Source organism: Rhodothermaceae bacterium, assembly GCA_009838195.1.
In the GTDB taxonomy this organism is placed as follows: domain Bacteria; phylum Bacteroidota; class Rhodothermia; order Rhodothermales; family Bin80; genus Bin80.
The window spans coordinates 1-57671 of record VXSC01000019.1 but is presented as its reverse complement, the minus strand read 5'-3'; the positions used below and the strand labels follow the sequence as shown (position 1 = coordinate 57671).

Genomic DNA, 57671 nt, shown 5'->3' with positions numbered 1-57671 from the left:
CAATAGATGGCTTCCATCATTGCGATTCCAAAAAATTCGTGAATCGCGGTTGATACGACAATATCTGCACGATGCAACAAACGGCTGTACTCCTCAAAATCCTCTGCATATCCGTAGTGTAGAATTCGCTCGGCGTAACGTTCAAATGCAACATCGAATTCAGATGGCTGCTCTTCAAAACGCTTACCTGCAAGAATCAACCGAAACCGGCAACCTGCATCATCCAGGCGGTTCATGATCCTGAAGAAAGCTTCTGGATTCTTGTCATACTCCCAACGCTGATTCCAGAGTACGATCGGTGGACCATCTCTCGTATCCCCTGTGCTGGCATAGCTCGCATGTGCTTGAAGATCCATTCCCAGATGCATGACCCGACTCTTTGCTTGGATTTCTGATACGGTGTGCAAATGAGTATAGTCTGGAAATACTCGCAATAGGCCAGGAAGAGCACGGATAAATTCTTTGTAGTGAAACTCTGTATTGAAGACAACCTGATCCGCTGCCAGACATGAGAGGTAATTGATATACGCATACGATAAATCCCGCTTCTCCTCACTCGAAAGCGGATAGGTCAGTTGATTTTCGTGCAAATAATAAATTACTGGCACGCTACCGATCTCTTTTCGGACCAGGGCCAAAAACGCCGGCAGATTGACCATGCTGGAAGCCAAGATCACATCGGGCTGAAAACCATCTGCGATCAGTTGCCTGGATTTCCGTGCAAGTGTCTGGGCCCCACCCTGAAGCCTCCACTTCCAAAATCTTGATGCCATAGTTACGAGTTCATACTCGTGGCGGCTATTTTGAATGAGTCCGCTTACAAAATTTCGGTGCGAACCACCATACCATGGCTCAAGTGCCAGTACTTTCATGAGGGGTTCGATTTTCCGGGCTTCCTCTGGTGGCCAAATTTCTCCTGCACTTCTTCGTTTTCCTCTTCTGTAAGCGGGCGAACGATCGCTAATTCACGAACCTGCAGCAAATCCCGTAATGCGTTATCCATGACTTCCTGAGAAGTGACGGGAACCGTACCTCCGGCCGGAATCTCAATCCTACGCCCTTCCAATTTGACGGAGATTGCCTTCTTGTTCGTGTTTTTGATGATCATGCCCTTACGGTGCCGGGCTATCATGACTTTAAGATGTTAGATTTGGTCAAAGTATACGACTATTTGTGTGAAGACTATGCAAATAGTCTCGCCTTTGGTGCATAATCCTCGATACACAATAATTGATCTGCCATTGCGATTTCATCTTCCGAATTGGAAGCAATTACAACCAGGTGTCTGGCCTGCTTCGATCCAACTACCATTTTCCTGAAAATTTCTTTTCCTTTTGGATCCAAACCCAACGTCGGCTCATCCAACAAAAGAACTTTGGGTTCATGGAATAAAGCAGCTGCAAGACGCACCCGCTGCTGCATGCCTGTTGAATAGGTCCTTACAGGTTCGTCAATGTGAGCGGTTAATCCAACATCTGCGACCGTGGATTCTATCCGTGCTGGGTTTGAGTTCATTGACCGGGCCTTCCCTATAAATCTAAGATTCTCACGCAACGTCAGATCCTCATATACATTCACATACGGTGCCACGAGTCCTATGTGTAACGCATGCTGCTCCTGTGGAACGACCTGTTCTGCAAGGGTCAGTTTCACTTCACCGTTTGTCGGCCGGAGGACTCCTGCCAACATCTTCAGCAAGGTTGACTTTCCCGAGCCATTCGCACCGGTGATTGCCAGGATATCCCCAGAGAACAATTCCAGGTCAACACCGCTAAAAATTCGCCTGTATCCATAGCTGTGTCCGCCGCCTTGCAACGTTAAATGGATCATTTTAATTGCGCATGAAGCATTTATCAAAATCTACACACACTTCAAGACCATGATTCAGATTGAGCCCCACACACAGCAATAACGTCATTTCACGGTGTGGGCTGTTTGGAGCCAAGTGTACATTTACACCAAGCCTAAAATTCGTAAGGCCATGATCAGTACGGCAACGACCATGACTCCTCGTATGACCTTTTCGCCCCGCCGAATCGCAACCTTAGCTGCGATAAATGCCCCTGTCGCATTTCCTGCAGCCAAAGTCAATCCAAACCCCCAGTCTACTTTACCCAAGACTGCAAACACGAAAAGCGTCAGACCCGTGTAAAGTAATATAACCGTGACTTTGTGAACGGTGGTCGTCAGCAGATCCAAATGCAATAAATGGAAAAATACAGCCATAAACAAAAACCCGACACCTATCTGAACAAATCCTCCATAGAATCCAATCAGCAAAAGTGCCGGTCCCGTCCAGACTGATTTCCTCGCAATCTTGTCAGAAGCCCCATTCTCTCGCGGAACAAGCATGGTCAGAACGACCACAATTAACAGGCCCGCAAGAATTTTCTCGAACAAGGCATCTTCAATCCGGGTGGCCATAAAAGCACCAGATATCGCTCCCGGGATCGTCCACAACGCATAGGAGACACTTTTACGTATACGGGTCTTCTTCTGAGACGAGAATGTTAGCGTGGCTGATATATTTTGGATAAGAATCGCAACACGATTCGTCCCGTTCGCTACACCGGCATCAAGTCCCAATAAGATGAGTGCAGGAAGCGTAATGGTTGAGCCTCCCCCCGCCATTACGTTCATAATCCCTCCGGCCACGCCTGCGAAGAAAAGAATCAAGAGGGCGTGCAACTCCAGCATGAGGCTGCCTTAGCGGCGAATCATGACGACTGATTTCGTCTCACCTTCCAGGCTTGATCGCCCACGAGACAACCTGAAACCTCCCGGGTGACGCCAATCATCCAGTGCTTCCACATCGATCGCTGGATCGCGTACAATGAAATTCATGAGTTGCCCACGGTAGACCTCATCTTCTTTCACGACACTCCCATCTGCATTGTAGAATGCTACCGTTGCTCGTGCAATATGAGATCCATCATCGTCCCACGCCTCGCGATAGGGCTCTGGCAATAAATCCCAAACAAAGCGGTTCCGAACAACTCTATTCAGAAATGGGCTAATGTGTGGCTTCCAGAAAGTAGTCAGGGGACCGATTTCAGAGAGAGCAGCAGACATTTTGAGCCTGTACTCCGGTACCAAGTCATCCGGGCGAAGTAGCCCAAATAGACCACTGAAAATGACACTGTTTTCCAATAGACGCCGCTGTGCCCCTGTGGGAAGCCCGTCAAAGTCAACTGCGCTGAAAAACGGATCTGGCACAAAACGCTTACGTGCTGCCATCAGCGGTGCAGAATAAACAGCCTTTGCCAGTTTTACACCATCGGAGAGCCCTTCAGGGCCAAAAATATCTTCGAGAGCCTCTGTTTCGTCACGGCGGATAAGCTCCAATAGCTGATCTAGAATTTCCCGACGTTTGGGAATCAGTTGATGGAAATAGTTGAAGGTCGTCTTAGACCGATAGTCGAAAACATCTGGAGCAAACGGATTCCCCCCGCTCGCCATGAAATTCGCCGATCCAACCAGCACTGCAAACCGATCGTCGATAATTCTCCTCCCTTTCAAGATTCCGAACGCCCCGAAGACGCAGACCCCATGATCTCTTCCATCTGCGAATTTATTTCCTGCGCCTGCTCATTTGCTTTTGCTACAAGCGCCTCCCCTTCAGACTTTGCACCCGCATTTTCCTGGGGCTCTTTCATCGTGTCCGCCAGGCTTCCGACCTGTTTAGCCAACTCCTCCAAGTGAAAGGTTACCCGACGACGTAGCCGACTGCCTTCCTCGGGAGCCAGCAAAAGTCCCAGCGTAAAACCTACTCCTCCACCCATTAGAAGCCCCCAACCTAGGGCACGTGTCACATCTCCTAAGCCATAATTCTTAGACATTGCTCTCGGGCTAAAATATGATGACTACCTACCGACTTCAATCCCAAACCAGATTAAAGATCAGCGTCAGACGGCCAAGCCTAGCGATTTCGCTTCTTATGACGATTTTTGCGCAGTCGTTTTTTGCGCTTATGTGTTGCGATCTTATGACGCTTCCTTTTCTTGCCACAGGGCATATAATGATTTGATTTTGTAGTTAAGGTATAGCAGAACCAAAAAGAACCGCATTTTACTAAGGAGTGCATTAATCGGTTCCATTCTCACGCTCTGCCTATTCCATCGAAATAACTTATCTTTCTTGCATTCAAACTGGTGACTCCTATTCCTTCTATAGATAATCACTCCCTTCCGCCAAATCTACAATCTCACGAATCCGGCGGATTTGAATATATTGATTCGGGAGAAGATCATGAGCGTCCGCCCATCCTTCTCCTGCATGGACTTCTGGGGAACCCAGAGGGCTGGTTTGATGCGGCTTCCGCCTTGGTAGCCAATGGGTATCGGGCAATTGTCCCCAATTTGAAGATGGATGATCTACCCCGTAAACAGGCCAATGTACAGGGACTCGTTGACTACGTATATAGATTTACCACTTTCCTGGGCCTTGATGAAATGATTCTGGTTGGCAATTCCCTGGGCGGGCAAATCGCCGTCAGATACATTACCTGTCACCCGAAACATGTTGCCGGTCTGATACTATCTGCCTCTTCCGGGATTTACGAAACAGAAGTAGGGCATACAACTTTTCGACGCAATGATCGCGAATATATTCGAGTCAAAGCGGAAAAGACATTCTACGACCCAGCAATGGTAACTGAAGAACTGCTGGACCGCATATCTGATATTGCAACAAACAGATTACGCGCACTTCGTTTTGTTTGGCTTGCCCGTAGTTCCATGAAAGATCTCGTTGTTGACGAGCTCAGTGACGTTAACGTTCCCGCTTTCCTCATATGGGGTTCGGAAGATCAGATCACCCCGCCTGATGTCGCCCACATGTTCCAGGAATTGCTTCCTAACGCAAAGTTGCGGTTCATCGAAAAATGTGGACATGCTCCGATGATGGAACGTCCTGAAGCCTTCAACCAATTGATGATCGAATTCCTGGATCGCTCTTTCAGCAAAGTCACCACTCCCGCCTAAGTAAGATCTCCGTGTACAAAAACCTTCTTGTGGTCCTATTTTTGGCCTCGACGGTGATTGGTTGTTCTCCCACGCTATACCCTCTTTACCGAGACTACGAGTACAATTACAATGATGTTGTTCCGTTGTCCCAGATCGAAGAGGCCCTGATAGAGGCAGGATGGGAATTGCTCCCGTCTTCTCCACCAAATGCGGTTTCTACAGTGAATCGCCCGATCCGTAACTGGCTTCTATACAAGGTTGTTGTCCAGGTAGAGGCTGTACCGATCGGTGCTCAGCATGTGCGCTTGTTTGTGCACCCCTACCGGGTCTACCCAAGCGGTTCACGCAGTAAAATTCCCTTTCTGAAGCGCAGTATCCGTCGCCGAGTCGTTCGTGATATTGATCGGGTTTTTGAATCGCATGGACTCGTTGCGGTTGGAACGGACATGTCTCGGGACGAGGTTCGTTCCAGATAATTTCCTTCTCTGAGTACCTGAATCAGGTCTATCCGGATTACGTTGATGAACCTTTCTCTGACTCTTGGCGTATTTCGTACTCCATGGGGATGATCAGGCTTCGACGGATTGCATCGCACAACAAGCTGCGTGTCGAGTCAATCTGACTTGGACTCGTAAAAATCACGTCAGAAAACCTGTAACTGCGAACGATTATTCGTACGCGATGGCGGCATAAACCCGCTATCTGTCTTCTATGCATACCCGCTCACAGGTGGTATAGAAGGCATCGCCAAATGTGAGCACCCTATCTGGATTCCGGCTGGATCTTGGTAGCGGTATCGATCAGCCTTTGCTGACACCCGGCCCCGGTCGCACGCCAAGGGTAGATGCAAGACATTAAGGTGTGACCTACACACGTAGACGCTTGTCTGTCCGACCTTTCGGACCCGGGTTCGATTCCCGGCATCTCCACAACAGAATGCCCGCCCCGTGCGGGCATTTTTGTTTGACCCTAGCTCGCTTCAATCTTTCTCGTACAGTCTTAACAGAGCATCAAATAATGAGCGTTGGTGCCTGAGCGCAGAAATCCGATCAGGGGGATCCGTCCGCGCTTCCAATAAAATCCAGCCGGCATATTCGGACTCCACGAGTAGCTCAAAGAGTTGTTTGTATGGATACGCAGCACCATCGAGTTCACGAATATGGACGGTCTCCCCGAAGTAGCCTCGGACAAGATCAAAATTATGCGTGAGTCCCGGCTCATTCAAATCAGCCTCATTACAATTCCAGCATACACGGACATTATGATGACTCGCCGCCTCCATGATTTGCCTGACGACGGGTAGTTCGTCTGTACGATATCCATGAACTTCAAGTCGAATTTCCTGCCCATAATCCTCACCAAATTGACCGAGCGCCCGCAGTGCCCGCCCAATCTGGGCGATCGTCTGTTCTTCGGGAGTACCATCGGGCAAAGCATCCGGCTTCACTTTGACACCACTCGCTCCTACATCATGAGCTAAGACAATCGAAGCTTTTGCTTGACTGATTGCATGTGCTTGTTGGGCAGCCTCTGTGTGATGAAAGGACCAGTTGGTTCCCAGCCCTACCAAAACCACGTCGCTATCCATAAATTGTGCCTGCACGGCTGCACGTTCTGCGGCGGATAGATGTATTTCTACCCCATGCGCATGTTCGGTTCGCAATTCCACCCCTTCTATTCCCGTATCCTGACAGTTCCGAATCAGTGTCGGGAGATCCCAATCCCGCCCCCAGAGATAGGTTACGAGACCAAACCTCATGTCCCCGCTTCTTCGGGATATTGATTCAAATAATCCTCCGAATGGACGTCTAAAAAATTGACGGCGAGATGAACGCATGATGATTATGGGCTTCCGTTTTATACAAAATGCGACAGGAAGGATCCCAAATACACTCATTCCTACATCTGAGCGGGAATCGTTCGTTGTGGCCAATTGATATCCGGGGATGGCTCCAGTGGAGATGATGTTATGGCAAGAGTCTCCCCCGCCCCAGTTTCAAAGTTGAAGATTTCATCCGAGATCTATTGAGTTATGCAAGTACTTGTTCACGAACTCAGTGCATATGCTTCCCGGCTACTCTTTGTCAGACTCTCTAGGATCACGGGGATTAGGTTGGGCATGCCTATTGTGGCAACCTTGTTTTCACAAGCTCAACAACTTCTTGGTGAACCCAGATCATGTCGTACTGTGGGAGAGAGCCCCAACTTGGGCAACTCAAAAATTTGAGATTAGTAAAATCATCGCTCGGTTTGAGCATATACTTCAGATCAGGTACCCCATGAGTCGGCCTATTGCCTATATAACGCGGTATTTACCGGAATATCGACGCCCGATCCTAGAAAAACTAAACGAACGCCTGCATGGGAGGCTAATTGTGTATGCTGGTTCTTTTCCCGATACTTCTTTCAAAGGACTATCTCCTGTATCCAGTTCAAGCTACAGCCTTATCGAATTGAAAAATACATGGATTGGTGGACAGAGAGCATTGATCCAAAATATGCGCCCTGTTGTGGCATGCAATCCAGCTGTTATAATGGCGGAGGAGTCTCCCCGAACTGTTACTCTACCTTGGTTACTGGCTGCGGCCCGGAGAAAAGGGATTGGGACACTGCTCTGGGGACATTTTTCTTCAAATCTGCGGGCATTTTCAGGGCGCAACCTACTTGACCGTTACCGTATGGCTCTGGCAAAAAGAGTGGACGGTTGTGTTTGCTATACCAATGAAATCGCTGAGATGATTCGTCCTTATGTGTCTGCCGAACACCGTTTTGTCGCACAGAACACACTGGATACGGACAGGCTGTTTCGACTGCACCGATCCTTAGTCTCAGAGGGGAAAAAAAGTGTCCGGTCTCGCCTGGGATTACCGGAGCAAGGAGCAACCGTGGTCTTTCTCGGACGTCTGATCGCGGATAAACAACCAGAAGTTCTGTTAGACCTTCACAAGGCTTTGAGCGCAAGGGGAAAAGCGACGCTCATTATGATTGGTGATGGTCCAGAACGAACTAAACTCACGCTCCGAATTCAGCGTGAGGGATTAACGAATGTATTCTTTCCTGGAGCACTTTCAAAGCTTGAAGACTCTGCCCCATGGATGTATGCCGCGGATGTCATGGTTTGCCCTGGATATGTCGGTTTGAACGTGAATCATGCATTCTGCCTGGGACTTCCAGTGGTCACCTGCACAAGTCCTGACCCCGGAATCCGCTATCATAGCCCAGAGATCGCATATCTGAAACCTGGTGTAAATGGCATGCAATATCATTATGGAAACCTGAATTCTCTCACGGAAGTAACTTCGGCTGTGTTACAAAACAAAGACCGCTTTTCATCTCATGCACTTGAGTATGCTCAATCACATCTTCAAATGCATAGAATGGTTGACGGCTTAGTCCAGGCGATCGAATATGCTGAATCATGTGCAGGATGAGTACTCTTGCACCCACCGCTGAACCAGATATTTCGGAAAGTTGGTCTGCCCGCCCTAGTTGGTTGCCTCCAATTTCCTGTGAACCCGAGTATCCACAAGCTTGCAACATCTTACCCACCTCAGCGCCAATATTATGACCGAGATTGCCACTGATTTCAGAGAGATCGATCTGACTTAATGTTGGATGTATTCAAAAATTTATTATATTTGAGTTCCTGTCCGCTTTCGTGAAAGCGGTTCCACTTCCACAGCTAACTATTAATTCATCCATGCTAGGAGATAAGCAAAATTCTCGCCGTGACTTTATCAAGAAATCCGCCATCGGTACCGCCGCTGTCGTGGCCGGTATGCAGGGTACACGGACTGTGCGTGCTTCAGCACCCGCAACTGGTTCGGTATTAGGAGCCAATGATGCGGTTGTGTGCGGATTCATTGGCGTAGGTGGCCAGGGCTTTAACGCTCACTTACTGAACGTCACCAATCCAACGAATAACGGTAGATCCCGTCATAACGTCCAACTGAATGCGATTGGTGCAGCAGCCTGCGATCTATTCTCCAAGCGGCGCGACCAAGCTCACGCCGCACTGGATGCAGCACGTCAGGCGGCTGGCCGCGAAGCTGCGGTAGAAGTCCACGAGGATTATCAGGCAATTCTGGATAACCCGGATATTGACGCGGTATTTATTGGTACAGTTGACCACTGGCACACGAAGATTGCTGTGGATGCATTGGATGCGGGCAAGCATGTATACTGCGAAAAGCCGATGACCCGGTATTTTGCCGAAGGGTTCGAGATCTATGACAAGGTCAAGGAAACTGGTCATAAGTTTCAGATCGGTTCTCAATTCTGTACCCAAGGAAAATGGCATGCAGCCGCAGAGTTGATTCGCGGCGGACGGATTGGTCCACTGGTTCTGGCACAGGACTCATACTGCCGTAATACCCCCATCGGTGAATGGAATTATTACCAGATAGAATCGGAACTCGAAGATGGAACTACGATCGACTGGAAAAAATGGCTGGGGCCGGTATCCGCCCGCGAGTTCAATGCACAACATTACCATCGCTGGCGAAAGTATTATCCGTACTGCGCAGGGATCTTGGGCGACCTCCTCGCGCATCGAATCCATCCCCTTCTGATTGCAACGGGTGCCCCCGAATTTCCAAAGCGGGTATGCTCAGTTGGAAATAAAAAGATCGGAGACGCTGTTTTCGGACCAGAAGACCGTGATGTGACCGATAACTGCCAACTCTTGGCCGAATTCCCAAGTGGACTTTGTATGCTCGTGACGGGCAGCAGTGTCAATGAGCAGGGACTGGGACAGGTTATTCGAGGCAACGAGGGTACGCTGTACTTTAGTGGCGAAAGCCTGGAGCTCCGCCCTGAGCGTCCTTTCGCAGACTTAGTCGATGGAGAGCAAATGGACAACCTTCTGCCTGGTGCAGATGTGCCTGCTCATATTCAAGATTTCTTTACGGCAATTCGTGAAGATGGACAAACGAATGGGAATATTGATGTTGCCATTCGGGCGCAAACCATCATCTCTATGGCAGAATTGAGTGAGCGCATGGGCGAAATGATCTACTTCAATGAAGAAGACCGGTCTCTCCATACGGGTAGCGGATCGAAGATTGAGGCGATCACGTACGCCACCGAAACTCACTAAGTTTGGTAAGCTGTGCAGGTATGGAAGGGATGGAGTTCTGCCCCTTCCATATCGGTTTACCTTAGATGTAACTGCTTATGCAAACCGTTCGACTGGCGCTTAACGCCATGGCGACACGGTTTGAGTTGGTGATTCATGGGGAGGATGCTGTGCTCCTGAGAGCGGCAGGTGAGGAGGCTCTATCCGAAATCAAACGTTTGGATCAGCGACTAAGCTTCTATAACCCAACCAGCGAAATCAGCCATATCAACGATAACGCATCGAAGTACCCCGTACAGATCACACCAGAGCTCTATTCCCTCCTGAAAATGGCCTCTGACCTTCACGACAAGACAGAAGGTGCGTTTGATGTCACAGTGGGACCACTCATGCGTTGTTGGGGATTTGTGCGCGGCTCGGGTGCCTGGCCCAAAGAATCCGCAAGGGAAGAGGCCCTGGAAAAAACCGGGATGGATCAGGTACTGCTGGATGAAGAAGAATATACAGTCGCCTTCAAGCAACATGGAATGGCCATTGACCTTGGTGCGATCGGAAAAGGGTATGCCATTCAGGAGGCTGCAGATCTACTGCGGGAATGTGGAATCATGTCTGCCCTCCTTCACGGAGGCACAAGCACTATGGCAGCCATCGGAACACCGTCCCCAGGCGATGAGGGATGGACAATCGGAGTCGTCGATCCCCTGGACGAATCTAGCATGCTGACATCAACGACCATCTGTGACGAAGCCTTCTCGGTGTCGGCTCCCCATGGGAAGGCATTCAAGAAAGGGGATCAGGTATGGGGACATGTAATTGATCCGCGTGTTGGCTATCCTGTACAAGGTGCTGCAGTTGCCGCGGTAATCCATTCATCGGCAATAGTCTGCGATGCAGTCTCAACGGCACTCTTGGCCATGAATCGTACCGAAATAGATCAGATGGCACAGAAATTTCAGGATATACGTATACTTTGTGCATACTCCGATGGAAATGAACTAAATTTTGTTTCCAATGGGTTCAATTTAGTAAACTCAACGATTCTCAATGACGAAAAAAACGGTTAGTCGAAGAGCTTTTCTTATGGGCGGTGCTGCCCTCAGCGGAGCAGGCCTTGTACGTGCAGCCAACATCAAAACCAGGCCATGGCCCGGCAACCGCGATGACGTTCATTGTGGCATCATTGGTTATGGTCCACAGGGACGAGAAATCACTGCTACACTTGCTCGTGTCCCTGGTGCAGTAGTCTCAGCTATCTGTGACACCTATGCTCCCATGCTCCGCCGTGCACAGCGGGACGCACCGGATGCAACACGACATGCGGACTATCGCGAGATTCTCGACAATCCGGATATCCAGGCCGTGATCGTAGCAACCCCTACACATCTGCACCGCGATATTGTACTTGATTCGCTGGAGGCGGGCAAGAATGTATACTGTGAAGCTCCAATGGCATCCTCAATTGACGCTGCCAAATCAATTGCACGTGCTGCACGGGATGCATCTGGTCAAATCTTCCAGGTCGGCCAGATTTATCGCTCAAACCCACAACACCGCTCAGTATTTCAATTTATGCGCAGTGGAGCAATCGGTAGGCCTGCGATGGCACGTGGGCAGTGGCATGCGAAAGAGAGTTGGCGGCGAGCCTCCCCCAATGCTGAACGCGTTCGTGAACTGAACTGGCGTCTGGATCCCGAGCTGACTACCGGATTAATTGGCGAAGCTGCATTACTGCAGATGGATGTTGCCTACTGGGTGCTCGATGAGCTTCCGACCGCGGTTCACGGGTTTGGACAAATCATGGGATGGGATGATGGACGAGAGGTACCTGACACGATTCAGGCGGTCTTTGAGTTTCCAAGTGGTCTGCACATGCTCTTTGACGCAACTCTTGTGAGCTCCTATGAGGAGGCTTATGAAGTTTACATGGGATCCGAGAGTACCATTGTGTTCCGCGACCGGGGTAAAGCATGGATGTTCAAGGAGGTAGACTCCTTGATGCTTGGCTGGGAGGTATACGCGAGAAAAGACCGCTTCTACAAAGAAACCGGTATTGCCCTTTTAGCCAATGCAACCCAGCTGGATGCCCAAAATGTAGATCCAACTGAAGATGATCCCAATGTCGAAACTCCCCTATGGTATGCAATGCAGGAGTTCATGGATAATCACGCCTTTGGACCTTACCCACCCGCTGCAAACTGGGAGCGGGGATTAGAGGCTGCCGCGATTGCAATTACTGCGAACCAAGCCATTATGGAGCGTACCCACAAAGAGATCAGTCCGTCGTTGTATACGCTGGATTAACTCAGGGCCATGCTGACCCTGACGGAAAAAGCTCTCTTTACCTTGGCGGCACTTTTTGCCGTGTATGGTACTGGCTTAGGATTCTCCACGGTATTCAAGATCATTCAGCGTGGGCAGTCTCCCGCCCTGAAGCTAGACTGGAGACGCACACTTCGTGCGATGGGGGCATGGATTACAATGGGAGGCATGTGGAAGATGCGCCCTCTGACCAGTACAATACATGCTTCGCTGGCATGGGGCTTCGTCCTTTATCTCCTGGTGAATGTCGTTGATCTGGCACGAGGCTACTTCTCTACACTAATTCTATTCCCGGACTGGATTACCCAAGGCTATCGCCTCACCGTCGATCTCGCAAGCGGCGCCGTGCTACTTGCCATGCTGCTGCTTCTGCTGCGAAGATTCATCCTGCCTGGGCGCGAGGTCCTGACTCAGCGAGACAACATCCTGCGTATCAAAGAGGTGCGCCTGCCTTTCCTACGCCAAACAATATCCCGCGACTCGGCAATCGTTGGTTTTTTTATCCTGTTTCATGTGGGATTTCGTTTGCTTGGAGAATCGGTCGCCATCGGGTTGCATGGCCCGGATCCGTGGCAACCCCTAGCCTCATCCATCACACCACTGTGGTCGGATCTCAGTCCAAATAGTCTCACGATCTGGCACCACGTATGTTGGTGGGGAGCACTGGGATTGATTTTAGCCTTTGCCCCCTACTTCCCATATACAAAACATTTTCACTTCATCATGGCGGGGGTCAATTTCATCACACAGGAAAAACGATCCTCTCCCGGCGCACTGGATCCCATTGACTTTGAAGACGAGAACACGGACGTTTTTGGAGCCCTCACGCTTGAGCAACTCCCGCAATCAAGTATTGCTGATACATTCGCCTGCATCATGTGCAACCGCTGCCAGGATGTTTGTCCAGCTTATGCCACGGGGAAAGAATTATCGCCTGCAGCCCTCGAAATCAATAAGCGCTACTTCGTCAACGAGCATTTATCGGACCTTGCTGCGGGGGGGATCTCCGCGATCGGACTTACAGAATACGCGATCACGGAGGCAGCGGTTTGGGCATGTACCGCATGCGGGGCATGCACAGAGATCTGCCCTGTTGCAAATGCTCCCATGCATGATATCCTGCAGATTCGACGCGGTCTGGTTCTCATGGAAGATCAATATCCAGAAACACTGGAATCCGTCTACCAGGGTATGGAGCGTAATGGAAATCCATGGAATATGAGCGTGGGAGAACGAATGGGATGGGCGAAGGACTTGCAGGTTCCTACTGTTGAGGAAAATCCTGATGCCGAGCTACTCTGGTGGGTCGGCTGTGCTCCCTCCTACGATAAAAGAGCCCAGGAAACAGCACGTGCACTCGTACGCATTCTGCAAACAGCTGAGGTTTCGTTTTCTATTTTGGGAAACCGTGAGCGGTGCACCGGTGACTCCGCACGCAGAAGTGGTAACGAATATCTGTTCTCAGAGCTTGCCGGGACCAATATTGCAACACTGAATCAGGTGAAGCCAAAGCGTATCATGACAACCTGCCCTCACTGCCTGCACACACTTGGCAAGGAGTACTCTGCTATGGGAGGGCATTACCATGTGATCCACCATACGGAATTGTTGTCCGAACTTGCAGACCAAGGGCGTATTCCCGTTGAAGTGCTGCAAGAAGATGTCACGTTTCATGACCCATGCTATCTAGGTCGACAAAATGACATTACCGAGGCCCCACGATCTGTTCTAGAAAATGTCGGTGCAACCACCATAGAAATGCCACGAAATAAGAAGAATTCTTTCTGCTGTGGCGCTGGAGGTGCCCAAATGTGGATGGAGGAGCCTGCGCCAAGAATCAATGATGCCCGCTATGTCGAGGCCGCAGCCACTGGGGCTGATACCGTCGCTACCGGATGTCCTTTCTGTCTAACAATGCTTCGTGACGCCGCCACAAAAGCCGGCCCAAACGGTCCAGCTATCAAGGATGTTGCAGAAATTATAGCCGAACGCCTTCCTGCCGAATCAGGTAGCCGCTAAAGAATTTTCAGATGCTTCCGCGCTCACGGAATCATTCAGGATCTGACCCGCGGATGCCTCATGGTGCGGTTCGAATCAGATCAAAAATCTGTGTCAGGCTCTAAAAGATCAAGCTCCTGGATCCAGATATTCCGATAGCGCACATCATGGCCTTCGGCTTGCAATTTTAGCCCACCGGGGACATCTGTGATGCCGCGTCCCTCATCATTTCCACCATCTATGCCCGAATTGGGGCCTCCCCATACTTTCTGGATTGGCACATTCTCGTGAACCTTAACCCCATTAAAATAGAGCGTCACCATGGCGGGCTCTGTTCGCTCGCCCTCCTCCGAAAAACGAGCAGCACGGAATACCACATCATACGCGTTCCACTGCCCTGTGCCATTGTACGGCCAGTATGTGGATGCCTTCTCATTGATGACTGCAGCCATACCGTGCATCGTTGAATCCCCATCCAGGACTTGGATCTCATAACGATTCTGGAGATAAACACCGCTGTTTCCACTGGTTTCCGTAATCAGGAATTCAACATGGGCACGGAAGTCACGGAATTTCTCCTTGGTCACGATATCAGCCGCACCATAGAGTCCTCCTGCAGCGGCAGGATCCTTACTGCTGACCACCGTCCCCTCATCCACCGGATCATCAACAATTTCCCATTTTATGGGTAGCTCGGCTGCAAATCGGGGGCCCTCCCAGTAAGTCCAGTTCTCGTCAAGTGCTTCCCGGGTTCCATCAAAAAGAACCGTGGCCCCCTCTGGAGCAGGTGTACCAACACCGGTTTGAGCCTGCACCGGAAGGACGATAATGATCAGAAGCAGAAATGGGATGATTCTACACATGAGTTTATTTTGTTTGAACGACGGCTCAAGGTAAGCATTATTTCCGATTCTAACAACCTGAACCTGATGCCTGAACGACGGTAGGAAAGGTCAAACAATATTTGATCATGGAACAAGCAACCTTTGGAGCCGGCTGTTTCTGGGGAGTGGAAGTAACCTTCCAACAGATGCCCGGTGTCATCGATACTGCAGTGGGCTATTCCGGTGGGACCATCAAAAATCCAACTTATCGTGAGGTCTGTTCAAGCCGCACGGGTCATGCGGAGGTTGTGAACATTACTTTTGACCCAGCTGTGGTTGAGTACACACAACTGCTAGATATTTTCTGGGAGAATCACAATCCAACAACCTTAAACCGTCAGGGACCAGACGTGGGCACCCAGTATCGTTCCGTCATCTTCTATCACTCTGACGCACAAAAAATGGAGGCGGAAGAGTCATTGCTTCAAAGACAAACGAAACTGACCGATCCCATTGTAACGGAGATCGTTCCTGCCTGCACATTCTATCGCGCAGAGGAATACCATCAGCGATACCTAGAAAAGCGTGGGCTGACCCACTGCCACATATAGGCCTACTATAACGTATAGCCGGTTACAAAGGCTTCAGCAGCATAGAATTCCGGTAACCCGAGACGGTTCAGAGCTTCCGCTGTTGCCGTATTACGGTCCCGGGCCCTTTGCCAAAATTCTCGATCATCGTGTGCACCGGGGAACATTGCCCGATCCTTCTGGCTCTCGTGCTTAAAGATGGCCTCAATCTTACGTGCCATTTCCGCTCTTGAGATAGGGGTAAATACATCGGCTTGGTGGATTTCCCATTCCTGCCATGCACCACGATAGAGCCAAACCATTGGCCCCTGCACTCCCCTCTCACGGTTGTAGCGCGCCAAGGCCATCTTGATCGCAACATAACAGACCCGGTGGGTGCCGTGAGGATCTGAAAGATCTCCCGCCACAAAAATATGGTCAGGTTCGTGTTCGTTCATAAGATCCAGGAGAATCTGGGTGTCCTCGTCTCCAACCGGTTTCTTCTTGATCCGTCCGGTCTGGTAGAATGGCAAGTCAATAAACCGCGCATTCGACTGACTGAGCCCCATCACCTCAATTCCCGCAATCGCCTCCGCATACCGGATAGCAGATTTGAGATGCTGCACGGAAGAAAGATCTATTTCACCCGTGGACTTGTTTTCCAAAAACCTTAACAATTCCTCTCTGCGTGCCCGGAAAACCTTCGCCGCTTCCCCGGTGATACCGAGCTCATTCAGGCACATCTCCACAAAACCCAGATAACGGGATACATCTGCATCAAAAACAGCAACCGATCCATTGGTCATGTACGCAACAATAATCTCGTTCTGATTCCGGGCCAGCTTATCCAGCATTCCTCCCATGGAGATTACATCATCATCCGGGTGGGGGCTAAAGAGAATCACACGTTTGCCCTTGGGAAGCTGATTCTGATAACGGATCCTGTGACGCAAGTCTTCAAATACACGAAAACATATTTCGTCAATTTCCGGGTAGGCATAGACTAGGCTGTGGAGACGATTATTATGAAAGTCTGCCTTCTCGAGCTGAAGAATTGCTTTCCCAACACGTTCAGATAGCCAGATGATCGCACGCTTGGCCATTTCCAGATCCCATTTTACATCAGAGACCAGCCACGGGGTCTGTTCCCTGGTCAGTCTACCCGCCGCAGCACGATCCAAATAGACTGCACTTTTCGGATGTTCCCGCAAATAGGAGGCCGTCACCTCTTCATTGATCGGATCTTCGACTGCTCGTCGAATGATACCCGCCTTACCTTCCCCAGTGGCCATCAGAACGATTTCACGGGAATCCAGGATGGTCCCCACGCCAACCGTTAAACCTTGGCGGGGTACATGATCATCTCCAAAGAAGTGACTGGCAGCATCCTTTCGGGTAATTGAATCCAGGATTACCTTCCTGGTCCGATCATTTCGCGAGCTTCCCGGCTCGTTAAACGCAATATGTCCACTTCGCCCAATCCGCAGCAAAACAAGGTCCAGCCCTCCGGCATCCTGAATCATTTCTTCATAGGACCGGCACCAGTCATCTACGTGGTCCTCCGCCAAATTCCCGGGTAACCCATGTGCCTGATCTACCGGGACATTGATGTGATTCAGAAGGTTTTCCCGAAGAAAGCGGTAATAGCTTTGCATACGGCCTGGATCTATCGGATAATATTCCGCTAGATCAAAGGTGATGACCTTGGAAAAATCCAGACCATCTTCCTGATGCATCCGAATCAATTCCTTGTATACATCCAGAGGGGTGGATCCGGTGGGAAGACCAAGAACCGTGTTCAGTCCCTGGGCCGTACGCTCATTGATACGCGCCCCGATGTGATGTGCAACCTCAAGTGCCAAAGACGCTGCATCCTCGAAAATGTGCACTGGTAAATGCTCACGATACGAATCCATAGGAGTTGACATAGGGATTGAGGAGGTCTGGGATAAGTCCATCGGCGTTTTACCCCGACATGGCAACCCTGCTCCAGAAATCCCAGGACTTCACCCCACAACTACGATAATTCACGGAAACTACACAATCCCGATGAGAAAAACTTGGAATTCTGACTGCTTTTTCGTATCTTGAACTCTGATGTACGAGTGCCAAATTTCACACTGCGTTACCAGACCAAATCCTGGTTTTCGACTTAGGAGAATGAGGATTTACAATGAAGCTTGTGAATAAAAAATTGCGAAGACAAATCTATTTCGGTGGTTATGGACCAACTGACCAATGTATTGTTCGTCACAGGAGAAATTGACCCATTTGCTAATGAAAGTGATATCGGAACGTTAACGCGCTATTTACCTAAGGGTCTGAGTGAGGATGGTTCTTTTGGAACCAGGATTATGATGCCGCGCTATGGCACGATCAGTGAGCGGAAAAATCGACTGCACCAGGTGATTCGCCTCTGCGGTACGAAGGTGAGTATGGGCAGCCAAATGGAAACACTAGCCGTTAAGGTTGCAGCAATTCCTGGAACACGATGCCAGGTCTACTTCATGGACAGCAACCGATTTTTTAAGCGAAAAGGTTTGCATCAAGATAAGCTTGGGAATACGTTCGACGATAATTCAGCGCGTGCACTCTTTTTTGCGCGCTCAACTCTGGAAACCGTACGCAAATTACAATGGAAGCCCGATATCGTCCATGCGTTCGGCTGGATCAGTGGCTTTTTGCCCTTGCTCTTGGCAACGGAATACAAGAACGACGAATTATTTGAATCCGTCAAAACGGTAGTCTTTACTCCAGATCGCATTGAGGCGGACGCGATCATCTCCAATGACCTCATCGAAAATATGAAGCTCCCCCTCAATGGGGATATTTCTGGAATAAGTCTGTCTGATCTGGGCGCCAAATTTTCGGATATTGTCGCGTACCCTCCCTCTCTGACCCCAGACTCTGAAGCATCGGTACATTTCAGCACCGATACGCAGGAAATGATTCTGCAGGCCACGGATCTCTATCAAATGGCATGCAGTGCTGAGCCAGCTTGATCGGGAACATCAACCCTGTTTCGAGGGTACTTTCCTGTTGGTCGTGCTTTAGAATACCAATATAGTCGGCTCCCTCGTTCTTGGGCTATTGCCTTGCCCATCTCGGTCATTTATGCGCTCAATTCTATTTTTCTTTTTGCTGGCTGCCCCGCTGATAGTGGTCTCCTGCTCGGATCCCGTCTCCGATGTCGGCTTGGATCTCCTAGGGAGCGAAGTAAATCTTCAGACAAAAACGGCGCAGGTTAGCTCATTTTCGGCATCTCCATTGGTTGACATTACGGGATCTGCACCCCGCGTGCTCGTGGGATCCGTTGACGATCCTCTGACCGGGCAGATTGCAACCCATGGATTTCTCGACTTTGGTGGTGATTTTTCGGCAGCCCCATCTGATAGTATCAGTCGTGTCCAACTAAAACTTTCCCGTAATTATAATTTTGGAGATACCCTGGCAACGGTTCAATTTGAACTCCATCAAATTCTAAACGAATGGAATCATATCGGGCGCCGATCCGATACCGGCCTGGATGTTGGTCCGGCCATTATGACCGTAACCACTCAGGATACGCTGACGATCGTAGACCTGCCAGACTCATGGGTTAATGAGAATGAAAGCGTCCTTCGAAGCGCTGACTTTGAAACGGACTTTCATGGATTTGCACTGATCGAAAATGGCAGCGGCCAAGTGGTTGGTTTTACCTCTACTAGGACCGTATTGGAAGTAACCTCATCCGGTGGATTGACCACCTATAACGTAAGCAGCACTCATACACAGATTGAGCGTATGCGCCCTTCTGACACACCAAGTGGATTTTTACTATTCCAGGATGGTGCAGGACCTGCGATTGAACTTGACTTTGCATTTGATGAATTTGAGAACCAGCCCATCAATGGAGTGGAGTTGGTCTTCAGCGTGGATACAGATGCCAGCCAGGCTGCCCCAGAGAACTTTGTCCGCCCTCTTCCACAGATCCTACAACTAGTTGCCGTTTCTCTAGACGATACTGATCCTGCTGTCCTGGTTGGGCAGGCGACGATCAATGATGGTACGTATCGTTTCTCTGAACGCGATGTTAGTGTCTTTTTCCAGCGTGTATTCTTCGGGTCACAGCAGTATAGCCGTTTAGAATTACGCGCTCCTATTGTAAATCATTCCTTGAACGCTGCACTGTTCTACGATGCAGATGCCCTGGATTTGTCTCCCCGGGCAACCATCATTTTATCTCCATGAGAAGGCATTGTCTACTTTTTGTGTTTACGGCACTCCTCCTGATACCTGCCGTTCACGGCCAAGGGCGGGACGATGGTTCCTTCTACTCGCGATATGGGATCGGTGAACTGAGCTCCTTTGCATCCAGTCAGGCGCATGCTCTTGGGGATGCGGGGGTTGCACTCTTTTCGTATGACTACATGAATTTCAGCAACCCTGCAACATGGAGCCGCCAAACCCTAGTCCGTGTGGCCGTTGGGGCCGAATTTGATCAGTTGCGCGCCCAAGATGCAGCCGGAAGAAGTGAGCAGTTCATGCGTGGCAACTTTAACGCGCTGCAGATTGGGGTCCCCCTTGTGAATACAAAACTGGGGCTCGGGCTTTCGTACGAACCCTATAGCCGAATACATTACAAAGTATCTTCGGACGGCACCCTGCAACGACCGCCGAGCGAGGATCTATTGTACAGGATCAACCATGAAGGCTCGGGAGGTTTACACTTGGCCCGAATCGGAATGGGCTTACAGCTCACATCTTGGGCCTCCATTGGTGCCTCTGCTGATTTCTTGTTTGGAATCACCGAAGAAGTGCGCCGTACTACATTCGGAGATATTAATCTCCTGGAAACAAATGTGGCAAGTAGTACACGTATGTCCGGTATTACCTCTTCCGTGGGGATCGCCGTATCTCTAGATGGTGAAAATCACGAATTTGTTCTTGCTGCCAGCGGCCGCCTGCCGGTGACTCTGGATGGTACCCGGACACTCACTCTGGGAGAGAGCTTGAACCTTGATACGCTTGGAACCGCAAGTAGCGGAGACATCAAGCTTCCTTACCGGCTCAGTGGTGGAGTGTCATTTCGGTATCAAAATCGCTGGCTGATTAGTGCCGAGATTCGACATGAGCCTTGGTCAACAGCATCCACTGCACTCCCCTTCGCAGCTTATGAGTCAAACCATCTGCGTGACCGCACACGTTACTCTGGGGGAATTGAGCTTGTCCCGGCGGGCGCTTCCATGCAGACAACCTATCTGCGTCGAATCGCATACCGCCTGGGGTTCTACAGAGATAATCTGTATGTCAGTCCCGTTGCCGGAAGAGATATTACGGTGTCTGCCATCACGGGAGGATTTGGACTACCTACCCTATTTCTAGGCAGTCGGCTTGACATCTCATTTGAAATCGGAACACGCGGCTCTACCAATTTTAATCTAATTCGAGACCGATTTATTGGAGTTTCGGCCACTCTGAACATTGGGGAACGCTGGTTCGTCAAGCGAAGACTTGGATAAAGTGGCTTAATTGTGTTTTCTTGCTTAAATTATCCACCTACTTAACCCTGAATTCCCATGTGCCGAACCCTTATTCCCCTTTCAACTGTCTTGGCAACCCTCATCCTATTGGTGCCAACCGTTCGGGCACAGGCCACAGTGGGCGACCAGGAGACGCGTATCCACTACAGTCTCTATTATGAGAACTACAAGAATGAGAATTACCGGGATGCGGTAAACAACCTCGTATGGATACTCTACAATGCACCTGGATTCAGCCGCAACAGCGATGTGAATTTCAGGCGTGCAATTGAGACCTTCCAGGCATTGGCTGATGCGGAGGAGGATGAGGCAGCAAAACGTGTCTGGTTGGACTCGGCATTGGTTCATTTTGACCGGGTTATACCCGTCCTTTCCGAACTTGAAGCTGATTTTGATCCCTTTATCTGGACCCGAAATAGGGGACGTTTTATCCAAACCAATATCAATGTCCTTGCGGACCAACGTTCCAACATGATCGCATCATATCGGGGGGCATATGAGATGGATTCGAAGCGAATCGATCCCTATTACCTTGATGTCATCATCTCAGATCTGTATCAGTCAGGAGACATCGGAGGAGCACTGGATTTCCTGCGTGAGCTCAAAGACCGACGGGGAGATGAAGAGAGCATTGATGGCCTGATCCGCAAGTACTTTGTCGTTATCCCTCCCGATGAGCAGATTGCCTTCCTGGAAGAGCAATATGAAGCTGAACCCGATAATGCGGAACTGGTCACACAACTTTTTGAGTTGTATCAGCAAGAGGCTTATCGCGAGAAAATGCTTGCGTTGGCAGATAAGGTTCTCGCTCTGGAACCGACTGCTGCAACGCTGCGACTGCTGACCAGAATGTATGTTGAAGATGGGGACAATGATCGAGCTATCGCAACATTCCAACAGATGGAAGCAATCCCGGACATCGAGATTCGTTCTCAGGACTATTACAATCTGGGACTTGCCTATCAGGATATGGAGAATTTTCGTCAGGCAAGGGATTATTTTCGAGCAGCCTCGGATGTAGACCCGGACTTTGAACCTGCCCAGATTGCGATTCCAAACCTCTACGCGACGGCCGTTGCCAGTTGTGGGGTTGCGGACCGCGAGCAGGCAGCCGTTTTTTGGATCATTGCAGACCAGTACGCCCGGATTGGTGACCAGGACGGAGTAAATCGAATGGCAACTGCATTCCCAACCGCTGAAGATATTTTTTATGTTGCCGACTGGAGTAGCGGTGAAAGTGCTCAGGTAAGTTATACGTGCCGTGGGATGACGATCAGTGGGACAACGACCGTTCGACAGCGCCGCTAGCCGATCATGCAACTTCACCGTGGCCTGCCTATCGTTCTGTAATGAAAAAACCGAACGATCCGTTCTTCTTGGAATCCCGTTCTGTGCCCGCTACTATCCGTTGCCGATATGTTGTGGCCTGCGAATGATCGATCAAATAGGTGCTTGAAGATTCCTCCAACTGGATTGCATAATTCTCTGAATGGGGTTTTGTTACCCAATGGTGAACCTGTGGCAATTCTCCCTTTTTATGCTCACATCTCCCGCCAATATGGGTTGGGTTTACAAGGGACTCATTGTAGTCTACATTATTCTCTAATATGTCGAAAATAGAATTTATCCAAGGGCGAGAGATTCTTGATAGCCGAGGAAATCCAACTCTGGAAGTTGATATTGTCACCGAAGATGGTGGTTTTGGCCGAGCAGCTGTTCCCAGTGGTGCTTCTACCGGTGAACATGAAGCAGTTGAACTCCGCGATGCAGATCCCTCCCGTTATTTAGGAAAAGGAGTCTCGAATGCCGTTGCAAATGTGAACGAAGAAATTTCCCAAGCCTTGAAAGGATATGATGTCTGCGATCAGGTTGGATTTGATCGTGCGCTCATTGAATTGGATGGAACCCCAAATAAAGGGCGGATAGGCGCGAATGCCATCCTGGGAGCTTCTCTGGCAGCGGCCAAATCCGCCGCCTCCGTGGTTGGTCTACCTCTGTACCGCTACATTGGTGGAACGAATGCCTGCATGCTCCCCGTCCCAATGATGAATATCATCAATGGAGGACGCCACGCAGACAACCGCGTAGATATGCAGGAATTCATGATCATGCCTGCCGGTGCAGCTTCTTTTTCTGAAGCACTTCGTATGGGAACCGAAGTTTTTCATCACCTCAAAAAAGTGTTGAGCGCAAAGGGGTATAGTACCGCAGTCGGTGATGAGGGAGGATTCGCTCCTGATTTACAATCCAATGATGAGGCCGTTGAAGTCATTCTGGAAGCTATAGTCCAGGCCGGCTTTTCGCCTGGAGAGGATGTGTTCATTGCACTTGACCCGGCAGTGAGCGAAATGTTTGAGGACGGAGCGTACGTATTCTGGAAAAGCGATCCCGATAGGACGCGTTCCAGCCAAGACATGGTACGTTTGTGGGAGGATTGGGTACGCCAATACCCCATTATCTCAATTGAGGATGGACTTGACGAAAATGACTGGCAAGGATGGGCCCTGCTTACGGAAGCCATTGGAGATCGAGTGCAGCTCGTGGGAGATGACTTATTTGTGACCAACACAAAACGCCTCCAACGTGGCATTGAGGAAAATGCCGCAAACTCAATCCTGATCAAGCTGAATCAGATCGGTACACTCACCGAAACCCTGAACGCAATTGAAATGGCTCACAAAGCCCACTTTTCTGCTGTGATTAGCCACCGGTCGGGAGAGACAGAAGATACCACCATCGCCGACCTTGCAGTCGCCACCAATAGCGGTCAGATCAAGACGGGGTCCGCTAGTCGAAGTGATCGGCTTGCAAAGTATAATCAATTACTTCGCATCGAACAGGATCTCGGCAATTCAGCCCTTTTTCCGGGTAAAAAGGGGATTCGATGCCAATAAAAGCAGGTTCATGATGGCCAAGACAACACAACCGGCCTCAAAACGCAGACGGCTCTCGCCTCTGGTCCTGATTGGCTCTGTAATTGCAGTATGGCTACTGCTGCAATTTGTCTGGTTCGACAGCTATAGCTGGATGCGTTATCGGGATTGGCAGAAAGAACATGAGGAACTCCTCGAAGAAAATGCTCGGCTACAGGCTGAGATTATAGAGCTTCGGGCCTTACTTGAGGCCCCACCGAGTGACGAAGTCATTGAAAAAATCGCACGCGAACAGTACGGTATGCGGCGCGAAGGAGAAACTGTTTATCGAGTAGAGAAATAATGCAAGCAATTGGTATTGACTTAGGCGGCACCTACATCAAGGCAGCACTAGTGCATAAAGCATTCGGTCTTGTGAAGACCAACTCCGTTGAGACGGGTGCCGACATGGGTAAAGACCATGTACTGTCACAAATCGCAGCTGCTGTAAAACCATTGATGCGACGTAGAGGGGGAATCGCTGGTGTTGGTATCGGAGCCCCTGGCTCTATTGATCTCGAAAGAAAAACCCTGATTCATCCTCCAAATATGCCAGGATGGGGCGTGGTTGACCTGCGTCAGGCCCTGAAAAAACGTTTAGGCCGGCGTCTTAATGTCTTTGTTGAGAATGATGCCAATGCAGCTGCACTTGGATCTGGACGCTACGGGGCAGCGCGGAATCATGACCACTATATTATGGTCACACTCGGTACGGGGGTCGGTGGAGCGATCGTATTCAATAAGCGAATTTTTCGTGGGGAGACCGGAGCAGCCGGTGAGATTGGACATGTGTCTATTGATTACAATGGCCCTCCTGACATGACCGGTGTGAACGGAGCCGTTGAAGCCTACCTTGGTCAACGATTCCTGACAGCACGTGCACGGGAGCAACTTGAACAATACCCCGACAGTATGCTGCATGTAGCCCCAGGCCTGGAAAACCTTACTCCGGCCACCATTACAGAAGCAGCGCTGAATAACGACCCCGGGGCTATTGCAGTCCTTGAATGGGCAGGTCAAAAGCTGGGCTGTGCTCTAGGAGGCATTGTGAATTTACTGGATATACGTACCATTGTAATTGGTGGTGGGGTTTCGAAAGCCGGAGATTTGCTGCTGAAGCCAGCCCGGGATGTTATCCTGTCCTACATTAAGCCCGGAATGCATGAAGATGTGACCGTAATCCAGGAAACGCTCGGAAATGAGGCCGGTATGCTGGGAGCAGCCTGCCTTGTGTTCGACCAACTTGATGACGAGAAACAGAAATGATCATTTCTCCTCAGCCTGGCTAATCCAGACTGTCACGGTTTGCCTACTCACAGCGTTGCCTTACATCGCAGAGGCACAGGAGGGGGAGCCGCTTGACGCCCCAATAAAATTCAGCGCCCGGGATTCTTTGGTTCTACACTTTGATTCGGAGTCTGGAGACCGTGGCACCTTAGCCGGCAACGCCAGTGTTTCTTACGAAGCAGTCACGCTCAGTGCTTACTTTGTTGATCTGCTTTTAGAGCAAGATGAGCTCGCAGCATACGGGCTCGCTACCGACTCCGGACTAGTAGGCACTCCCGTATTCTCTGAAGGGGGTGAAACCTTAACCGGCTCTCAGTTGGCCTATAACATCGGGACCGGTCGTGGACGAGTTACCGCAGCCAGAACCCAGTTTGAAGAAGGCTTCATTCAAGCAGGCATTGCAAAAGTCCGAGAGGACAGTACCATCTTCATTCAGGACGGACTCTATACCACCTGTAATTGTGCTCCAGACGAGACTCCTTCCTATTCGCTCAGAGCCCGCAGAATGAAGATCGTTGATCAGAAATGGGTCTACACGGGCCCGATTCAACTCTACATCTTCAATATTCCGATGCCACTCTGGCTGCCCTTCGGGTTTCTACCCTATCAGGAGGGGCGTAGAAGCGGACTCCTGGCACCGGAATACGGAGAAGACGAGCGAGGATTCTTCCTGCGAAACTGGGGTTGGTATTTTGCGCTCAGCGATAAGATGGATGCACAAATCCGACTCGGCCTCTGGACAAAAGGAAGTTGGCAAGCCAATCCATCGTTTCGATATAACCGGCGGGACGCATTCAGCGGAAATTTGAACGTAGATTATCTTCAGGAACGGAGCGGGGAGCGTGATGATCCAGACCTGGTTAAGCGAAGAAGTCTGAGCTTTCGCTGGAACCACAACCAAACTTTTTCTCCAAAATCGCGCCTCAGTGCAAATGTGAACCTGACGTCCAGTACCTATCTGCGCACTGTTTCCAATCAATACAGTGACAACGTACGGCAATCAATCGGCTCTTCGATCCAATTCAACCGTACGTTCAGAGGAGGACGGTCCATCTCTCTGAGTATGCGGCAACGGCAAGTTGTATCCACCGGAAGCGTTGATCTGACATTCCCCCAGTTATCCTTTTCACAAAGCACAAAAACTCCCTTCAAGCGTGAGACGGGTGGGCGAAATCAACGCTGGTATGAGAGGCTGCAGTACAGCATCACCTCACGTATGAACAATCAATATGAGTTTCGTCCCCTTTCCGATGAAGAGTTGATTGCAAATGGGGATACTCTAGCCAATGGACAGCCAGTGGATTACCCTTGGTATGAGGCGCTCTTCAATGAAGAAAAATACCAAGCGGCCACCGGTAAAACGGATGGGCGAATTCGCTTTACTGCCCAACATCGTATCCCGATTGCCGCCCCGTTCGCAATAAGGCGGATTCCACTGTTAGGATCGGTACGCCTGAATCTCGCTCCAAACGCTAACTATACGGAAGAGTGGTTCGTCTCCTCAGAACGACGACAATTGAAAGCGGATGGTTCTACCGAAACCACTGCCGAACAGGGGTTCTTTGCGTTGCGGCAGTTTAACGCCGGCGTGTCTGCCAATACGACCATTTACGGGCTTTTTCCCGTCAAACTCGGGACCTATGAGGGGTTAAGACATACTGTGAGGCCTCGCCTTGGATTCTCGTATCGGCCGGACTTCGGCAGTGATGCCTGGGGATATACCCGCCCCCTGCTTGACGAAACCGGGCAGCCCGTTGCCGACACACTCGCAACAGGAATCGTACCACGCCGCTATTCCATTGTATCCGGCGTACAGACCGGGCTTCAAAAAGCACTTAGTTTCGGAATTGATAATACATTCGAAACCAAACAGGTCCAGATCGACTCCACGGGATCTGATCAGACACGTGTACTCAAATTATTTACCGTGAACCTGTCCAGCAGCTATAACCTTGCAGCGGATTCCCTCCGGATGGCCCCGATACGAATCAGTGCACGAACCAATATCCTCGGAAAATTCAACATAAACTTCAGTTCGACCTTCTCGCCTTACAAACTCAGCACGGATGGTCGCAGAATCACCAATGACTACGTATTCTCCCTCCGGGATTTTGCGATTGCCCGGTTAACACAGCTGAGTGTACGTGGCAGTATGCAACTTCGTGGGAATGTGCGTACCCGTACCGAGGATACTTCTACTCCCGCGCCAACGATGCCACAATTTGGGACCTCTCCTCCTCCTTTCACGGGGGGAGCGAACAATCCGTTTTCATCCCCCGGAATGACAGGCGGAATGCAGAGCTGGTCGTTAAATTTGAGCTTTGTCTATCAGATTTCCCGCCCGCAACTAGTGCTTCGCCGTTCAGCAACTATCAACACGGGATTTAATTTCACTTTAACCCCCACTTGGCGCGTGCAGGGACAAACCGGATATGATTTTGAGCGGAAACAACTTGTGACCACAACGCTCAATCTGGCAAAGGAATTTGAGTGCTGGAATATGTCGTTCCGATGGATTCCGTTCGGAGCTTTTCAATCCTGGGGATTCAACCTGCACGTAAAGAGCGGGCGTCTGGCTGAATTTCTTCGCTTCCAGCAGCCGCGTGCAGATCGTAATCGAGGATTCCGAGGGGGAATCTGATTTGTCTGAGGATCCAGACTCTAACGGGGATCCACGACCCAAGCATCTTCAACCGCTTTCAACCCCTCGTGCTTGTGAAAACGCCCCAGTGTGCTGCGAAGAACCAACTCAGTCCCCTTGCAACGATCCTGGACATGTCGCATCAGGCGTTTTCCAATCCCCAATCCCTGCACATCGGGCTCTACCGCTAAATCACACAGGTAGCTGTACATGACCCCGTCCGTGAGAACACGTGCGATCCCTACGAGACGCCCCGCCTTCCATGCAGTGACCACAAGGGAGGCATTTTCAAACATCGTCCACAAGCGCTGTGGATCTGAAACCGGCCGACGTAACGGTGCCCGCCGATAAAGAATACGGATCAATTGCGGCGAAAGTCCCTCCAGACCTTCTCTGAGCTCAAGAGCATCCAATGTTTGTGCCTGGTCCATCTGATCCCTCAGGCGGCAAGCGCCTTGCCTACTTTCTCTGCAGCCTGCTCAAATAATACGGCCGATTCGAGTGCAATACCACTCTCCTGCAGTACTGCCTGTCCCTGTGATGCGTTCGTGCCCTGTAACCGCACGATCAGCGGAACCTCAATGCCAACATTTTTTGCCGCCTCAACCACACCCCGTGCGACCCGGTCACAACGTACAATCCCCCCAAAAATATTCACGAGAACCGCTTTTACATTCGGATCCTTCAGGATAATTCGAAATCCTGCCTCAACCGTCTCTGCACTCGCAGTTCCTCCTACATCTAAAAAGTTGGCTGGATTGCCGCCAGCCAGTTTGATAATATCCATCGTAGCCATGGCCAGCCCTGCTCCATTGACCATGCATCCCACATTCCCGTCAAGCTTCACATAATTCAGGTTTGAGGCATGGGCTTCCACCTCCAAAGGATCTTCTTCATGCAAATCTCTGAGCTCTGCCAGGTCTTTGTGTCGGTACAGAGCGTTATCGTCAAGGTTGAGCTTGGCATCAATTGCAACAACCTCTCCTTCCTCGGTGAGCACAAGTGGATTGATTTCCGCCAATGATGCATCAACGCCCATGTAGGCTTTAAAGAGTGCCATGATGAAATTGGCCGCCTGACGTGCTGTTTTCCCCTCAAACCCAAGCCCATATGCCAACTCACGAGCCTGAAATGCCTGCAGTCCATAGGACTGATCTGCCCAGACCTTGAGAATCTTCTCTGGTGTTTCGGCAGCCACTTTTTCTATTTCGACGCCACCTTCGGTCGATGCCATGATGACATGTTGGCTGCGTGCACGATCAAGGGTGACCCCGATGTAGTATTCCTTTGCAATATTCACCGCAGGGGCGATGAGGATTTTGCGGACCAGTTGTCCTTCGGGCCCTGTCTGATGCGTGACCAGGTTCATCCCGAGAATTTTCCCTGCAACCTCTTCAACTGCATCCAATCCCTGTGCCAGCTTCACTCCTCCCCCCTTGCCTCGTCCACCTGCATGAATTTGCGCCTTGACTACAAACAGATCGCCATGAACCGATATCATATCTTTCGCTACAGATACCGCTTCATCAACCGTTGAAGCAACCTCTCCCGGCTGCATGGCAACACCATACTTTTCGAGAATTTCCTTTCCTTGGTATTCGTGGACTTTCATGAATTGTAGAACGATTAACGTGAGGCGGGGTACACAGTTGAGGTCTGATTGTTCAGACTTCCAACCGGTATAATTGCATGGCTTTGACGACGATGGACCGCCATATTATCACACGGACGCTGCTCGCGTACACGTTCCTGATTGTGGCACTGGTCATCTTCTTTATCCTGATCCACTATTTGGAACACATTGACGATTTTCTGGACCGAAATGCGTCCATGCGGAAAATCTATCTGATTTACTATCCCAGTTTTATCCCGGACATTATTCTACGGGTCTCCCCACTGGCCCTGTTTTTAGCTGCCATCTTTACAACAAGCCGACTCGCGCAGTCCTTGCAGGTCATTGCACTGCAGACCAGTGGCGTCGCACTCCAACGCCTGGTCATCCCCTATGTTATTGTGGGCATCTTTGTGAGTGCAGTCATGTTTTTTGCCGGAGGATGGGTCGTACCGCGCACCAACCAGACCGTACTCACCTATGATCAACTCTACATCCACAGCAGAGCACAGCACCTCTATGTGAGTGAAATTCACCGTCGCAACGACCCGACCAGTGTCGTCACGGTCGGATATTTTGACCGCCGCACTGAAACCGCTCATCGTGTTCAATTACAACGATTTAATCCGGATGGCACGCTCCTCGAACGCGTGGACGGACAGCAGATGGTATGGCAAGATTCGCTCTGGCATTTCACTTATGCTACGATAAGGACTTTTGACTCCGGTTATGAAGAACGGCGAATTGTTGCGCCGCTTGATACGGTCCTACAGGTACTGCCTAGGGATCTTGCGCGCACAGAAAGGGACATTGAATCAATGACCATTCCGGTCGCTGCTGGTTATGTGGATGCACTGAGACGTAGTGGCTTAGCTGACACCGGCCGTGATATGGTTGGATATTATTCCAAATATGCCTATCCCCTTGCCAACCTGATCGTCATGCTGATTGCGCTGCCGTTGGCATGCAGAAGGCGGCGCGGAGGGCAGACTGTCCAAATAGGGATTGGCTTACTGGTGGCTTTTGTCTACCTCGCGGCCCAGAAACTCACCGAGCCCTTTGGGTATACAGAGGATTTGTCTCCCCTCCTGGCAGTCGTCCTGCCTCATGCCTCGTTTTTGATCGGAGCCCTTGTCGCACTCGTGATGGCACGCAAATAGCTATGCCTCACCTAATACCCCTCCACCAAACTGGACGGAAAGGTCCGGGGTATCGCTGTCTGAAATAGGCCCGTTCGCATCCTCAAATCGATCAATATTTTCGGCCAACGCACGCAAGAACCGTTTGGCATGCCTTGGAGTGACGATGATCCGACTTTTGACCCGGGCTGCCGGAACGCCGGGCATTACGCGGATAAAGTCCAAAATAAACTCCTCCCGTGAGTGACCAATCATCACTAGATTGGAGTACTCACCCTCCGCCATCTGCTCACTCAACTCAATATTGAGCTTTGAGTCTGTCTCTTCTATTTCTGTATTCTCGTGGTCCATAATGTCGGGGCTGTGAGTCAAATGAAATTGTTGTCCTTCATCCAGTTGTCATTATACGTCTTACTGATATACTTCATGCCAGAATCAGGTAGTAAAACGACGATTACCGAGTTTTGACTGATTTCACGACGATGTTGTTCAAGCCACTGAAGGGCACCGGCCAGAGCTAATCCACTCGACTGTCCTGCAAATATACCCTCTTCTTTTGCCAGCCTTCGCGCCATCTGCATTGCATCCTGATCACTGACTCGCGTATAGTCGTCAAGCAGTTCCATGTGCATATTCCCTGCCAAATACTCCTTACCCGCTCCTTCAATTTGATGTGAGTAGATCTCATCGGGGTCAATAACACCCTCGTGGAAGTACGTGAAGTACGAAGAACCGTAACAGTCGACACCAATCACGCGGATATCTGCATTCCTCTCTTTCAAGTATCTGGCACTGCCGGATATGGTACCTCCGGTGCTAGCGGTCGCAAAAAAATGTGTCACCTTCCCTTCCGTCTGCTGCCAGATTTCGGGGCCGGTCGTCTCGTAATGTGCCTTCACATTTGCCTCATTGAAGTATTGATTGAGGTAAATGGCTCCAGGTGTCTCTTCGGCAATTTTTTCCGCCATACTGTAGTATGAGCGTGGGTCTTCCGGCGTGACATCTGTCGGACATAATACCAACTCCGCTCCATAGGCTGTAAGAAGATCTCGCTTCTCCTCGCTGACCTTTTCCGTTGCGGTAAAAATGCAGCGGTAGCCTTTTAGTCTTGCAGCCTGCACAATACCGGTACCGGTATTCCCGCTTGTAGCCTCAACGATAATGCCGCCTGGCTTGAGTTGGCCGGACTCTTCTGCCGCCTGCACCATCGCATGACCAATGCGATCCTTCACCGAACCACCTGGATTGAACAACTCTAATTTAACTAGAACCGTACATGGCACATCTTTTGTCATCCGGTTCAATTGTACGAGCGGTGTATTCCCGATGGTGTCAATGATGTTCTGATGCCACATTTCTTTTCGCCAGTTGAACGATGTTCAACGAGAACGCAACCCAAATGATTACCACCCGGCGAACTTTTTCATGGACACTTTGTCACCCATTTATGGATTGGCCTAATTTTTGACATTCTACCGATTATCCTATATTATTTTTACTCTTCATGAATACTTGGGCTCAAGTGCTATCCTCAGAAGAATCACCTGAACAGATCATTCTCCCCTCTTCCGCTATTGAAGAGGACGAGGACACCGTGGTCGTGCCTGAAGAATTACCTATTCTTGCCCTGCGGAACACGGTTCTGTTCCCCGAAGTCATGTTACCGATTACGGTGGGACGTGAGGCATCCATTAAGCTGGTACGCCAGGTTGCAAAGGAAAATAACTTGGTGGGCGTGATCTCCCAGCGCGAACGGAAAATGGATGAACCGGAGCCCAGCGATCTGTATGAGGTGGGTACTGTGGCAAAAATATTGAAATTGCTGAAGATGCCCGATGGCTCAAAGAGCATCATCATTCAGGGCAAGAAGCGATTCAAGGTAGACGAGTTCACGCAATCCAAACCCTATTTCAAAGCACGTATTGAGGTGCTGGACGAAGAAGGGGGAATTGATAATGATGTGGAGGAGCGGGCCCTTATGCATTCAATCAAGGAGTCCGCCTGTGAGATGGTAAACCTCTCACCAAATCTTCCTAATGAGGCCATCGAGGCTATCGAAAATATTGACTCTTTCCCCTTCCTGATCCATTTTATTGCCTCCAATCTGCAGATTGATGTTCAGGAAAAACAGCTGCTGCTGGAAACAGTGTCCTTGGGGGAGAGGGGACGGCTGCTGATTGAGCATCTGAGTAAAGAAATTCAGATCCTGCAACTCTCCGATGAACTTCGCTCACGGATGAAGAGTGATGTGAATCAGCAACAGCGAGAGTTCTTCCTCAGACAGCAGATGAAAATCATCCAGAATGAGCTGGGGGAAGGAAATGAGTCCAATGAACATGATGCATTGCGTGCACGCGCCGAAGAAAAACAACTCCCCGAGCACGCCACGAAGACGTTTGACAAGGAGATGAAAAAGCTTGAACGCACAAATCCATCCTTGCCAGACTATGCGGTCACACGCAACTACATTGATTGGATTCTTGATCTCCCGTGGACGGAGTTCACAGAAGACCAACTGGATATTGAACGTGCGGAGAAGATTTTGGACGAGGATCACCACGGACTCGAGAAGGTCAAAAAACGAATCATCGAATACTTAGCGGTCCTCAAGCTCAAAGGAGACATGAAGGCTCCTATTCTGTGCTTTTACGGCCCTCCTGGAGTTGGAAAGACGAGCCTGGGCAAGAGTATCGCTCGTGCACTGGACCGTAAATTTGTTCGAATGAGCCTTGGTGGGGTGCATGATGAAGCGGAGATCCGCGGACATCGCCGGACCTACATTGGCGCCCTTCCTGGCCGCATTCTGCAGGGACTCAAGAAGGCGGGCTCTGTGAACCCGGTCTTTATGTTGGATGAGATTGATAAGGTTGGAGATCGCCATCGGGGGGATCCATCCAGCGCACTTCTTGAAGTTCTTGACCCAGAGCAGAATAATGCTTTCAATGATCATTATCTGGAACTGGATTATGATCTTTCCAAGGTGCTCTTTATTGCAACGGCAAATTCTCTTCAGACCATCCCCGCAGCTCTGAGGGATCGTATGGAAGTCATCAATATTTCCGGGTACACGCAAGAAGAAAAACTGGCAATTGCCCAGGGCTACCTGATTCCCCGTCAAGTTGAACGCAATGGGCTGGATGAAACGCAATTCACTATTGATGATGCCGCAGTATACTCCATCATTGATGGATATACGCGAGAGTCCGGCGTACGCAACCTCGAGCGCACGATTGGTGGCGTCGCCCGTGGTGTTGCCAAAAAAGTGGCAACGAAAGAAGTAAAGTCTCTAAATATTGAGAAAGATGATATTGAAGAGTACCTCGGGGCCCGTAAATTCTTCAATGAAATCGCCGAACGGACAGAGGTGCCCGGTGTCGCTACCGGTCTTGCCTGGACCCCAACCGGAGGTGAAATCCTGTTCGTAGAAGCGTCCATCTCCCGAGGTACTGGTAAACTTACCTTGACTGGTAGCCTAGGCGACATCATGCAGGAATCTGCCAAAGCCGCCCTCAGCTACGTCAAGGCGCGTGCAGAAGAACTGGAAATCCCACAGAGTGCTTTCAAGTACTACGATGTGCATGTGCACGTGCCTGCGGGCGCTGTATCGAAAGACGGGCCAAGCGCAGGGGTTGCACTTCTGTCCGCACTCGTATCCATCTACTCACAACGGAAAGTGAACCATGATCTCGCCATGACAGGCGAAATCACACTTCGCGGTCTCGTACTGCCCGTTGGTGGGATCAAAGAGAAGGTTCTGGCGGCAAAACGGGCTGGCATTAAGCACGTACTGCTTCCCGACAAGAATGAGAACGATATCAAAGATATCAAATCGGATCTACTGGAAGGACTCGATATCAGCTATGTGCGCCGCATGAGCCAGGTGCTTGACGTTACCCTGAGCGATACGCAAATCCAGGATCCTTCAGAGATATTCTCAACGCCATCCCCCAGTAACGGGATAGCGCAGGAGCCAACTGCACCTTAAGAAGCCGGTTCGTCAGTGGAGGAATCTTTTTCCTCTTCGCTGGCTGCCGCTGGGGTACTGAATAGCTCCGTACATTCCTCAGCCACAACATCCACCAGAGTAGATACCGCCTCTACGGCTGTATTCATTGCCTGAGTGACCAGAAATGTCGCTTTCTGATCAAGTTCCAGCTCGCTGAATGCCTCTTTTGCCTCCGCAAACTGATTGCGGTCTGTGTCTTGTGCCGTATCCATTTCGAGTGATCGGGGTAAATTAGCCTATTCCCTCGTACGACTGTGCTAACATGCATGTTGCAACCATCACATCTTGACGCGATGCCTACCGGTACAATTATTCGATCCACAGGAAGCTGGATCGATGTTCTGGTTGATTCCAGCGTCATCCCTTCACGTATTCGTGGTCGAATGCGGCTGATGCACGGAGATGAAACGCAGCCTGTCGCGGTGGGAGATCATGTCAGTATTCTGGTGCAGGGAGATGGAACGGGACTTATCACCGAAATAGATGAGCGGCATAACTGTCTGTATCGACGTGCAGCGGGCCGCAAGATTGGTAAACGTCAGATCCTTATCGCCAATGTTGACTACATCTGGATTGTGCAGGCTGCAGAGCAGCCCCCACTGAATCCCGGGTTGATTGATCGTTTACTGGTTGCCTGTGAAGCACAGGATATTCCGGCAGGTCTGATCATCAATAAAATAGATCTGGCCTACTCACAGCTTTTGTCCACTGTGAAAAAGCTCCGTACACGCTACATCCAACTGGGATATCAGACAATCCTCACCAGCGTAAAAAAACGGAAAAAACTGAACCTGCTTCGCAGCCGGTTCTCGGGTAAGATCAGTGTCTTATTGGGACCTTCGGGAGTTGGGAAATCCTCCCTCTTGAATTCGATTGATCCAGGGATCAATGTCCCTGTGGACTCCGTCAGTCAGAAAACGAATAAAGGCCGCCATACCACTGCACATACTGCACTGTACCCCCTATCTGGAGGTGGAAGTGTTGCAGATACACCAGGCATACGTGAATTTGGTTTACTGGATATTGAGCCTTGGGAGTTGGCACATTACTTCCCTGACTTGAAGCCCCACCTCGACAAGTGCCATTATTCCGCTTGCACACATGACCATGAGCCGAACTGTGGAGTGAAGGATGCGCACGGGAGGCAGAAAATCAGCGATGCACGCTACGACAGTTACCTGAATATCCTGCACTCGCTTCATTTAGGAGAGGCGGATATCGGCCGGTGATGCTCGATGGTTGCTGCTTTTGGACTTGGTTCTATTTGCAAATTCCTGCCTGAGTAACCATAATGGGCATGCAGTGCTCGGTGCCCTGTATATTTCGCTGGCTTATGGACGAGGAATTACATACCGTACCTCTTGTATCGTCTGCTGAAGTACTGCGTTAAAGCCGTATCTTTCGCAACCAGCAAACAATCATTTTCGCTTTGGGCATGTCTGTATATGATGCTGTTCCTGCACCATATCGCTTTTCCGCACCCCTGCGTAACGGCCCCCTCCCCGATGATTTTGTTGATTATCTGATCAACCTGCGTCGGCATCTGCACCGTAACCCGGAAGTTGGCTATCAGGAATTTGCTACGAGCCGCCTGATCCGGAGTCACTTGGAAAGCCTCGGACTCACCGTTTCCGGGCCCCATGCCAAGACAGGATTATTCGTGGATATTGATGGCCCACGCCCTGGTCCTCATATCGGCTTTCGGTGCGACATTGATGCATTGAAGCTGCAGGATGCGAAAAAAACTGACTACGCTTCAAGGAATGCAGGGGCTACGCATGCCTGTGGGCATGATGCGCATACCGCCGTTGGCATCGGGCTTGCACTTAACCTTCACCGACTCCGATCCCGTTTAAATGGCCGGGTTCGCATTTTTTTTCAACCGAATGAGGAAGGCAACCCGAGTGGCTCGGTTCCCATGATCAAGGCAGGTGTATGTGACCCGCTGGAAGCACTTTATTGTGTGCATGTAGACCCAACACTGGACATTGGACAGTTTGGGATCCCCGAAGGACAGGTCACCGCTTCCTCCGAACGCATTCGGGTTGAGGTCCATACTCGAAGTACCGGACACTCGGCTCGACCTCACAAAGTCAAGGATACCATCTGGATTGCAAGCCAACTACTGTCCCAGTACTACCAGTATATCGGACGGGTCACGGACTCACGCAATCCATCTGTATTTACCGTGTGTATGATTGGAGGTGGGATGGCCCACAATGTCATTCCAAATGAAGCATGGTTTGAGGGAGCACTTCGATGCCTCCATGATCCAGATCGCATTTTTTTACTGGACTATATGAGGCGTACCGCAGAAAATTTTGCAGAGATACATGGAGTTGACATCAAATTCATTCGCGTAGAAGGACTCCCCGCAGTGATCAACAACCCCGCCATGGGCAAAAATGTGCGCGCCTGTATTCAGGAATTGTTTGACGAAAGTGCGGCTCTCGGCATCTGCGTACCCAGTATGGGGGCAGAAGATTTTGCAAATTACCTGAAACATGTTCCAGGAATGTTGATCCGGGTTGGGACACGTAGCAGCAAGTCAACCAGCTATCCTCTGCATGATGCTCATTTCGACATTGATGAGCAGGCACTGGCCGATTCTGTAGAACTGATGACTCGTGTCATGATCCGTCACCTTGACCAAAAAATTACTCCCTAAGACGGAACAGCCTCGCACAGCCGGGGTATAGGCAGTGTCGCGTATCAAAATAACTCAACCATGGACGCACCCGCATCTCCGGTGACCTTAAGTCCGCGCGCTTCCGAGGAGGTACGCAGGATTTTGACGGATAAGACGATCCCCGAGGGATACGGACTCCGGGTTGGGGTTCGCGGTGGTGGATGTAGTGGAATGAGCTACATCCTGGGGTTTGACAAACTGCGCGAACATGACCTGACCTTCAATACTGATGGAATTGTATTGTACATTGATAAGCGACAGGGACTGTATCTTTTAGGAACAACGATTGACTATCATGCAGGCCTTGATGCACGAGGCTTTATATTCGAGAATCCAAATGCCACACAAACATGTGGCTGCGGATCAAGCTTTGCAGCCTAAAGCCGCCACCTATGGATAGCCATAGTAACTTTTCCAACCGCGTCCGCGATGTGATCTCATACAGCCGTGATGAGGCGATCCGGCTTGGTCATGACTACATAGGAACCGAGCATCTGTTACTTGGCATTGTGCGTGAAGGAGAAGGGGTAGCCGTCCGTGTTCTTCGCAATCTCGGCTGCAACCTGCAGAAACTCAAAAAAGTGATTGAGACCACCGTACGTGCCGGTGGGGGTACACTCACCATTGGGAACCTTCCGTTGACGAAGCAGGCAGAAAAGGTTCTACGCATCACCTACCTGGAAGCAAAGCTTTATAAATCGGATGTGATTGGTACGGAGCACCTACTATTGAGCCTGCTTCGTGATGATGACAATATTGCCGCCCAGATTCTGCGTGATTCATTCTCGGTCACCTACGAGTCTATGCGGGCCGAGTTGGACACCATCCTCACTGGGAGACCAACTCCCGCAAGCAAAAATAATCCCCGCAAGGGCCGGCTCGCGGGCGGCCGTAGTCGACAAGGCCAGCAACAGGAAAAAACAAAAACTCCTGTACTGGACAATTTTGGTCGTGACCTGACCCGCTTAGCAGACAAGGGGCAACTGGATCCTGTGATCGGTCGCCACAGAGAGATTGAACGTGTGGCGCAAGTACTCAGCCGCCGCAAAAAAAATAATCCGGTCTTAATTGGCGAACCAGGTGTCGGAAAAACAGCTATCGCCGAAGGACTGGCCATGCGGATTATCCAGCGTAAGGTTTCTCGTGTACTCCACGAAAAACGTATCGTAACCCTCGATATTGCCGCATTGGTCGCAGGAACCAAGTATCGTGGCCAGTTTGAAGAACGCCTCAAGGCGGTGATGAACGAACTGGAAAAATCCCCGGAAGTGGTCCTCTTTATTGATGAGATCCACACGATTGTAGGGGCTGGAAGTGCATCCGGCTCCCTTGATGCATCCAATATGTTCAAGCCAGCCTTGGCCCGTGGAGAACTGCAATGCATCGGGGCAACGACATTGGATGAGTACCGACAGCATATCGAGAAGGATGGGGCTCTGGATCGGCGGTTCCAAAAAATTGTTGTGGATCCCACGACACCCGAGGAAACCCTCGAAATTCTACTCCAAACCAAAGACCGCTATGAAGACCATCATGGCGTTGTCTATGATGAAGATGCCGTAGAGCTGGCTGTAACCCTCTCAGAACGCTACATTACGGATCGCCATCTTCCCGATAAAGCAATTGATATTATCGATGAAGCCGGTGCACGCGTCCATTTGGGGAATATTCATGTGCCCGAAAATATACTTCAGCTTGAGACGCAGATTGAGGAGACACGGAACAATAAAAATGCAGTCGTAAAGCGACAAAAGTTCGAGGAAGCCGCACGGTTAAGAGACATTGAGGAAAAGCTCCGAGAACAGCTTGATGAAGCGAAGCAAGAGTGGAAAAGTCAATCGGAAGATAAGCGCCATGCCGTTACTGCTGAGGATATCACGACGACCGTGTCCATGATGACCGGTATCCCGCTCGAACGAATGACCGAGCCGGAACAGAAAAAATTGCTCGGGATGGAGGATGCGCTTCGGGCGCGAGTGATTGGACAGGATGAACCGATTGGAAAGCTCTCGAGAGCCATCCGCCGTACACGTGCTGGACTGAAAGACCCCAGCCGGCCCATTGGGTCCTTTATCTTCCTTGGGCCTACCGGCGTTGGAAAAACAGAATTGGCAAAAGTACTCACCGAGTACCTGTTCGACAGTATTGATTCGCTGGTCCGTGTTGATATGAGCGAGTACATGGAGAAATTTTCCGTGAGCCGCTTAGTCGGTGCTCCTCCCGGATACGTTGGTTACGACGAAGGGGGACAACTGACCGAAAAAGTCCGTCGTAAACCGTTCTCCGTCGTTCTTCTGGACGAGATTGAAAAAGCACACCCTGACGTGTTCAACATTCTTTTACAGGTACTTGATGATGGGATTCTGACGGATGGGAGTGGTCGCCGGATCGACTTCCGGAATACCGTAATCATTATGACCAGCAACATCGGTGCACGAGGGATCCGGAATGCCAGTTCTGGATTGGGATTCTCTCAGAGTAACGAGGTCTTTGACTACAAGGCAATGAAAACGAAGGTGGAGGCCGAGCTGAAAAATGTGTTTAACCCAGAGTTTTTAAACAGGGTTGACGACGTAATTGTCTTCCATTCCCTGGAGAAGTCCCATATTCATCAGATCATTGACCTGCTGTCGGAAGAACTTCTCGATCGGGCAAAGGGGCTTGGTATCACCGTTGATGTGGAGGAATCGGCCAAGAACTTCCTGGTGGATTGGGGCTATGATGCCAAGTTCGGTGCTCGACCACTTAAGCGCGCATTACAGCAATACTTGGAGGATCCGCTGGCAGAAGCCATCCTGAGTAAAGGACTAGGGGAAGGGGATCGGATTGTCGTGAGTCATTCTTCTGACGCGGAGAAACTTTCCCTAGAAATTTCAAAAAAGAAAGTTTCGAAAAAGAAAAAGGCCGCTGCCTCTGAAACAGAAGAGACTCAAATAGAAGGAGCAGCCAAATAGGGTCCTGGATATTGAATGGTTGAACGCGTTGCCATCATTGGCATCGGCGTGGTTGGCGGATCGCTTGCTCTGGCTTGGAAGGAGCGATTACCCGGGTTGCACGTCACTGGCTATGACAGGCCTGATGTCCTCAAACAGGCAGTTCAACGAGGAGTGATCAGCCGTGCACCTACATCGCTGAGCGATGCCGTGTGTGGGGCGGATGCCGTATTTCTGGCTGTACCACTGGATGCGATGGCACCGGTGATGAGGTCAATCGCCCCACATCTGAAACCCAACACGTTTGTGACGGATGTAGGCTCTGTAAAGCAACCAGTCATTAACCAGGCAAGCACCCTTCTGCCCGATAATATCTGCTTTATTGGGGGACATCCGATGACCGGGTCTGAACGAAGCGGGTTGGATGGAGCAGATGCGTTCCTCTTTGAAAATGCCCTTTACATCCTTTGCCCCAATGGACTGGAGGATTCAAAATACTTCCCCGCCCTTACCGGCTTGGTCGAAGGTACTGGAGCTCGGGTATTAACGCTGGATGCACGCCAGCATGATCGTATTGTAGCCTGTGTCAGCCACCTGCCACAACTGCTTGCCACTGCCTTGGTAAATATTGCAGCAGATCAAAACCAAACGAATTCGATCACACTCCAGTTAGCCGCTGGTGGATTCAGGGATATGACACGGATTGCTTCTTCTTCGTTCAGAATGTGGTCCGCGGTGCTTGACGCAAATCGATCAGATGTAGACCTAGCCCTGAATTCGATGATCGATACGTTGACCTATATTCAGGAACAACTCCGTGAGGGAGGAAATGTCCAGGAATTGGAGCCGATCTTTGAGAAAGCACGTGCAGTACGGGAAGAAATACCACGGGATTCTAAAGGGTTTTTGCGCCCCCTGAGTGATGTTTTCGTGTATGCAAAAGATCAGCCAGGGGTCTTGGCACACATCACAGGAACACTATTTAGCCAGGGAATCAGCATCAAGGACATTGAATTACTCAAAATTCGCGAAGGATCCGGGGGAGCATTCAGAATCAGCCTGGAAGATGAACACGCAGCCGATGCGGCCGTGGTTGCGTTAAAGGCACAAGGATGTAGAGCTCACAGACTTCAATAATTGATATCCATGATTCTGACCACCCCACTCGACGAAACCCATGTTGCCCTGGGGGCACGTATGGTTGACTTTGCAGGTTACCGTATGCCGCTGCAATACACCAGTATTCTGCAAGAGCATATGGCGGTTCGAGAATCTGCCGGGCTTTTCGATGTGAGCCATATGGGCGAAATCTTTGCGATGGGGCCGAATGCGAAGGAGTTCGTGCAGCAATTGATCACTAATGATATTTCCCGGATTGATATCGGGCAGGCCGTCTATACTTTGATGTGCAACGAAACCGGTGGTATCCTTGATGATCTTCTCGTATACAGAGTGAATACGGAGGCATTTATGCTCGTGGTCAATGCCGCCAACACAGCGAAGGATTTTGAATGGATGCAGGCAAATAATCCTATGAAAGCAGATCTGTACGATGTGTCCGAGCAAATGGCCCTGTTAGCACTACAGGGGCCCAGCTCCTTGGACATAGCGACCAAACTTGTTGGAGATGAGATTCAGCAGTTGCAAAGCTATCGTTTCCTAAAGCCTTCTCCAGGAGATTTCATGGGGTTCAACAAAGTGATTATCTCCCGAACAGGTTATACCGGAGATATCGGCCTTGAATTTTATGTGGAATCCGAAAATGCCTGTGCCCTTTGGGATGCAATCATGGAAGCAGGCAAGGATCACGACCTCCGTCCGGCAGGGCTTGGAGCCCGGGATACACTCCGAATGGAGGCGGGATTTTGTCTCTACGGAAATGATCTGTCTGAAACGACGAATCCTTACGAGGCGCGACTGGGCTGGGTTACCAAATTGAATAAAGAGAAGTTTATCGGGCAGGAGGCGCTGAAGGAGATCAAGGCCAACGGCCCCAAGCGCAAGCTGATTGGACTCATCATGAACGAACGGGGGATCCCTCGACCAGGCTACCAAGTTGTCGCTTCATCCGGTGAACCGATTGGGGTAGTAACCAGTGGATCTCAATCCCCTACTCTTGGCTGTGGCATTGCGTTCGCGTATGTACAAAATACCCCCGGATTCACGACACCGGGCCATGAGTTAGGGGTTCGTGTTCGATCTCGAACATTATCTGCATCCGTACATCCATTCCCTTTTTACCGTAAATCGGCGTAACTAGTGTCTATCCATGGATACCCCATGCCGTGGACTTTCCGAGGAAATTCGAGACACCAACCGAATAGATGTCCGATCAGTTTGGATACCTATGGGCTGATCCTGATTCCTGTTGCATAGACCTTTTCGATGGCGTCCATTAGCAATCCCAGAAATTCTCTTACCCACTCAACCCGCAAGCTGGTCTCACCCACTCATCAATCCAAAGACCGTGTGGCCTCCGGCACAAGTCCTGAGCTGGATCGTATTCCAATCACACTGGATTCTCGGAGGATACTGTCATGCTATAAAAACATGACAAAGAAGCCGTTTAAACGGACTAAACCCATGGACCAGATTCTGAAATCCATCAAAACCTACTATACGTAAGTTAATGACACACTATACCAGAGAATATTTCAGATTCAGTCTCCTAGACCTCTATTGTCATTATCACAAGTTAGTAGGGCCATGATCACTACGACTGTCTCATCAGATGGCCAGGTTATCCTGCCGACAGAAATATTGATCGCCTTGGGGCTCAGACCCGGTGACCGCGTCAATTTCATTAGGATGGAAAACGGGAATTATGCGATACTCCCTAGGATACATTCGGTTAAGAACCTGAATGGTGTATTGCGGCGGGCAGCTCAAAAATCTGTTTCGCTTGAGGAAATGGATCAAGCGATTGCTAAGGGCGCGGCAGGCAATGATAGGTCCTGATACACTCGTGGATCTTCGCAATATGGTGGTGATCTATCGTCGGTTTCTCAGGTAACAGAAACAGAGATCTATCGAATTCTCCAGAGCAGCTTCCGTAGAAACCGTTCAAGCCAAAAAGCCTTATAACTTTAGGAATACTGCGCCGACTATCTGATTTTGCGATGATTTTGCCCATGCAAGCCCGGAGATTACAACCTTATCCCAGAGACGAGAAGATTCTTCCCCTGATCTTACGATTTTTCAGATCCCACTCAAATCATCTTAGAACCTGTTACTCTAACCGAGAGAGTCTAAAATCTACCCCAAGTATATTTCGCCTGCAATGATCATCTTCCAGCAAGAAATCGCTATTTTAGCGCAATCGCCTAAGCCAATGAATCACCCTGCTGCTCTTTAATGGCTACTCCCAAGACTAACCGGAGACGGAGTGATGTAACTCCACCTAAACCCAAAGCCGGTCCTCGCATTGGACGCAAAAAAGAGGTTCTAGGTATACTCATTTTACTCGTAGGAATCCTCCTCGGAGCCAGCGGGGTCACCTATTCGGCATCAGACAATGCCCTGATTCAAGGCAAATCCTTCCTCGAGTTACTTTTTCCTGTCGAAACGATACCCCTCAATAACGCTGTCGGTCCGATCGGTGCGTGGCTCGCATATGTGATCGTTCCTTCGTTCTTTGGATATGTTTCCCTGCTGCTGATTCTTCTCGTATTCTTCTACGGCTATCTGATCTTGAGGAAACGTCCCTTGGGAAGTCTCGTGCTTCCGACCATACATTTGATTTGGATGGTCGGTCTTCTGGGCACCCTTCTTGGGCGTATCCATCTATCAGATCCGGACCTTGGTTTGGAAATATGGGCAGGTCAATATGGCCATTTAGCAGCCAGCTGGTTGAACAGTGTTCTGGGCTGGCTGGGATCGTGGATCATTCTCGGTGCCTTCCTAATCATTGGAGTGCTGCTGGTGATTGATCAGGATATTCAGCACTGGCTGGATCGTGCGGAACGACTTTGGAAAGCTATTCCAAAAGCTATTCGTGAGCACAGGCAAAAAGATAAGACAACACCGAAGACCGGGGAATCAGAAAAAGCCCGCCTGCGATCCACCTTGGAGAGTCTAGATAAGAAAATCCAATCTTCAACTGAATCCTCCCCAGATAATCAGGAGAGCGACTCGGAGCCTGTCGAAGACCCTAATGCCACACCGCAACAACTATCCACAGAAGAGAATGCCGAACTGGAGTTGAGTGTTACCGGACAGATCACAGAGCGGGCAGGACACAGTTCTCGGCCTCGACGCACGAAAATAGAGGGGGGACACAAGTATAAATTCCCCCATTTCGGTCTTCTGGATGCACCTTTGCAAACTGAGCAAGAGATTGATTACGATGAACTAGAGGAGAATAAGACGAAGCTCGTTGAAAAGCTCGCCCGCTACAAGATTGAAATTATTGCCGTAAATGCTAAAGTGGGACCTACGGTCACGCTTTATGAACTCACCCCCGCACCGGGTGTGAAGGTGAGCCGAATTAAGTCACTAGAAGACGACCTAGCAATGGTCATGGCTGCGCAGGGGATTCGGATGATTATCCCTATCCCGGGGAAATCTGCGGTGGGCGTCGAAATTCCCAATAGCCGCCGGGAACTCGTACGGGTCCAGTCCGTGCTGAATACAACTCGTTTCCAAGAGTCAGAGATGGAGTTGCCTGTCGTTCTAGGTAAGACCATTGAAGGTGAGATTTTTATAGAGGACCTGGCAACAATGCCGCACCTTCTGATTGCGGGAGCTACTGGGTCTGGAAAATCTGTTGGCCTGAATACCCTGATTACTGGCCTTTTATATGCATGCGATCCATCCGACTTGAAATTTGTCATGGTGGATCCAAAAAAGATTGAACTTCAGCAGTACAAAGGGCTTGAGCGACATTTCCTTGCTATTCCAGAGGATGGAACCGAAGCGATCATTACTGAAATTTCAGATGCCCTCGATATCCTTCGAGCCTGTGAGCGTGAAATGAGTATCCGCTATGACCTCCTGAAAGAAGCTAGGGTCCGTGGAGTCAAGGATTACAATATCCGTCTCGCCGAAGGGGAGCTTGATGTGAACGATGGACATAAACACCTCCCCTACATTATCATCATTATTGATGAGTTGGCTGACCTTATGATGACAGCGGGTAAGGATGTTGAGGCTCCCATTGCAAGGTTGGCACAGATGGCCCGCGCCGTGGGGATCCACCTGATCCTTGCAACGCAGCGCCCTTCTGTTGATGTGATTACCGGTCTCATAAAGGCAAACTTTCCCGCAAGGCTTGCATTCCAGGTCGCCTCCAAGGTTGACGCACGTACCATCCTTGATCAAAACGGGGCAGAACAGCTGGTTGGCAACGGGGACATGTTGTATATGAAAGGCAGTAAAGTTCTGCGATTGCAAGGCCCCTTTGTTTCGGTCAAAGAAATTGACCGCCTCATGCACTACATCCAGCAACAGCCAGGGCCAGGCCCCTATCAACTGCCGAAAGTTGAGGACGAACCTCTTTTGTCCTCCTCAGATCAATCATCTGGAAATGGGGCCACGGATGAGCTCTTTGAAGAAGCAGCAAGAATCATTGTGCGTAACCAACAAGGCTCCGTGTCGCTGATTCAACGTAAACTGTCTATTGGCTATACGCGGGCTGCCCGTATTATTGATCAACTTGAACAGGCTGGAATCGTTGGATCCTTTGCCGGGGGCAAAGCCCGCGAGGTACTTGTGCCCGACGAAGTCACGCTTGAAAAAATTTTCCGAACTAATCTACTTTCTTAAACCATTGTCATGTCCTCTATAACCTCCCCTCTGGTAGGGATCTTGATGGGAAGTGATTCTGATCTTCCCGTCATGCGTAAAGCAACAGATATTCTGGAATCATTCGACATCCCCTTCGAAATACGTGTAATGAGTGCCCATCGCACACCTGATCGTGCGCACGAATATGCAACGACCGCACATACCCGTGGAATCAAGGTATTGATTGCCGGTGCAGGTGTAGCGGCCCATCTTGCGGGAGTTCTCGCTGCCAATACGCCCCTGCCCGTACTTGGTGTTCCGATTAATTCGGGTGCACTCAAGGGACTTGATGCCCTCCTGGCTACCGTCCAGATGCCAAGTGGAATCCCCGTGGCCGCCCTTGCGATTGACGGCTCAAAAAATGCAGCTCTCCTGGCCGTTCAGATCCTTGCCACTTCGAATGCCACACTTCAAAAGCGTTTTCTCGACTATAAGGCAGCGATGCTTGACGAGGTGAGTGCCAAAGACCAGCGAGTTCAGGAATTGATCTTCGGTTAATTCCACCTGCTTTGTGAGCTTAGCACCACGGATTCGAAACGGGCCGAGAGCCAGATTCCTCAAAGCGTGAGAAGGCTCTGGGTCATATGAACGGCAGATAAAGAACTGCTGCCAACATAAAGAACACCAAGAGCCCGATTATATCATTACTTGTGGTAATAAAGGGGCCTGTGGCCAGGGCTGGATCAACTCCGATCCGGTCCAGCATCAGCGGAATTGTTGCCCCAATGACCGCTGCAAGAATGACCACGACAAAAAGCGATAACCCTGCCGTTGCAGCCAGACGCCAGGGGTCCGGAGCTTGAATAACGAAAGATGGCCACATACTTGCCATCCAGCCAAATACAACTAACACTGCCACGATCATAACCGCGGCCAAGGCCAGTCCATTGGCTATGGCTACATAGACTTCTTTGCCCATGCGCCGGAGCATATTGACCGACCATACTTCTCCCGACGCCAATCCCTGAACAATGATTGCTGAACTTTGAATGCCAGCATTTCCCGCCATAGCCATCACGACAGGAATGAATGCCGCGAGCACCGAAGCACGCCGAATATTTTCTTCATATACGCCAATGACGCTCCCTGCAAATACGGCCCCAACCATACCTAACAGTAGCCAAGGCAGGCGACCACGGGTGATGCTGAACACGGTATCTGTTCGATCTTCATCGCCAGTGATGCCACTAAGCCGCAGATAATCTTCTTCAGCCTCCTCACGAATGACATCAACCGCATCATCAATCGTTACGTGCCCTATCAAGCGCTGATTATCGTCTACGACCGCTAAGGAAACCAGATCATACCTTTCCATTATCCTAACGACTTCTTCCTGATCGACCTCTGCTGTCACGTAACGAATATCTGTTCGCATCACATCACCAATCACCGCATCCGACGGGGATAATAACAGACGACGAATCGTCACGAATCCTTTTAGTTTTCTTGCCTCGTCAATCACGAAAACTACGTACAGGTCCTGCGTATTCTCCGCATTCCGGCGGATTTCTTCCGTAGCCTCTGCAACGGTCCAATTTGCTAGAACTGAAACAACTTCGGTGGCCATGATACCACCTGCTGTCTCCTCTCCGTATTCGAGAAGCCCCTTGACGGACTCACGATCCTCTAAAACCCGGAGAACCCTCTGACGTACAGTTTCATCCAAGTTGCTAAGAACATCCGCCGCATCGTCGGATTCCAATTCATTGAGAAGGGCGGTAATGCGCTCAGTCGAAACCTCCGAGAGTAGATCTGCACAAAACGCCTCATCCAACTCCGCCAGCACGTTTGCACCTGTTATGGTTGGGAGCGCAAGAGTGAGAGATGCCGCATGATCGCGCCCTAGCTCCGTAACGAGTCGTGCGATATCGGCTGGGTGCAGTTGCTGCAACAAATCTAGTGCAGCCGCAAAATCATTTTCCTCAAGCCGCAACTCTACTTCCTGGGCGATTACCTCGTCCAGCTCTCTGGGAGCTGAATTTTCATTTAATCTGGCACTGAGAGTAGACATTCAATTACTGGTTGTCTAAAGAATCTCGAATGATTTGCGAACGATCTTGAAAATAACGTGCAAGCATCACATAATCAGCAGGGGACAATTCTTCTGCGCGACACCGCCTCCAGCGATCCGGGATATCAGCAGCCCACTTCTGAAGACTATTTCGAAGTACCTTCCGCCGCATCCCAAACCCTGCACGAACCACCGCATGCAGTAGCCCCGAGTCTACATCCGGGGCTTCTACCCCTTCAAAATCAAGCCGAATTACCACGCTCTCCACAGCTGGCTTGGGTTCAAATACATTGCGGCTGACCTTGAATAATATACTCGGACGGGCATATAGCTGCGCAAATACGCTTGGAATTCCATACGCCTTGGTGCGGGGCTGTGCCACGATTCGTTCAGCGACCTCTCTTTGAACCATCAAAACCGCCTGACTCATGACATCATACGCAGCCAATAGCCCGAATAGAATGGGACTGGTAATGTTGTAGGGCAAGTTGCCGATGATGTGTAACGGTAGATCACCGAGACTCCGCCAATCCATTTCAAGTACATCCGCCTGCCGCATATTTAAGTCTGGATAACATTCACGAAGATGTGTGACTGCCCGTGAATCTACTTCAATCGCTTCAAAATTTTCAAAGCGTCCATGTAGAAGCCCCGTCAGAGCACCGACACCTGGACCAATCTCCACTACATGTGCATCCGCTGGTGCTTCCAGCGCTCCAACAATACGACGGGCAGTATTGGGATCGTTCAGGAAATGCTGCCCTAGGCTCTTTTTGGGTGGAATCGGCGATTTCACAATACTCAGTTCTCCTAATGCAGATACTTGCGCCGGTTGCGCACATAATCTTCAAACAGAAACTCTCCCAGATTATCTAGGTCTGCATAGTATGCCCGTCCATGGTTTGCATCCGTGAGCTGACGGACAAATCCCTGCAGGTATGGATCTCTTGCAATCATAAAGGTTGTAATCGTGATTCCCTCCCGGCGGCAAATGACGGCCTCATCCAGCACCTTGTTCACAATTTTGCGATCCAATCCGAATACATTCTTGTAAAGCTTTCCCCGTTCAAAATGACAACTCGGCTTCCCATCGGTAATCATGAATATCTGCTTATTCCGGTTTTTTCGTCGGCGGAGAATTTCGCGTGCACGGCGAAGCCCGGCGTGCGTATTCGTGTGATAAGGTCCCACCTGCAGGTACGGTAAATCCTTGATGGATACCTCCCATGCATCATCTCCAAATGCAACGATATCCAGCGTATCCTTTGCATAGCGGCGCAGGATCAGTTCTGCTAAAGCCATTGCCGTTTTACGGGCAGGAGTAATGCGATCCTCTCCATACAGGATCATCGAGTGGCTCAGGTCAATCATCAGCACTGTCGACTGATTCGACTGATGATCGGTCTCGTGAACTGCATAATCTTCTTCCAGTAACGACCAGTCGTCAATCCCACCACGCCGATACGAGTTTGAGAGTGTATCCGTCACATTCAAAAGATGTGGATCATCCCCAAACCGCCAAGGTCTTGTTTCGGGTAAACGCTCGTCCCCAATACCCTCGTATGGGGTCCGATGTTGGCCTTTACCAGCTTTGCGGAGTTGCCGGAAAATCTCCTCTAGGGAACGATCCCGCAGACTGCGTTCAGTCTTAGCCGTTAATTGTAGGGATCCCTGCCCGTCCTCTCGAAGATACCCCCTTGATTTAAGCTCTTCGATAAAGTCCCCAATCCCGGATTGTGAATCGGTAAGATTATAGCGTTGATCCAGTTGTGTGAGCCAGTTCAGTGCTTCTGTGGCATCGCCAGCTGTAAACTGAAGCAGTTGCTGAAAAAGATCAAACAGTTGTTCAAACGTAGTGGGCTTTCCACCATGTTTTACTTCATCCCACTGTACGTATTTGTAGGGAATCATGCTTCAAGCCACTTCACTAAGGATTACCTGCAACCAAATCCTCCGGCATCCACTCTGACATTCGGCTCCTTCCTGTGGTTCCCCAGACATCTTTCTTGTATGTACGTCGCGTTGTTAAGCGGTAGCCTACTCAATCAATATCTACCTCTGAAAAAACCAAACTTCATTTCGATACGACCCATCTAGAAAGGTCTCGAGAGGCGGTGCAGTTGAACGGTTTCAGCACCGGATTCGGACTCGCCAAGCAAAAGTACGTAGTCCTCACCAAATTCATCAGGCGAACCGGGAAGTGTCGCCATATGACAAACGAACTCCCCATCCCCATTAAATGCGAGCCATCCACCATCTTCTCCAGGTCGGTTGTATTTCCGTACCCAAATCCAGCCATCACGGCCTACCTCAACCCTGGATAAGGCTGGGAAAAAATCTGCTACCGGGCGATCCCGGCTCACCATATCATCGTCGCTTTCACCCCACCGTGAAGGGTCTCGGGCATTCCGATAATTCTGACGCGAAGCACGGATATCATTACGCTTCACCTCCCGAGGTGGATCAATCCAGCGAATAATCGTCTTCAGATTGAGATTACTATCCAGAATCTGCACCTCCGGCTTGCTCCCGTGTGCCAGCGCAATGGTTTCTCCTCTGGCGTCAACCATTGCCCATGAAGAGAATAGAGGAGACACCATAAAGAGCGCCCCTTCGCGAAGCGGGCGAGCAGGTCGATTGGGCATTCTGACTAGACTTCCTTTAAGCGTGCCTCTGGGATCGTGAACCTCGACGATCAATGTATCGTCAACCGTGAAATCTGCCCCCCTGACGCCCTTACGAATCGTATTTACCGTAAATCCATTATCAAGCACCCCTCCACCAGCACTGGAAGGATTCAGGTATTCCGGCTCGAGGCTTACCTGTCGAATGAAATCACCTTTGGATGTGAATAATTTGTAGCGCCATGGACGGTAATCCCCGACCCAGATTGTATCTCCTTCGGCGACCCATAGAATGAACGGATTCTTGAATTCACCAGGCCCATTCCCACGTCTTCCCATAGACCTAAGATGCTGACCGGCCTCATCAAAGATGCGAATTTCAGCAGATGTGCGATCAGCTACAGCGATCGATCCATCCGAAAGACGCCCTGTACCACGGATAGAGGAGAATATCTGATATTCATCTTCTTCGTTATCCCCAATAACAAGAATCGGTTCATCACTGACCGTACAGGTTGCAGTTGAATTCGCAGGATCACTGGTTTTGATCTGAACCTTCGAGCTGTCAATATTCACTGCTTTGAATGAATCTTGCTGAGCATAGGCACTGAAGGGTAAAACAATCACGATAAGGAGGACTCTCTGTAGCAGACTGCCCGATGTTGTCATCTATCAATGCAAATTTGTGGATGTGGTGGGGCGTGTATGACGCGTGAATTAAAATAGAGTTGCACAATACTGTCTCTACAAAGCTATATTTAGGGATTAGTTAGCTTACAAATAATCTGACTCTACTCGAACTCCTGCAAGACTATCAGGATATGCTCAGGGATCATTCTTGTTGTGAGCACAAATGCCCTGTGTTAACCGTAAAAGTATTCGTCACAAGTGTAATCTTGAATGCAACGACCCAGAAGAGATTCTCGCCCTGTACAGGTAGGACCGGTCCAGATTGGTGGTCATGCACCGATTGCGGTGCAGTCCATGACCGTATCCAAGACTCATAAAGTTGAAGAAACCCTTCATGAGATCGCCCAACTGGCAGAAGCCGGGGCCGATATCGTTCGTGTTGCTGTACCACGACCAGAAGATGCTGATGCACTTCGTGACATCGTACAGGGATCCACTGTCCCTATCGTAGCCGATATTCACTTTAATCATACCTACGCCTTGAAGGCGATTGAAGCGGGGGTTGCAAAAGTCAGAATCAACCCGGGCAATATTGGGAAGCAAGAATGGGAACGTGAAGTTCTTCTAGCAGCCAAGGAGGCGGGCCTACCAATTCGTATCGGTGTAAACAGCGGCTCACTAGAGCGTGACATTCTTGATAAATATGGCTACCCCCAACCAGAAGCGCTCCTGGAGAGTGCTCTGCGCCACGTTGAAATTTGTTCACGGCACGGGTTCGAGGACATTGTAATCTCTGTGAAACACTCCGATGTTTTCTTTATGATCCAAGCCTACCGGCTTCTTGCGGAACGAACCGACTTTCCCCTTCACCTGGGAGTCACGGAATCTGGTTCATTCAAGGTGGGTACCATCAAGAGTTCGATTGGGATTGGTGCATTATTGGCAGACGGTATCGGGGATACGATCCGTGTCTCACTGGCAACTGATTCCGTCAAGGAAGTCGAAACTGCCCATACGATCCTCAAATCACTCCGAATTGGACGTCCTGGGGTAAACATTATCGCATGTCCCACCTGTGGTCGGCTGAATGGAGACCTGTTCTCTATTGTTGAGGAAGTTGAAACGGCCGTGAATGCCCGCAAATTCGAAAAGGATGTGACAGTAGCATTGATGGGATGCGCTGTGAATGGCCCCGGAGAAGCACAGGGAGCGGACCTTGGCATTTCACTCGGCCGCGGACGAGCACACCTGTTTAAGCAAGGCAAGGTCGTTGGCACAGTACCAGAATCCAAGATCGTAGACACGGTCCTAGAAGCGATTGAAGCATGGGAGCCTGAAGAGGATGCCCAATCTACGACCTAGAGGTTTCGCGAACTGCCCTTAGCATCCGTACTTGCCTCGTACGCCCTCACGCCGTATCAATAGTAATCATCTGACTTTCCCGACCTAAAAGGGAGTCCACCGTGCCAATAGGTGATCAATAAGAACCCTGTGGCCATCCCGGCCAAGTGGGCCCAATTTGCCACTCCTGGCTGCGTGCCGGACGTTGCAAGAAAGAATTCCAAAACACCATATCCGATCACAAAGAATTTGGCTTTCATGGGAATTGGCGGGAAAATCAACATGATGCGCTGCTCCGGGAACATCAGCCCGAATGCTAGAAGGATTCCAAATACTCCGCCGGATGCGCCGATGGTGACATAGTTCATTCCCGTAGCGGCAGCGACCGCAAGCTGCGCAAGAGCAGCTCCAATTACACAAACTCCGTAGTAAATCAAAAAACGTCGGGATCCCCATGTATTCTCAATTTGCGCACCGAACATCCAGAGCGCAAACATATTGAAGAAGAGGTGTCCCCATCCACCATGCAGAAAACTATAGCTCACTAGCTGATGGACCTGAAACCCAGAGGATAATGGCCACAATCCAAACCATAAAACCAACGGCTCATAAGCAATTAGCTGACTAAGGAACACGAGCCCGTTAATGATGAGAAGGTTTTTTATGATCGGGGGGAATGCTCCAAATCCTCCAAAACCACCATATGAGTAATAAGACATCCGTAACAGCTTATCAATACCGGGTTATAGCCTACAGAATGCATTTTAGTTGCGTGAATTTCGATTCCGCCAAGAAAGTACTCCCACATCTGGATCCTTGCGCCATCCCTGTCACTGCAGCACAAAATGCTGAGTACGAAATATCTTGGAACATCGTTAGTAGAATAGCTAATCAATCCTCTGGGCTGACCGAGACTTTGGTAAGCAGCTCAAATGATCCTGCTGCTGGTGATTGGTATCAATCACGTTTAGTCCTGTATGCTTCGCTCTGGATGTGTTAATCTTCCTCAATGCCAAAAGAAAAACAAAAACGGCTCTCACCGATCGCGAGATACAGGAACCTGCTACTTCGCATTTTCCGCAAACAGGATGCGGCGCATGCTGCATTTATCCTGAGTATTCCAACCCTGCTAGTGATTCTCGGCGCGCTCTTTTTGTTGACATACATGTGGATCCTGTCATGGAATACACCCTCTCTGCGGGAAATTGAGAACCCTGAACTATCCTATGCCAGCGTAGCCTATACAGCAGATGGTATTGAGTTGGCCCGATTTGGGCGCCAAAACCGGACCTGGGTTCCGTTTGACTCCATCTCTATTTATGCACGTCAAGCATTGATCGCAACGGAAGATCATCGATTCTATAACCATTGGGGAGTCAATCTATTTCGTACAGCTTCTGCCGCTACCCAATCCTTGCTTGGCGAACTCGGACTTCCTTTTGAGCGCCAGGGTGGTTCCACCATCACACAACAACTAGCACGTAATATCTACAATGAGCAGATTGGATTTGAAGTCAGTGTGACCCGAAAGTTAAAAGAGATGGTCACCGCAGTACGTCTGGAGCAGCTCTACTCAAAAGATGAGATCGCTGAGATGTATTTGAATACCGTCCCATTTCTCTATAATGCCTATGGGATTGAAGCTGCCGCACGGACCTATTTCAATAAAGCTGCATCCGACCTGGATATACTTGAAAGTGCAACCCTGATTGGACTTCTTAAGGGGACCTACCGCTATGACCCCCTGCGAAATCCCGAGCGATCCAGAATCCGTCGCAATACCGTACTGCAACGAATGATCACGCAAGACTGGCTGGATAGGGATTCCTATGAGATGCTGAGAGATTCCTTGACCACTACCAGCCTCCGAACCGCAGATGTGACGCAAAGCATTGCACCTTATTTTGCTGAACAAGTACGTCAACAGGTCTCAGAATGGGGAGATGAAGAGGGCATCGACATCTATAGTAGCAGACTGAGAATTGAGACCACTCTTGATTCCAGGTTACAATCACTTGCTCGCTCTGCCGTTACGGGAACACTGGACGGTTTGCAGGCAGTGGTAAACTGTGAATGGAGTGCTGCCTCCAGCCCTCGAATGCGATATGGAGAGGATATTTCCAAATACGTGACGGACCCTTGCCACACAGATCCTGATAACCACTGGGCGTGGTTTTGGCGAAGTAATCCATCAGTTCTGAATGCCTATATCCAGGAATCTACGAGGTACCAAAACCTTCTGAGGGAAGGCAAAAACGGGTCGGAGGCATTACAGGAACTCAAAAGTGATCCCGCATTTATTGACTCGCTCAAAGTGACAAAAAGCCGACTGGAAAACGGCTTCGTTGCAATGGACCCGACAAACGGATACATCAAAGCATGGGTCGGTGGCCGGGACCTTTCAACGGATTGGTACGACCATGTGGGTGTTGCAAAGAGACAGCCCGGCTCGGTATTTAAACCCTTTACTTATGCATTCGCAATTGATGCTAACTACTCGCCGGACAAAATGTATCTCGATTCTGTATTTCAATATCTGGATGAATTTACAGGGGATATTTGGAGCCCGCAGAATTTTGGAGACGAGACCAGCGGTGAATGGATGACGATGCGAGAGGGGCTGGCCCGCTCTATGAACACTGTCACTGCACAGGTAATCCACGATGTCAACCCACTGAATGTGGCCAACCTTGCAAGAAACATGGGAATCCGGAGTGAGCTGGACGCTGTTCCGTCCCTGGCATTGGGAACAAGCGAGGTCACACTTCTTGAATCTGTTACTGCCTACAGTACCTTTGCCAATCGGGGAATCCAGACGGACCCTGTAATGATTACCAGAATCGTGAACGAAGAGACTGGCAGGGTTGTCTATGACTATCAACAGGACTCATTACGCACGCATCCGCGCGAGGTCCTTTCAGAGGAAAAGACCGCCATCGTGATTGACATGCTGCGGGATGTGATCAATAAACCCTATGGTACCGGAATTCGTATCCGAAGCAGCTATAACCTGTATGGTTATGATTTCGCGGGAAAAACTGGAACAACACAGGAAGGGGCTGACGGCTGGTTTATCATCATGCACCCAGAACTGGTTACTGGTGCATGGGTTGGCTTCAATGATCAGCGCATGCGTTTTCGCTCCTCATATTGGGGACAGGGTGCACACAATGCCCTATTTGTCGTGGGAGAATTCCTTCAGAGCGTTTCCGAGAATGAAGAACTCAGACTCAGCGTCAACAATACCTTCCCCTCCCCGCTATTGAACAATCAAATCTCTCCGGGTGATCGTCAAAATCCAAGGACCCGCGTGACCTGGTAACTCAATACTTTCTTCCTTATTCCTGCAGATGATGTATCATTGACCAGGATCAAGCAAGAACCAATCTTTGGTACCAGTATCATATGGCAGCTCATCACCTTGGAGCTTGATCGGCAGCGGAAAAACTGTATCTCCTGGAGGCCGCCTGAATAGTTTCTGAGCTCCCTACAATTCTACGACACGTTCCAGTTGCAAAAGCCGAACATCAGCGACCGCCTTCCCAGGGATGCTGATTGCCTGCAAAACAAGCGACTCTTGCCCGGCTTCAAGGGAGATGGATCCTAGTACCAACGGGCGAAAATCTTTGACGTACGACTCAATTCTCTGCACACGATCTTCCTTCATACCGTATTCAGCCGGATCGTGTGCCTCCACAATCGTAGCTTGCAGCGAAGCGTCGCCAAAGCTCAAGTCAATTTGAGCGCCTTCATTCCCGACTGCTGTTGTATAGTACAGTGTCGCTTTGTATTCCCCGGTAGTCAGAACATCCGCCTCCCACAGAATGGAATCCTGCGTACTCGTCCAGTTGGTTAGGAAGCTGTCGTTCGGATACCGATTGGAGCGTTTGATCCCTTCCGATGCCGTCGCATCCCGGGCAGGGAGCCAGGTAATTCTTTCATCTTCGGAGCCAATAGTAAAAGGGTGCTTCCGGTAAGCTTCGGGGACTACCTCACGAATCCAACGTGCTCTTGCTTCTTCCAGAGAATCTGCTAATTCAGGGTACTCCGAAGCCAAATCCACACGCTGCTCTCGATCATTCACCATGTCGAAGAGCCCTCCCGAATGCCCCAAACGATAGGTCTGGGTCCTTACACTCGTGCGTCCTCTCCAGTGAGAAAAAATGAGCCGCTCTGGCATAGACTCTATCTCCCCTCGTAGTAACGGAGCCAAGCTGACTCCATCCAGTAGGTAATTGGTGTTGAGATCAATATTGCTGAACTCAGCCAGGGTTGGCATCAGATCAATAGCAGCTGTAATATCGGTAATCACAGTACCCTCAGCAATCACACCGGGCCATTGCATCAGAAGTGGTGAGCGAACACCTCCTTCATCCGTAGATCCCTTCCTGCCTTTCATGTCGGCATTCCATCGTGGACCATTCGGGCCATTGTCCGAAAAATAGAGCACAATGGTCTCTTCCGTGAGGGATAAATTGTCCAGAAGCGTTAAGACCCTGCCGACGTTCCAATCAATGTTGAGCATCATCGCGAGAGCTGCACGTGTATGGAGAGTATCCTCCTGTTCCGGGAATCGGGGATCTTGCCGGAGCTCCAACACCTGATTCCACCACTCATCGGGCACCTGCATGGGGGAATGTGGCGTGTTATAGGACAAAAAAACAAGAAATGGAGACCCCGCATGCGCATGCATAAACTCCATTGCAGACTCCGTCAGATCATCCGGCAAGTATCCACTTCCCTGGTATAGTAGGACGGCCGTCAGATAAGGCTACGGGGCGCTATGTAT

The 57671-nt window shown here is 50.1% G+C and carries 49 protein-coding genes and 1 other RNA gene (1 of these 50 running past the window's edge); 30 read left to right on the top strand and 20 right to left on the bottom strand.

Translation table 11 applies throughout. The features are described 5' to 3' along the window. The 6 genes from F4Y64_04435 to F4Y64_04410 form a co-directional block, all read right to left on the bottom strand. A protein-coding gene (locus F4Y64_04435) for a DUF3524 domain-containing protein (protein ID MXX96847.1) crosses the window boundary here: on the bottom strand, positions 1 to 872 show its 5' portion. 247 nt of this gene lie to the left of the window's left edge; only the first 872 of its 1119 coding nucleotides appear in the window; its start codon is at positions 870 to 872; its stop codon lies beyond the left edge, outside the window. After that, complete coding sequence (locus tag F4Y64_04430) at positions 869 to 1132, bottom strand: hypothetical protein (GenBank protein MXX96846.1); 264 nt, start codon at positions 1130 to 1132, stop codon at positions 869 to 871. The genes F4Y64_04435 and F4Y64_04430 overlap by 4 nt, the downstream gene beginning before the upstream one ends. Positions 1133 to 1182: 50 nt before the next feature. Next, on the bottom strand, positions 1183 to 1830 hold the full coding sequence (locus F4Y64_04425) for an ABC transporter ATP-binding protein (protein ID MXX96845.1): 648 nt from the start codon (positions 1828 to 1830) through the stop codon (positions 1183 to 1185). A gap of 123 nt (positions 1831 to 1953) precedes the next feature. Then, positions 1954 to 2697 (bottom strand): sulfite exporter TauE/SafE family protein, encoded by a 744-nt coding sequence (locus F4Y64_04420; GenBank protein ID MXX96844.1) that lies wholly within the window; start codon positions 2695 to 2697, stop codon positions 1954 to 1956. Between the two features lie 9 nt (positions 2698 to 2706). Continuing rightward, positions 2707 to 3459, bottom strand: a complete 753-nt coding sequence (locus F4Y64_04415) for a YaaA family protein (GenBank protein ID MXX96843.1) — start codon at positions 3457 to 3459, stop codon at positions 2707 to 2709. A gap of 56 nt (positions 3460 to 3515) precedes the next feature. After that, on the bottom strand, positions 3516 to 3839 hold the full coding sequence (locus F4Y64_04410; protein ID MXX96842.1) for a YtxH domain-containing protein: 324 nt from the start codon (positions 3837 to 3839) through the stop codon (positions 3516 to 3518). 291 nt (positions 3840 to 4130) lie between these two features. On the opposite strand from F4Y64_04410, the gene F4Y64_04405 reads away from it, so the two are divergent. The 3 genes from F4Y64_04405 (at position 4131) to ssrA (ending at position 5896) form a co-directional block, all read left to right on the top strand. Next, a complete protein-coding gene (locus F4Y64_04405; protein ID MXX96841.1) occupies positions 4131 to 4982 on the top strand; it encodes an alpha/beta hydrolase in 852 nt (283 codons plus the stop codon). A gap of 11 nt (positions 4983 to 4993) precedes the next feature. Beyond that, the gene (locus tag F4Y64_04400; protein MXX96840.1) at positions 4994 to 5440 is read left to right on the top strand and encodes a hypothetical protein; all 447 of its coding nucleotides are present in this window, start codon (positions 4994 to 4996) and stop codon (positions 5438 to 5440) included. Between the two features lie 85 nt (positions 5441 to 5525). After that, positions 5526 to 5896, top strand: a transfer-messenger RNA (tmRNA) gene (ssrA, locus tag F4Y64_04395). 47 nt (positions 5897 to 5943) lie between these two features. On the opposite strand, the gene F4Y64_04390 is transcribed toward ssrA, so the two are convergent. Then, complete coding sequence (locus F4Y64_04390) at positions 5944 to 6897, bottom strand: TIM barrel protein (GenBank protein ID MXX96839.1); 954 nt, start codon at positions 6895 to 6897, stop codon at positions 5944 to 5946. Positions 6898 to 7027: 130 nt separating this feature from the next. Here F4Y64_04390 and F4Y64_04385 point away from each other — a divergent pair, with 130 nt between their 5' ends. From F4Y64_04385 to F4Y64_04365, 5 genes are all read left to right on the top strand, one after another. Beyond that, positions 7028 to 8395: a glycosyltransferase family 4 protein gene (locus F4Y64_04385; GenBank protein MXX96838.1), complete on the top strand. Its 1368-nt coding sequence runs from the start codon at positions 7028 to 7030 to the stop codon at positions 8393 to 8395. A gap of 269 nt (positions 8396 to 8664) precedes the next feature. Beyond that, entirely contained in the window at positions 8665 to 10062 is a 1398-nt protein-coding gene (locus F4Y64_04380) for a twin-arginine translocation signal domain-containing protein (protein MXX96837.1), read from the top strand. Positions 10063 to 10139: 77 nt separating this feature from the next. Further along, the gene (locus F4Y64_04375) at positions 10140 to 11105 is read left to right on the top strand and encodes an FAD:protein FMN transferase (protein ID MXX96836.1); all 966 of its coding nucleotides are present in this window, start codon (positions 10140 to 10142) and stop codon (positions 11103 to 11105) included. Further along, complete coding sequence (locus F4Y64_04370; protein ID MXX96835.1) at positions 11086 to 12342, top strand: Gfo/Idh/MocA family oxidoreductase; 1257 nt, start codon at positions 11086 to 11088, stop codon at positions 12340 to 12342. The genes F4Y64_04375 and F4Y64_04370 overlap by 20 nt, the downstream gene beginning before the upstream one ends. A gap of 9 nt (positions 12343 to 12351) precedes the next feature. Next, entirely contained in the window at positions 12352 to 14379 is a 2028-nt protein-coding gene (locus F4Y64_04365) for a (Fe-S)-binding protein (GenBank protein ID MXX96834.1), read from the top strand. Positions 14380 to 14459: 80 nt separating this feature from the next. On the opposite strand, the gene F4Y64_04360 is transcribed toward F4Y64_04365, so the two are convergent. Further along, positions 14460 to 15221: a DUF1080 domain-containing protein gene (locus tag F4Y64_04360; GenBank protein ID MXX96833.1), complete on the bottom strand. Its 762-nt coding sequence runs from the start codon at positions 15219 to 15221 to the stop codon at positions 14460 to 14462. A gap of 107 nt (positions 15222 to 15328) precedes the next feature. Here F4Y64_04360 and msrA point away from each other — a divergent pair, with 107 nt between their 5' ends. Further along, complete coding sequence (msrA, locus tag F4Y64_04355) at positions 15329 to 15793, top strand: peptide-methionine (S)-S-oxide reductase MsrA (GenBank protein MXX96832.1); 465 nt, start codon at positions 15329 to 15331, stop codon at positions 15791 to 15793. A 5-nt stretch (positions 15794 to 15798) separates the two neighbouring features. Here msrA and F4Y64_04350 read toward each other — a convergent pair whose 3' ends face one another. Further along, the gene (locus tag F4Y64_04350; GenBank protein ID MXX96831.1) at positions 15799 to 17709 is read right to left on the bottom strand and encodes a glucosamine-6-phosphate deaminase; all 1911 of its coding nucleotides are present in this window, start codon (positions 17707 to 17709) and stop codon (positions 15799 to 15801) included. 264 nt (positions 17710 to 17973) lie between these two features. On the opposite strand from F4Y64_04350, the gene F4Y64_04345 reads away from it, so the two are divergent. From F4Y64_04345 to F4Y64_04310, 8 genes are all read left to right on the top strand, one after another. Continuing rightward, positions 17974 to 18753, top strand: coding sequence for a glycogen synthase (locus F4Y64_04345; GenBank protein MXX96830.1), 780 nt, complete (start codon positions 17974 to 17976; stop codon positions 18751 to 18753). Positions 18754 to 18865: 112 nt separating this feature from the next. Beyond that, positions 18866 to 19981, top strand: coding sequence for a hypothetical protein (locus F4Y64_04340; GenBank protein MXX96829.1), 1116 nt, complete (start codon positions 18866 to 18868; stop codon positions 19979 to 19981). Further along, positions 19978 to 21252 (top strand): hypothetical protein, encoded by a 1275-nt coding sequence (locus F4Y64_04335; protein MXX96828.1) that lies wholly within the window; start codon positions 19978 to 19980, stop codon positions 21250 to 21252. Before F4Y64_04340 ends, F4Y64_04335 begins: the two co-directional genes overlap by 4 nt. Positions 21253 to 21309: 57 nt before the next feature. Beyond that, the gene (locus tag F4Y64_04330; GenBank protein ID MXX96827.1) at positions 21310 to 22581 is read left to right on the top strand and encodes a tetratricopeptide repeat protein; all 1272 of its coding nucleotides are present in this window, start codon (positions 21310 to 21312) and stop codon (positions 22579 to 22581) included. 299 nt (positions 22582 to 22880) lie between these two features. Continuing rightward, a complete protein-coding gene (locus F4Y64_04325; protein ID MXX96826.1) occupies positions 22881 to 24167 on the top strand; it encodes a phosphopyruvate hydratase in 1287 nt (428 codons plus the stop codon). 13 nt (positions 24168 to 24180) lie between these two features. Next, the gene (locus F4Y64_04320; protein ID MXX96825.1) at positions 24181 to 24489 is read left to right on the top strand and encodes a septum formation initiator family protein; all 309 of its coding nucleotides are present in this window, start codon (positions 24181 to 24183) and stop codon (positions 24487 to 24489) included. Then, on the top strand, positions 24489 to 25451 hold the full coding sequence (locus F4Y64_04315; GenBank protein ID MXX96824.1) for an ROK family protein: 963 nt from the start codon (positions 24489 to 24491) through the stop codon (positions 25449 to 25451). Before F4Y64_04320 ends, F4Y64_04315 begins: the two co-directional genes overlap by 1 nt. Continuing rightward, entirely contained in the window at positions 25432 to 28113 is a 2682-nt protein-coding gene (locus F4Y64_04310) for an LPS-assembly protein LptD (GenBank protein MXX96823.1), read from the top strand. Before F4Y64_04315 ends, F4Y64_04310 begins: the two co-directional genes overlap by 20 nt. 20 nt (positions 28114 to 28133) lie before the next feature. Here F4Y64_04310 and F4Y64_04305 read toward each other — a convergent pair whose 3' ends face one another. After that, complete coding sequence (locus F4Y64_04305) at positions 28134 to 28544, bottom strand: GNAT family N-acetyltransferase (GenBank protein ID MXX96822.1); 411 nt, start codon at positions 28542 to 28544, stop codon at positions 28134 to 28136. An 8-nt stretch (positions 28545 to 28552) separates the two neighbouring features. Then, a complete protein-coding gene (gene sucC, locus F4Y64_04300; GenBank protein ID MXX96821.1) occupies positions 28553 to 29725 on the bottom strand; it encodes an ADP-forming succinate--CoA ligase subunit beta in 1173 nt (390 codons plus the stop codon). A gap of 83 nt (positions 29726 to 29808) precedes the next feature. Here sucC and F4Y64_04295 point away from each other — a divergent pair, with 83 nt between their 5' ends. Continuing rightward, entirely contained in the window at positions 29809 to 30885 is a 1077-nt protein-coding gene (locus F4Y64_04295) for a YjgP/YjgQ family permease (GenBank protein ID MXX96820.1), read from the top strand. Here the strand turns inward: F4Y64_04295 and F4Y64_04290 are convergent, their stop codons facing one another. Beyond that, the gene (locus tag F4Y64_04290; protein MXX96819.1) at positions 30886 to 31215 is read right to left on the bottom strand and encodes a DUF3467 domain-containing protein; all 330 of its coding nucleotides are present in this window, start codon (positions 31213 to 31215) and stop codon (positions 30886 to 30888) included. It abuts the gene before it with no gap. Between the two features lie 17 nt (positions 31216 to 31232). Further along, positions 31233 to 32219 (bottom strand): cysteine synthase family protein, encoded by a 987-nt coding sequence (locus F4Y64_04285; GenBank protein MXX96818.1) that lies wholly within the window; start codon positions 32217 to 32219, stop codon positions 31233 to 31235. Between the two features lie 149 nt (positions 32220 to 32368). Between F4Y64_04285 and lon the strand changes: the two genes are divergently transcribed. Next, entirely contained in the window at positions 32369 to 34849 is a 2481-nt protein-coding gene (gene lon / locus F4Y64_04280; protein ID MXX96817.1) for an endopeptidase La, read from the top strand. Here lon and F4Y64_04275 read toward each other — a convergent pair. Beyond that, positions 34846 to 35082, bottom strand: coding sequence for a hypothetical protein (locus F4Y64_04275; protein ID MXX96816.1), 237 nt, complete (start codon positions 35080 to 35082; stop codon positions 34846 to 34848). The two genes, lon and F4Y64_04275, sit on opposite strands and share 4 nt — an antisense overlap. Before the next feature lie 81 nt (positions 35083 to 35163). Between F4Y64_04275 and rsgA the strand changes: the two genes are divergently transcribed. From rsgA to purE, 9 genes are all read left to right on the top strand, one after another. Next, positions 35164 to 36099, top strand: coding sequence for a ribosome small subunit-dependent GTPase A (gene rsgA / locus F4Y64_04270; GenBank protein MXX96815.1), 936 nt, complete (start codon positions 35164 to 35166; stop codon positions 36097 to 36099). Between the two features lie 206 nt (positions 36100 to 36305). Then, a complete protein-coding gene (locus F4Y64_04265; protein MXX96814.1) occupies positions 36306 to 37538 on the top strand; it encodes an amidohydrolase in 1233 nt (410 codons plus the stop codon). A 60-nt stretch (positions 37539 to 37598) separates the two neighbouring features. Then, on the top strand, positions 37599 to 37940 hold the full coding sequence (locus F4Y64_04260; GenBank protein MXX96813.1) for an iron-sulfur cluster assembly accessory protein: 342 nt from the start codon (positions 37599 to 37601) through the stop codon (positions 37938 to 37940). 11 nt (positions 37941 to 37951) lie between these two features. After that, positions 37952 to 40513, top strand: coding sequence for an ATP-dependent Clp protease ATP-binding subunit (locus F4Y64_04255; protein ID MXX96812.1), 2562 nt, complete (start codon positions 37952 to 37954; stop codon positions 40511 to 40513). Positions 40514 to 40528: 15 nt separating this feature from the next. Beyond that, entirely contained in the window at positions 40529 to 41629 is a 1101-nt protein-coding gene (locus F4Y64_04250; protein MXX96811.1) for a prephenate dehydrogenase, read from the top strand. A 9-nt stretch (positions 41630 to 41638) separates the two neighbouring features. Continuing rightward, positions 41639 to 42748 carry a glycine cleavage system aminomethyltransferase GcvT gene (gene gcvT / locus F4Y64_04245; protein ID MXX96810.1) on the top strand — a complete coding sequence of 370 codons (1110 nt, stop codon included), beginning with the start codon at positions 41639 to 41641 and terminating at the stop codon, positions 42746 to 42748. Between the two features lie 450 nt (positions 42749 to 43198). Beyond that, complete coding sequence (locus F4Y64_04240; GenBank protein ID MXX96809.1) at positions 43199 to 43450, top strand: AbrB/MazE/SpoVT family DNA-binding domain-containing protein; 252 nt, start codon at positions 43199 to 43201, stop codon at positions 43448 to 43450. Positions 43451 to 43846: 396 nt separating this feature from the next. Then, complete coding sequence (locus tag F4Y64_04235; protein MXX96808.1) at positions 43847 to 46255, top strand: DNA translocase FtsK; 2409 nt, start codon at positions 43847 to 43849, stop codon at positions 46253 to 46255. A gap of 9 nt (positions 46256 to 46264) precedes the next feature. Continuing rightward, the gene (gene purE / locus F4Y64_04230) at positions 46265 to 46774 is read left to right on the top strand and encodes a 5-(carboxyamino)imidazole ribonucleotide mutase (protein ID MXX96807.1); all 510 of its coding nucleotides are present in this window, start codon (positions 46265 to 46267) and stop codon (positions 46772 to 46774) included. A gap of 82 nt (positions 46775 to 46856) precedes the next feature. Here the strand turns inward: purE and mgtE are convergent, their stop codons facing one another. From mgtE to F4Y64_04210, 4 genes are all read right to left on the bottom strand, one after another. Next, positions 46857 to 48287 carry a magnesium transporter gene (mgtE, locus tag F4Y64_04225; protein ID MXX96806.1) on the bottom strand — a complete coding sequence of 477 codons (1431 nt, stop codon included), beginning with the start codon at positions 48285 to 48287 and terminating at the stop codon, positions 46857 to 46859. 4 nt (positions 48288 to 48291) lie between these two features. Continuing rightward, positions 48292 to 49083 carry a ribosomal RNA small subunit methyltransferase A gene (gene rsmA / locus F4Y64_04220; protein MXX96805.1) on the bottom strand — a complete coding sequence of 264 codons (792 nt, stop codon included), beginning with the start codon at positions 49081 to 49083 and terminating at the stop codon, positions 48292 to 48294. Between the two features lie 14 nt (positions 49084 to 49097). After that, the gene (locus F4Y64_04215; protein MXX96804.1) at positions 49098 to 50195 is read right to left on the bottom strand and encodes a VWA domain-containing protein; all 1098 of its coding nucleotides are present in this window, start codon (positions 50193 to 50195) and stop codon (positions 49098 to 49100) included. A gap of 185 nt (positions 50196 to 50380) precedes the next feature. Next, the gene (locus F4Y64_04210; GenBank protein ID MXX96803.1) at positions 50381 to 51580 is read right to left on the bottom strand and encodes a hypothetical protein; all 1200 of its coding nucleotides are present in this window, start codon (positions 51578 to 51580) and stop codon (positions 50381 to 50383) included. A 231-nt stretch (positions 51581 to 51811) separates the two neighbouring features. Here F4Y64_04210 and ispG point away from each other — a divergent pair, with 231 nt between their 5' ends. Continuing rightward, positions 51812 to 52903, top strand: coding sequence for a flavodoxin-dependent (E)-4-hydroxy-3-methylbut-2-enyl-diphosphate synthase (gene ispG, locus F4Y64_04205; protein MXX96802.1), 1092 nt, complete (start codon positions 51812 to 51814; stop codon positions 52901 to 52903). 56 nt (positions 52904 to 52959) lie between these two features. Here the strand turns inward: ispG and F4Y64_04200 are convergent, their stop codons facing one another. Beyond that, positions 52960 to 53601 (bottom strand): rhomboid family intramembrane serine protease, encoded by a 642-nt coding sequence (locus F4Y64_04200; GenBank protein MXX96801.1) that lies wholly within the window; start codon positions 53599 to 53601, stop codon positions 52960 to 52962. Between the two features lie 290 nt (positions 53602 to 53891). Here F4Y64_04200 and F4Y64_04195 point away from each other — a divergent pair, with 290 nt between their 5' ends. Further along, positions 53892 to 56204 (top strand): penicillin-binding protein, encoded by a 2313-nt coding sequence (locus tag F4Y64_04195; protein MXX96800.1) that lies wholly within the window; start codon positions 53892 to 53894, stop codon positions 56202 to 56204. A gap of 165 nt (positions 56205 to 56369) precedes the next feature. On the opposite strand, the gene F4Y64_04190 is transcribed toward F4Y64_04195, so the two are convergent. Further along, positions 56370 to 57647, bottom strand: a complete 1278-nt coding sequence (locus F4Y64_04190) for a sulfatase-like hydrolase/transferase (protein MXX96799.1) — start codon at positions 57645 to 57647, stop codon at positions 56370 to 56372. Positions 57648 to 57671: the final 24 nt, after the last annotated feature.

What these genes read in the sequence shown, in the direction of transcription:
- F4Y64_04305 (MXX96822.1), bottom strand. Translation starts at nt 28,544, where the DNA reads ATGGACCAGGCACAAACATTGGATGCTCTTGAGCTCAGAGAAGGTCTG.
- F4Y64_04380 (MXX96837.1), top strand. Translation starts at nt 8,665, where the DNA reads ATGCTAGGAGATAAGCAAAATTCTCGCCGTGACTTTATCAAGAAATCC.
- F4Y64_04255 (MXX96812.1), top strand. Translation starts at nt 37,952, where the DNA reads ATGGATAGCCATAGTAACTTTTCCAACCGCGTCCGCGATGTGATCTCA.
- F4Y64_04370 (MXX96835.1), top strand. Translation starts at nt 11,086, where the DNA reads ATGACGAAAAAAACGGTTAGTCGAAGAGCTTTTCTTATGGGCGGTGCT.
- F4Y64_04210 (MXX96803.1), bottom strand. Translation starts at nt 51,580, where the DNA reads ATGACAACATCGGGCAGTCTGCTACAGAGAGTCCTCCTTATCGTGATT.
- F4Y64_04425 (MXX96845.1), bottom strand. Translation starts at nt 1,830, where the DNA reads ATGATCCATTTAACGTTGCAAGGCGGCGGACACAGCTATGGATACAGG.
- ispG (MXX96802.1), top strand. Translation starts at nt 51,812, where the DNA reads ATGCAACGACCCAGAAGAGATTCTCGCCCTGTACAGGTAGGACCGGTC.
- msrA (MXX96832.1), top strand. Translation starts at nt 15,329, where the DNA reads ATGGAACAAGCAACCTTTGGAGCCGGCTGTTTCTGGGGAGTGGAAGTA.
- F4Y64_04310 (MXX96823.1), top strand. Translation starts at nt 25,432, where the DNA reads ATGACGAGAAACAGAAATGATCATTTCTCCTCAGCCTGGCTAATCCAG.
- rsgA (MXX96815.1), top strand. Translation starts at nt 35,164, where the DNA reads ATGCCTACCGGTACAATTATTCGATCCACAGGAAGCTGGATCGATGTT.
- lon (MXX96817.1), top strand. Translation starts at nt 32,369, where the DNA reads ATGAATACTTGGGCTCAAGTGCTATCCTCAGAAGAATCACCTGAACAG.
- F4Y64_04265 (MXX96814.1), top strand. Translation starts at nt 36,306, where the DNA reads ATGTCTGTATATGATGCTGTTCCTGCACCATATCGCTTTTCCGCACCC.
- F4Y64_04345 (MXX96830.1), top strand. Translation starts at nt 17,974, where the DNA reads ATGGACCAACTGACCAATGTATTGTTCGTCACAGGAGAAATTGACCCA.
- mgtE (MXX96806.1), bottom strand. Translation starts at nt 48,287, where the DNA reads ATGTCTACTCTCAGTGCCAGATTAAATGAAAATTCAGCTCCCAGAGAG.
- purE (MXX96807.1), top strand. Translation starts at nt 46,265, where the DNA reads ATGTCCTCTATAACCTCCCCTCTGGTAGGGATCTTGATGGGAAGTGAT.
- F4Y64_04350 (MXX96831.1), bottom strand. Translation starts at nt 17,709, where the DNA reads ATGGACTTATCCCAGACCTCCTCAATCCCTATGTCAACTCCTATGGAT.
- F4Y64_04240 (MXX96809.1), top strand. Translation starts at nt 43,199, where the DNA reads ATGATCACTACGACTGTCTCATCAGATGGCCAGGTTATCCTGCCGACA.
- F4Y64_04275 (MXX96816.1), bottom strand. Translation starts at nt 35,082, where the DNA reads ATGGATACGGCACAAGACACAGACCGCAATCAGTTTGCGGAGGCAAAA.
- F4Y64_04340 (MXX96829.1), top strand. Translation starts at nt 18,866, where the DNA reads ATGCGCTCAATTCTATTTTTCTTTTTGCTGGCTGCCCCGCTGATAGTG.
- F4Y64_04385 (MXX96838.1), top strand. Translation starts at nt 7,028, where the DNA reads ATGCTTCCCGGCTACTCTTTGTCAGACTCTCTAGGATCACGGGGATTA.
- F4Y64_04250 (MXX96811.1), top strand. Translation starts at nt 40,529, where the DNA reads ATGGTTGAACGCGTTGCCATCATTGGCATCGGCGTGGTTGGCGGATCG.
- sucC (MXX96821.1), bottom strand. Translation starts at nt 29,725, where the DNA reads ATGAAAGTCCACGAATACCAAGGAAAGGAAATTCTCGAAAAGTATGGT.
- F4Y64_04360 (MXX96833.1), bottom strand. Translation starts at nt 15,221, where the DNA reads ATGTGTAGAATCATCCCATTTCTGCTTCTGATCATTATCGTCCTTCCG.
- F4Y64_04375 (MXX96836.1), top strand. Translation starts at nt 10,140, where the DNA reads ATGCAAACCGTTCGACTGGCGCTTAACGCCATGGCGACACGGTTTGAG.
- F4Y64_04430 (MXX96846.1), bottom strand. Translation starts at nt 1,132, where the DNA reads ATGATAGCCCGGCACCGTAAGGGCATGATCATCAAAAACACGAACAAG.
- F4Y64_04365 (MXX96834.1), top strand. Translation starts at nt 12,352, where the DNA reads ATGCTGACCCTGACGGAAAAAGCTCTCTTTACCTTGGCGGCACTTTTT.
- F4Y64_04335 (MXX96828.1), top strand. Translation starts at nt 19,978, where the DNA reads ATGAGAAGGCATTGTCTACTTTTTGTGTTTACGGCACTCCTCCTGATA.
- F4Y64_04315 (MXX96824.1), top strand. Translation starts at nt 24,489, where the DNA reads ATGCAAGCAATTGGTATTGACTTAGGCGGCACCTACATCAAGGCAGCA.
- F4Y64_04285 (MXX96818.1), bottom strand. Translation starts at nt 32,219, where the DNA reads ATGTGGCATCAGAACATCATTGACACCATCGGGAATACACCGCTCGTA.
- F4Y64_04325 (MXX96826.1), top strand. Translation starts at nt 22,881, where the DNA reads ATGTCGAAAATAGAATTTATCCAAGGGCGAGAGATTCTTGATAGCCGA.
- F4Y64_04235 (MXX96808.1), top strand. Translation starts at nt 43,847, where the DNA reads ATGGCTACTCCCAAGACTAACCGGAGACGGAGTGATGTAACTCCACCT.
- F4Y64_04200 (MXX96801.1), bottom strand. Translation starts at nt 53,601, where the DNA reads ATGTCTTATTACTCATATGGTGGTTTTGGAGGATTTGGAGCATTCCCC.
- F4Y64_04420 (MXX96844.1), bottom strand. Translation starts at nt 2,697, where the DNA reads ATGCTGGAGTTGCACGCCCTCTTGATTCTTTTCTTCGCAGGCGTGGCC.
- F4Y64_04320 (MXX96825.1), top strand. Translation starts at nt 24,181, where the DNA reads ATGGCCAAGACAACACAACCGGCCTCAAAACGCAGACGGCTCTCGCCT.
- F4Y64_04330 (MXX96827.1), top strand. Translation starts at nt 21,310, where the DNA reads ATGTGCCGAACCCTTATTCCCCTTTCAACTGTCTTGGCAACCCTCATC.
- gcvT (MXX96810.1), top strand. Translation starts at nt 41,639, where the DNA reads ATGATTCTGACCACCCCACTCGACGAAACCCATGTTGCCCTGGGGGCA.
- F4Y64_04195 (MXX96800.1), top strand. Translation starts at nt 53,892, where the DNA reads ATGCCAAAAGAAAAACAAAAACGGCTCTCACCGATCGCGAGATACAGG.
- F4Y64_04410 (MXX96842.1), bottom strand. Translation starts at nt 3,839, where the DNA reads ATGTCTAAGAATTATGGCTTAGGAGATGTGACACGTGCCCTAGGTTGG.
- F4Y64_04415 (MXX96843.1), bottom strand. Translation starts at nt 3,459, where the DNA reads ATGGCGAGCGGGGGGAATCCGTTTGCTCCAGATGTTTTCGACTATCGG.
- F4Y64_04260 (MXX96813.1), top strand. Translation starts at nt 37,599, where the DNA reads ATGGACGCACCCGCATCTCCGGTGACCTTAAGTCCGCGCGCTTCCGAG.
- F4Y64_04290 (MXX96819.1), bottom strand. Translation starts at nt 31,215, where the DNA reads ATGGACCACGAGAATACAGAAATAGAAGAGACAGACTCAAAGCTCAAT.